41 protein-coding genes (2 of these 41 cut by a window edge) are annotated in these 57,671 nt (G+C 44.0%); 29 read left to right on the plus strand and 12 right to left on the minus strand.

Annotation, left to right across the window (positions count from 1 at the left end; translation table 11 throughout):
• From EO130_RS00765 to EO130_RS00840, 16 genes are all read left to right on the plus strand, one after another.
• Positions 1-266 carry the end of a cellulose synthase family protein gene (locus tag EO130_RS00765; protein WP_127139630.1) on the plus strand. Its footprint begins 1,219 nt before the window's first position, so 266 of the gene's 1,485 nt are visible here — the last part of the coding sequence; its start codon lies off the left edge, out of view; its stop codon occupies positions 264-266.
• Positions 267-275: 9 nt separating this feature from the next.
• Positions 276-1,628 (plus strand): polyprenol phosphomannose-dependent alpha 1,6 mannosyltransferase MptB, encoded by a 1,353-nt coding sequence (mptB, locus tag EO130_RS00770; protein WP_127139631.1) that lies wholly within the window; start codon positions 276-278, stop codon positions 1,626-1,628.
• A 220-nt stretch (positions 1,629-1,848) separates the two neighbouring features.
• Positions 1,849-2,463 carry a GNAT family N-acetyltransferase gene (locus EO130_RS00775; RefSeq protein ID WP_127139632.1) on the plus strand — a complete coding sequence of 205 codons (615 nt, stop codon included), beginning with the start codon at positions 1,849-1,851 and terminating at the stop codon, positions 2,461-2,463.
• A gap of 73 nt (positions 2,464-2,536) precedes the next feature.
• Complete coding sequence (gene argG, locus EO130_RS00780; RefSeq protein ID WP_127139633.1) at positions 2,537-3,724, plus strand: argininosuccinate synthase; 1,188 nt, start codon at positions 2,537-2,539, stop codon at positions 3,722-3,724.
• A gap of 94 nt (positions 3,725-3,818) precedes the next feature.
• Positions 3,819-4,805, plus strand: a complete 987-nt coding sequence (gene argC / locus EO130_RS00785) for an N-acetyl-gamma-glutamyl-phosphate reductase (protein ID WP_127139634.1) — start codon at positions 3,819-3,821, stop codon at positions 4,803-4,805.
• 107 nt (positions 4,806-4,912) lie between these two features.
• Positions 4,913-5,707 carry a pyrroline-5-carboxylate reductase gene (proC, locus tag EO130_RS00790; protein ID WP_127139635.1) on the plus strand — a complete coding sequence of 265 codons (795 nt, stop codon included), beginning with the start codon at positions 4,913-4,915 and terminating at the stop codon, positions 5,705-5,707.
• A 128-nt stretch (positions 5,708-5,835) separates the two neighbouring features.
• Positions 5,836-6,960 carry an aspartate aminotransferase family protein gene (locus EO130_RS00795; protein WP_127139636.1) on the plus strand — a complete coding sequence of 375 codons (1,125 nt, stop codon included), beginning with the start codon at positions 5,836-5,838 and terminating at the stop codon, positions 6,958-6,960.
• Complete coding sequence (locus EO130_RS00800) at positions 6,960-7,898, plus strand: Rossmann-fold NAD(P)-binding domain-containing protein (protein ID WP_127139637.1); 939 nt, start codon at positions 6,960-6,962, stop codon at positions 7,896-7,898. Before EO130_RS00795 ends, EO130_RS00800 begins: the two co-directional genes overlap by 1 nt.
• A complete protein-coding gene (locus tag EO130_RS00805) occupies positions 7,895-8,641 on the plus strand; it encodes an SDR family NAD(P)-dependent oxidoreductase (protein ID WP_127139638.1) in 747 nt (248 codons plus the stop codon). The genes EO130_RS00800 and EO130_RS00805 overlap by 4 nt, the downstream gene beginning before the upstream one ends.
• Position 8,642: 1 nt before the next feature.
• On the plus strand, positions 8,643-9,422 hold the full coding sequence (argB, locus tag EO130_RS00810) for an acetylglutamate kinase (RefSeq protein ID WP_127139639.1): 780 nt from the start codon (positions 8,643-8,645) through the stop codon (positions 9,420-9,422).
• Positions 9,419-10,489, plus strand: coding sequence for a M20 family metallo-hydrolase (locus tag EO130_RS00815; protein ID WP_127139640.1), 1,071 nt, complete (start codon positions 9,419-9,421; stop codon positions 10,487-10,489). Before argB ends, EO130_RS00815 begins: the two co-directional genes overlap by 4 nt.
• 93 nt (positions 10,490-10,582) lie before the next feature.
• Positions 10,583-11,866 (plus strand): argininosuccinate lyase, encoded by a 1,284-nt coding sequence (gene argH / locus EO130_RS00820; protein WP_127139641.1) that lies wholly within the window; start codon positions 10,583-10,585, stop codon positions 11,864-11,866.
• A gap of 51 nt (positions 11,867-11,917) precedes the next feature.
• Positions 11,918-13,510 carry a M1 family metallopeptidase gene (locus tag EO130_RS00825; protein ID WP_127139642.1) on the plus strand — a complete coding sequence of 531 codons (1,593 nt, stop codon included), beginning with the start codon at positions 11,918-11,920 and terminating at the stop codon, positions 13,508-13,510.
• A 97-nt stretch (positions 13,511-13,607) separates the two neighbouring features.
• Positions 13,608-15,752 carry a DUF5916 domain-containing protein gene (locus EO130_RS00830; protein WP_241244276.1) on the plus strand — a complete coding sequence of 715 codons (2,145 nt, stop codon included), beginning with the start codon at positions 13,608-13,610 and terminating at the stop codon, positions 15,750-15,752.
• Positions 15,753-15,872: 120 nt separating this feature from the next.
• Positions 15,873-16,298 (plus strand): hypothetical protein, encoded by a 426-nt coding sequence (locus EO130_RS00835; RefSeq protein WP_127139644.1) that lies wholly within the window; start codon positions 15,873-15,875, stop codon positions 16,296-16,298.
• Positions 16,299-17,034: 736 nt separating this feature from the next.
• Positions 17,035-17,604 carry a hypothetical protein gene (locus EO130_RS00840; RefSeq protein ID WP_127139645.1) on the plus strand — a complete coding sequence of 190 codons (570 nt, stop codon included), beginning with the start codon at positions 17,035-17,037 and terminating at the stop codon, positions 17,602-17,604.
• A 119-nt stretch (positions 17,605-17,723) separates the two neighbouring features.
• Here the strand turns inward: EO130_RS00840 and EO130_RS00845 are convergent, their stop codons facing one another.
• The 4 genes from EO130_RS00845 to mvaD all read right to left on the minus strand — a co-directional run bounded on the left by EO130_RS00845 (position 17,724) and on the right by mvaD (position 21,742).
• Positions 17,724-18,566: a pseudouridine synthase gene (locus tag EO130_RS00845; protein ID WP_127139646.1), complete on the minus strand. Its 843-nt coding sequence runs from the start codon at positions 18,564-18,566 to the stop codon at positions 17,724-17,726.
• 94 nt (positions 18,567-18,660) lie between these two features.
• The gene (locus tag EO130_RS00850) at positions 18,661-19,566 is read right to left on the minus strand and encodes a geranylgeranylglycerol-phosphate geranylgeranyltransferase (RefSeq protein WP_127139647.1); all 906 of its coding nucleotides are present in this window, start codon (positions 19,564-19,566) and stop codon (positions 18,661-18,663) included.
• A gap of 10 nt (positions 19,567-19,576) precedes the next feature.
• On the minus strand, positions 19,577-20,515 hold the full coding sequence (locus tag EO130_RS00855; protein ID WP_127139648.1) for a mevalonate kinase family protein: 939 nt from the start codon (positions 20,513-20,515) through the stop codon (positions 19,577-19,579).
• A gap of 141 nt (positions 20,516-20,656) precedes the next feature.
• A complete protein-coding gene (gene mvaD / locus EO130_RS00860; protein WP_127139649.1) occupies positions 20,657-21,742 on the minus strand; it encodes a diphosphomevalonate decarboxylase in 1,086 nt (361 codons plus the stop codon).
• A 91-nt stretch (positions 21,743-21,833) separates the two neighbouring features.
• Here mvaD and EO130_RS00865 point away from each other — a divergent pair, with 91 nt between their 5' ends.
• Positions 21,834-22,307: a TspO/MBR family protein gene (locus tag EO130_RS00865; RefSeq protein WP_127139650.1), complete on the plus strand. Its 474-nt coding sequence runs from the start codon at positions 21,834-21,836 to the stop codon at positions 22,305-22,307.
• Here the strand turns inward: EO130_RS00865 and EO130_RS00870 are convergent, their stop codons facing one another.
• A complete protein-coding gene (locus EO130_RS00870) occupies positions 22,308-22,844 on the minus strand; it encodes a DUF1697 domain-containing protein (RefSeq protein ID WP_127139651.1) in 537 nt (178 codons plus the stop codon). It lies immediately after the preceding gene.
• Positions 22,845-22,905: 61 nt separating this feature from the next.
• Here EO130_RS00870 and glpK point away from each other — a divergent pair, with 61 nt between their 5' ends.
• Both glpK and EO130_RS00880 read left to right on the plus strand, forming a co-directional pair.
• Positions 22,906-24,402, plus strand: coding sequence for a glycerol kinase GlpK (gene glpK, locus EO130_RS00875; protein ID WP_127139652.1), 1,497 nt, complete (start codon positions 22,906-22,908; stop codon positions 24,400-24,402).
• A gap of 39 nt (positions 24,403-24,441) precedes the next feature.
• On the plus strand, positions 24,442-25,170 hold the full coding sequence (locus tag EO130_RS00880; protein ID WP_127139653.1) for an MIP/aquaporin family protein: 729 nt from the start codon (positions 24,442-24,444) through the stop codon (positions 25,168-25,170).
• Between the two features lie 2 nt (positions 25,171-25,172).
• Here EO130_RS00880 and EO130_RS00885 read toward each other — a convergent pair whose 3' ends face one another.
• From EO130_RS00885 to EO130_RS00900, 4 genes are all read right to left on the minus strand, one after another.
• Positions 25,173-26,441: a BaiN/RdsA family NAD(P)/FAD-dependent oxidoreductase gene (locus EO130_RS00885; protein WP_127139654.1), complete on the minus strand. Its 1,269-nt coding sequence runs from the start codon at positions 26,439-26,441 to the stop codon at positions 25,173-25,175.
• On the minus strand, positions 26,441-27,136 hold the full coding sequence (locus tag EO130_RS00890) for a glycerophosphodiester phosphodiesterase (RefSeq protein ID WP_127139655.1): 696 nt from the start codon (positions 27,134-27,136) through the stop codon (positions 26,441-26,443). Before EO130_RS00890 ends, EO130_RS00885 begins: the two co-directional genes overlap by 1 nt.
• Before the next feature lie 164 nt (positions 27,137-27,300).
• Positions 27,301-29,169 (minus strand): alpha-amylase family glycosyl hydrolase, encoded by a 1,869-nt coding sequence (locus EO130_RS00895; protein ID WP_127139656.1) that lies wholly within the window; start codon positions 29,167-29,169, stop codon positions 27,301-27,303.
• Between the two features lie 20 nt (positions 29,170-29,189).
• On the minus strand, positions 29,190-30,209 hold the full coding sequence (locus EO130_RS00900) for a LacI family DNA-binding transcriptional regulator (protein ID WP_127139657.1): 1,020 nt from the start codon (positions 30,207-30,209) through the stop codon (positions 29,190-29,192).
• Between the two features lie 374 nt (positions 30,210-30,583).
• On the opposite strand from EO130_RS00900, the gene EO130_RS00905 reads away from it, so the two are divergent.
• The 8 genes from EO130_RS00905 to EO130_RS00940 all read left to right on the plus strand — a co-directional run bounded on the left by EO130_RS00905 (position 30,584) and on the right by EO130_RS00940 (position 48,480).
• Positions 30,584-33,667, plus strand: coding sequence for a SusC/RagA family TonB-linked outer membrane protein (locus tag EO130_RS00905; protein ID WP_127139658.1), 3,084 nt, complete (start codon positions 30,584-30,586; stop codon positions 33,665-33,667).
• A 12-nt stretch (positions 33,668-33,679) separates the two neighbouring features.
• Positions 33,680-35,311 (plus strand): RagB/SusD family nutrient uptake outer membrane protein, encoded by a 1,632-nt coding sequence (locus EO130_RS00910; RefSeq protein ID WP_127139659.1) that lies wholly within the window; start codon positions 33,680-33,682, stop codon positions 35,309-35,311.
• A 208-nt stretch (positions 35,312-35,519) separates the two neighbouring features.
• Entirely contained in the window at positions 35,520-38,783 is a 3,264-nt protein-coding gene (locus tag EO130_RS00915; protein WP_241244277.1) for a VCBS repeat-containing protein, read from the plus strand.
• Entirely contained in the window at positions 38,783-42,130 is a 3,348-nt protein-coding gene (locus tag EO130_RS00920) for a CRTAC1 family protein (protein WP_127139661.1), read from the plus strand. The genes EO130_RS00915 and EO130_RS00920 overlap by 1 nt, the downstream gene beginning before the upstream one ends.
• Entirely contained in the window at positions 42,123-45,362 is a 3,240-nt protein-coding gene (locus tag EO130_RS00925; protein ID WP_127139662.1) for a CRTAC1 family protein, read from the plus strand. Before EO130_RS00920 ends, EO130_RS00925 begins: the two co-directional genes overlap by 8 nt.
• An 11-nt stretch (positions 45,363-45,373) precedes the next feature.
• Positions 45,374-46,708 (plus strand): vanadium-dependent haloperoxidase, encoded by a 1,335-nt coding sequence (locus tag EO130_RS00930; RefSeq protein ID WP_127139663.1) that lies wholly within the window; start codon positions 45,374-45,376, stop codon positions 46,706-46,708.
• A 22-nt stretch (positions 46,709-46,730) separates the two neighbouring features.
• A complete protein-coding gene (locus EO130_RS00935) occupies positions 46,731-47,630 on the plus strand; it encodes a GyrI-like domain-containing protein (RefSeq protein WP_127139664.1) in 900 nt (299 codons plus the stop codon).
• The gene (locus EO130_RS00940; RefSeq protein ID WP_127139665.1) at positions 47,623-48,480 is read left to right on the plus strand and encodes a hypothetical protein; all 858 of its coding nucleotides are present in this window, start codon (positions 47,623-47,625) and stop codon (positions 48,478-48,480) included. Before EO130_RS00935 ends, EO130_RS00940 begins: the two co-directional genes overlap by 8 nt.
• On the opposite strand, the gene EO130_RS00945 is transcribed toward EO130_RS00940, so the two are convergent.
• Complete coding sequence (locus EO130_RS00945; protein ID WP_127139666.1) at positions 48,477-52,184, minus strand: metallophosphoesterase; 3,708 nt, start codon at positions 52,182-52,184, stop codon at positions 48,477-48,479. The genes EO130_RS00940 and EO130_RS00945 overlap by 4 nt on opposite strands.
• A 53-nt stretch (positions 52,185-52,237) precedes the next feature.
• Here EO130_RS00945 and EO130_RS00950 point away from each other — a divergent pair, with 53 nt between their 5' ends.
• The gene (locus EO130_RS00950) at positions 52,238-53,428 is read left to right on the plus strand and encodes a Pycsar system effector family protein (protein ID WP_127139667.1); all 1,191 of its coding nucleotides are present in this window, start codon (positions 52,238-52,240) and stop codon (positions 53,426-53,428) included.
• A 1-nt stretch (position 53,429) separates the two neighbouring features.
• Here the strand turns inward: EO130_RS00950 and EO130_RS00955 are convergent, their stop codons facing one another.
• Positions 53,430-55,805 carry a GAF domain-containing protein gene (locus EO130_RS00955; RefSeq protein WP_127139668.1) on the minus strand — a complete coding sequence of 792 codons (2,376 nt, stop codon included), beginning with the start codon at positions 55,803-55,805 and terminating at the stop codon, positions 53,430-53,432.
• 114 nt (positions 55,806-55,919) lie between these two features.
• Between EO130_RS00955 and EO130_RS00960 the strand changes: the two genes are divergently transcribed.
• Positions 55,920-56,816 carry a metallophosphoesterase gene (locus EO130_RS00960; RefSeq protein WP_127139693.1) on the plus strand — a complete coding sequence of 299 codons (897 nt, stop codon included), beginning with the start codon at positions 55,920-55,922 and terminating at the stop codon, positions 56,814-56,816.
• Here EO130_RS00960 and EO130_RS00965 read toward each other — a convergent pair.
• Positions 56,813-57,671: the 3' portion of an aminotransferase class V-fold PLP-dependent enzyme gene (locus EO130_RS00965; RefSeq protein ID WP_127139669.1), read on the minus strand. Its footprint extends 401 nt past the window's final position; 859 of the gene's 1,260 nt are visible here — the last part of the coding sequence; its start codon lies beyond the right edge, outside the window — the gene reads right to left on this strand; it ends in the stop codon at positions 56,813-56,815. The two genes, EO130_RS00960 and EO130_RS00965, sit on opposite strands and share 4 nt — an antisense overlap.

Consider the following 57,671-nt stretch of genomic DNA (forward strand, 5'->3'; position numbering starts at 1 on the left):
TGGAGGGGCATTTGGGGAAACGAAGCGAATTTGTTCGAACCCCTAAATTCAATATCAACAATCTTACCGATACCTGGAAGGGCAATAAATATTTGACCAACAAATTGTCGCCCAACATGATTCTGGAATTTGCTTTGATGATCTATTTCCTTTTTGGAATGTACAGCGCCATACCGTTGAACGACTACGGATTGTTCCCTTTCCATCTCATGTTGTTCTTAGGGTTTGGATTTGTGTTCTTTAAATCCTTGACGTCCAAGGCATAACCCTGCACCATGCAAGCTTATTGGCGACTGCACAGATATCCAATAGTATTTGCTGTCGCCTGTATATTGTTTTACTGGAGCTTCGCTTACCATCTGGTACGCACCGATTTTGTAAAGCTCTTTATGCTATTCGGGGCACTTTTCTACCTCACCTACAAAATCATCCAGTTCGAAAAATGGAACTTTAAGTTCCTTTTGGTCGTCGGCATACTCTTTCGGTTGGTATTTCTAATTGCGGAACCCAATCTTTCACAGGATTTCTACCGGTTCCTCTGGGACGGAGAGCTGATAAAGAACGGCATCAACCCCTATCTATACACCCCTGACCAAATTATAGAACAAGGCCAAGTAACGTTTGCAAGCATGAACGAGCTACGCAACGGCATGACCGACCTCAACGCCAGGCACTACAGCAATTACCCTCCATTCAACCAAATCCTTTTTGCATTGGCATCCATCTTGGGCGGAGGAAGTGTTTTAGGGTCTACCATCGCCATGCGATTGATGATTATTCTAGCCGACTTGGGAGCCCTATATTTTGGCAGAAAGCTGTTGCAAAAACTGAACAAGGCCAATAACCTTTCATTTTGGTATTTTTTAAATCCCTTGGTCATCATTGAATTGACCGGAAACCTACATTTTGAAGGCGTTATGCTTTTCTTCTTCGTGTGGGCGCTTTACCTCATATCCACCAACAAGTGGTTGTGGGCAACCCCAGTTTACGCCATTTCCATTATGGTCAAATTGATGCCATTACTGTTTTTACCGTTATTTGTCAAATACTTCGGATTCAAAAAAAGTATTGCCTTTTACGTCTTGACACTTTTGGGGTTCGCTGCACTATTGCTTCCGTTTTACTCCTCCGTCTTTATCGACAATTATTCGGACACTATTGGTCTTTGGTTTTCCAATTTCGAGTTCAATGCGAGTATATACAACATGGTCAAAAAGATTGGCGTCACCTATTTTGAGGCCAAACCTTGGGAATTGATCGATGCTTACGGCTCCCTAATTCAAAAAGTGGTCGTTGCGATTGTCTTACTTTTCGCTTTCCTTCGGAACAATAAAAAAATGGAAAGCCTAATCACCTCGATGGTATTTGCTTTGGCATGCTACTATTTCCTTTCCAGTACCGTACATCCGTGGTATGTGGTGTTTCTGTTGGGCTTCGCCATCTTCACCGATTACAGGTTTCCCTTGGTCTGGTCGTTTGCCGTTATTTTGAGTTACGAAGCATACTCCAACCCAGACAACGCTGAAAAATTATGGTTGTTGGCGATAGAATACCTGTTGGTAATGGGCTTTTTTATTTATGAAATGATAGGTAACCGTCCAAAAAAGTTATATTTCTTTAAAAAATAACGTCAATTCTAGCCTACTTCGAATTAATTTGTACTTTAGTCCCATAATGAAAGGACAACTGTACATATTAACTACTTTGAGCATCACTGCTCCTATCAGTCCATTTACACCCCGTCGTCGTCGCCCGTAAGGGTGCATTATATCTATTGGAAATAGGTGAGTCCATTTCCGCAAAACTTCCAAAATACATTTTTCAATTTTTATAGATTAATCGCTTGCAATGGAAATTATTGTTGCTAACGAATCACATTTCAAATACGCACAAATTATTAGTGATACCATTACCGAATCCGCCAAGGTTCGCGGTACGGGTATTGCCAGACGTACCCCCGAGTACATTATAAAGCGTCTACAGAACGGAAACGCTATCATTGCTTTGGATGGGGACAAATTTGCTGGCTTCTGCTATATCGAAGTCTGGGGCAACAAGGACTTTGTGGCCAATTCCGGATTGATCGTGCATCCAGATTATAGAAATCAAGGCCTTGCCAAGCAAATCAAAAAAGCGGTGTTTGACCTATCCCGTAAAAAGTTCCCAGATGCCAAGATTTTTGGCATTACCACTGGACTGGCCGTGATGAAGATGAACTACGAGCTGGGCTACAAACCCGTAACCTTTTCTGAACTTACGGATGATCCTGAGTTCTGGAAGGGCTGCCAAACCTGTAAAAATTTTGATATTTTGACTCGTACCGAAAAGAAAATGTGCCTCTGTACAGGCATGTTGTACGACCCTGCTTCAAAAAAGCAGGAACCCGAAAAAATCAACAAAAAGGCATTCCAACGATTGAAAAGCATCAAGGAGCACCTTTTTTTAAAAAAGAAAGATAATTAATTGTCTGTTGGAGCAGTAGCGGAAACCAATACATCTCGACTGCGCTCGATGCGACAACATAAAGAATCAAAAAATGGAAAAATTAGTTTTAGCCTACAGTGGCGGATTGGATACTTCATACTGTGCCAAGTACCTATCGAAAGAAGAAGGTTTTGAAGTACACGCAGTAAGTGTAAACACCGGAGGTTTCAGTAAAGCTGAAATCGAAGAAATCGAGGAGAAGGCTTTGGCCCTGGGAGCTGCGAGCTATACTTCTATAGATGCGGTTGCCACGTTTTATGAAAAAGTGGTCAAATATCTCATCTTCGGTAACGTACTCCGAAACAATACCTATCCCCTTTCCGTAAGTGCTGAGCGGATAGTACAGGCTATAGAAATCGTAAACCATGCCAAAAAGCTTGGCGCCAAATACATTGCCCATGGGAGTACCGGTGCAGGAAATGATCAGGTAAGGTTTGATATGATCTTTCAAATCTTGGCTCCAGAAATCAAGATCATCACCCCGATCAGGGACAAAAAATTGGCCAGGGAAGAAGAAATCAACTACCTACAACAAAATGGTATCGATTACTCTTGGGAAAAGGCCAAGTATTCTGTGAACCGAGGTTTGTGGGGGACCTCCGTTGGGGGCGATGAAACCCTGACCTCCCACCTATCCTTGCCTGAAAGTGCCTATCCGAGCCAATTGGAAAAGGAACTTCCAAAAGGGTTGAAACTGACCTTTAAACAAGGGGAGTTGGTAGCCCTTGATGGTGAGCAGGACACCCCTGTGGCCAATATCGAGAAATTATCGGCCATTGCATCCAAGTATGCCATTGGAAGGGATATCCACGTGGGCGACACCATTATCGGAATCAAAGGAAGGGTCGGTTTTGAAGCTGCCGCTCCATTGATCATCATAAAAGCGCACCATTTACTGGAAAAACACACCTTGAGCAAATGGCAGCAATACCAGAAAGAGCAAATGGGCAATTTTTACGGAATGCTCTTGCACGAAGGAAATTACTTGGATGAAGTAATGCGAAACATCGAAGCCTTTTTGACCGATACCCAAAAACACGTGTCGGGCGACGTTTTCGTGACCTTGCATCCCTATCGATTTGAGTTGAACGGCATCACTTCCCCTCATGATTTGATGAACGCTTCCTTTGGAAGTTATGGTGAAATGAACAAGGGTTGGACCGCCGATGATGCCAAAGGCTTCATCAAAATTTTATCCAACGCAGGGAAAATTGCAAACCACGTAAATAATGAAATTTAAAAACCGTCACCCTGAACTTGATTCAGGGTCTCATTGGCGTGAGATGCTGAAATAAATTCAGCATGACGATGACGATAAATAATTCTCCATCGATATGAGAAAAAAAAATATAACAGCAGGAATCATAGGAGGGTCTGGCTATACAGGAGGAGAGCTCATTAGACTTTTACTCAACCATCCCAAGACAAAAATCGACTTTGTGTACAGCACCACTCGTGCAGGCAAACCGATTACCGCTGCACATCAAGATCTTTTGGGACAAACAGCCTTGACATTTTCCGGAGATGTAAATCCAGATGTGGATGTAGTCTTTCTTTGTTTAGGACATGGCAACTCAACTTCATTTTTGAAAGAGAACCAGTTTTCGGTATCAACAAAAATTATCGACCTCAGCAATGATTTTCGATTGCAGGGGGATTCCATGTTCAATGGGCAACGTTTTATTTATGGGCTTCCTGAATTGAACAAATCCGCCATAAAAGCCGCCGACGCCATTGCCAATCCCGGTTGTTTTGCGACGGCCATCCAATTGGCCCTATTGCCTTTGGCAAAAGCAGGTTTGTTGGTAGAGGACGTCCATATCAATGCCGTTACGGGTAGCACCGGGGCAGGTGTTGGGCTATCGGACACCGCTCATTTTAGTTGGAGAAACAACAACGTTTCCTGGTACAAACCCTTTACGCATCAACATTTGGGAGAAATCGGGGAAAGCCTGAAATCCTATGGCCATACCGTAGGCAAATTGCGTTTTCTGCCCAACCGTGGCAACTTCACCCGAGGGATTTTGGCCACTGCCTATACCCATTATGATGGCAGCTTGGAAGATGCAAAACAATTGTACAACGACTTTTACAAAGATGCCGCGTTTACACATATGTCAGAAGATGAACTGCATCTAAAACAAGTAGTGAACACCAACCAATGCCATATCCATGTCCATAAGCATGATGACTTACTTTTGATGACATCAGCCATCGATAATTTATTGAAAGGAGCTTCGGGACAGGCAGTACAAAACATGAATTTGATGTTCGGTTTTCCTGAAACTGAAGGTTTGTTGTTGAAGGCTGGGGTATTTTAAAACTATATGAGGTCAAGCTGTCACATCGAGCGCAGTCGAGATGCGAGAGCACATGTAAAACTTTTAAAGATCTCTCGACTGCGCTCGAGATGACAATTAAATAACAAATGAAAATAGCCATCATAGGAGCGGGAAATTTGGGATTGGCCATTGCCAAGGGCATTTTGCACAGCAACGGGGCCACCACCATGTATCTCACCAAACGGAACACCAAATCCATTCAAGAGTTTGAAAAGTATGGGATTGTTACCGTAACCGCTGATAACCAAGAGGCGGTAAAGAATTCGGATATCCTGATTTTTGCCGTTCAGCCCGGTCAATTCGTCTCCATTTTGAACGAGACCAAGGACCTTCTGACCGAAAAACATGTGATCATCAGTACCATTACGGGTTTCCGTATTCCAAAAATCGAAGAAATCATCGGCTCGGATAAATTTATCATCCGAAGCATGCCGAATACAGCCATTTCGGTTGGCAAGTCCATGACATGCATCTGTAGCAATGAACTGGGCAAAAAACGGATTGACTTGGCAAAGGCCATTTTTAACCGTATGGGCCACACCATGGAAATTCCAGAAGACCAAATGCAGGCCGCTACGGTAATCTGTGCCAGCGGCATTGCTTTTTGGATGCGCTTGATACGCGCCACCACGCAAGGGGCCATACAATTGGGGTTTGATGCGCACCAGGCTCAGGAACTGGCCATGCACACCTGCAACGGAGCAGCCAGTCTGTTAATAGAGTCCGGCAGCCATCCTGAAGAAGAAATTGATCGGGTGACCACACCAAAGGGATGTACCATTGAAGGTTTGAACGAAATGGAGCACCAAGGTTTGAGCTCATCCTTGATCCGGGGAATTGTATCCTCATTCGAAAAAATCAGTGAAATCAGAAAAGGATAAAAATGTTAGGTCGAGCTGTCATATCGAGCGGAGTCGAAATGCGAGACCTTTATTGAAGAAAAATATAAAAACACCTCTCGACTGCCTATCTGCCGCAGGCGGGCGCGCGAGGTGACAATTAAAAGAACATGAAATTATTCGACGTATACCCACTGTACAACGTTACTCCAGTGAAAGCCAAAGGCATTGAAGTCTGGGATGACAAAGGGGAAAAATATTTGGATTTTTATGGCGGGCATGCCGTCATTTCAATCGGACACACCCATCCGCATTACGTAAAACGAATCAAGGAGCAGCTAGAGCAAATGGCGTTTTACAGTAATTCGGTCCAAAATCCGCTTCAAAGCGCATTGGCCGAAAAGTTGGGCCAAATGTCAGGATGCGAAGATTACGATCTATTTATGTGCAATTCTGGCGCGGAAGCCAACGAAAATGCGCTGAAAATGGCGTCTTTTCATACTGGAAAATCAAAAGTGATTGCCTTTACCAATAGTTTCCACGGAAGAACCTCAGCTGCGGTTGCTGCCACGGATAACCCGAGCATCAATGCGCCCATCAACAAACAACAAGAGGTCACATTCTTGCCATTGAACGATTTTGAGGCCTTTGAAAAAACCATTGAAAGCCAAGACTACTGCGCTGTGATACTGGAAGCCATTCAAGGTGTGGGCGGCTTGGATGAACCTACCACCGAATTCTTTCAATTCATTGCCAAAAAATGCAAGGAAAATAATGTGGTTCTTATTGCAGATGAAGTACAATCAGGCTACGGACGAAGCGGAAAGTTCTTCGCTTTTCAGCACCACGGGATAGAACCCGACATTATTTCTATTGCCAAAGGAATGGGCAATGGTTTTCCTGTTGGCGGTATTTTGATCCACGAATCCTTTAAACCCTCCTATGGCCTTTTGGGCACCACTTTTGGTGGCAACCATTTGGCGTGCGCCGCAAGTTTGGCCGTGTTGGAAGTGCTGGAGGATGAAAATTTGATGGCCAATGCAGCAAAACTTGGTTCGTATTTCAAGGAAAAATCGGCGGAAATACCAGAAATCAAGAAGGTAAAAGGAAGAGGGCTTATGATTGGATTGGAGTTTGATTTTGAGGTGGCCGACCTCCGAAAGAAAATGATTTTGGAGCAACGCATGTTCACAGGAAGTGCCAAAAACAAGAAATTGTTGCGATTTCTGCCTGCTTTGAACATCACCAAAGAAGACATAGACCTATTTTTTGAAGCGCTCAAAAAAGCATTATAATGAAGCACTATTTATCAATTAACGATATCGATTCCCTCCCCGATTGGGTGGACGAAGCCATAACCCTTAAAAAAGACCCGTACCTGTTTGAAAGTTTGGGCAAGCGGAAAACAATCTGCCTGTTGTTTTTCAACAATAGTCTTAGAACGCGATTGAGTACGCAAAAAGCGGCCATGCATCTGGGCATGGAAGTGATGATCATGAATTTTGGCAACGAGGGCTGGGCCCTGGAATATGGGGACGGTACCGTGATGGATAAAGGCACTTCGGAGCATATCAAGGAAGCGGCCCAAGTGGTTTCCCAATATGCCGATATTGTCGCCATCAGGGCATTTGCCAGTTTGATGGACAAAACAAAAGATGAAGCGGAAGAAGTCATCAACGGTTTTGCCAAGTATGCCACAATCCCCGTGGTCAATATGGAAAGTTCGGTGGGGCACCCGCTCCAAGCGTTGGCCGATGCCATTACTTTGAAAGAAAACGAAACCAAAAAGAGACCTAAAGTAGTTTTGTCTTGGGCTCCTCATCCCAAGGCCTTGCCCCATGCCGTGGCCAATTCGTTTGTACAGATGATGAAATTACAGGATGCCAATTTTGTGATTACCCATCCCGAGGGCTATGAACTCAATCCCGAATTGACACAAGGCTGCCAAATCGAATATGATCAGGATAAAGCATTGGAGAATGCCGATTTCGTCTACGTGAAAAACTGGAGCAGTTATTCCGAGTACGGCAAAGTGCTCAGCTCGGACACCAACTGGACCATGACCCAACAAAAATTGGGTCATGCCAAATTTATGCACTGCCTCCCTGTTCGCCGGAACATGATCGTGGAAGATGCAGTTTTGGACGGTGGCCAATCCTTGGTGGTACAACAGGCCAAAAACAGAATCTTTTCAGCACAGCTAGTCTTGAAAAAAATATTGGAGAACTTATGAAATTAAAGGATAAGGTCTGTATTGTAACCGGTGCAACAAGTGGAATGGGCAAAGCCATTGCAGAAGGACTGTCGTCCGAAGGTGCCCGTTTGGTGCTCTCAGGCAGAAACAGGGAAAGTGGTAAAGCGTTGGAAAAAAGTTTGGAAAATGCCGTATTTGTTCCAGGAGACGTTACGGACCCCTTGTACAACAAAAAATTGGTCGATACCGCTGTGGATACCTATGGTCAACTGGATATCCTTTCATTGAATGCCGGTGTTCTGGGACTGGGCAATGTGGTAGAACTGCCCATTGATACGTGGCATAACGCCATCAATACCAATTTGAGTTCTCTCTTTTATCTTTGTAAGTACGCACTGCCCATCTTACAGCAACAACCTCAAGGCAATATTTTGATCAACGCCTCGATAGCGGCCTTCAAAAGTTTCCCAAATCATCCCGCCTATTGTGCTTCCAAAGCGGGAGCGGTAGCGCTAATGAAGCAAATGGCCGTGGACTACGCACCGAATATCCGCGTAAATGCCATTTGCCCAGGCCCAGTGGACACGCCCTTGCTTTGGGAATCGGCCAAGGCTTTTGAACATCCTGAAACTGCAGTAGAACATGCGAAAAGGACTACATTGTTAAAAAGGTTGGGTACCCCTGAGGATATTACTAAACTTGTGCTTTTTTTGGTTTCGGATGAGAGTTCGTGGATTACCGGAACCACAGTAACCATTGATGGAGGGATTATAAACACATAAAATGAAACAAAAATTATCCGTAGTAAAAATAGGCGGAAACCTTATAGAGGATGCCGAAGGGTTTAAAAAAGTTCTTGACCTTTTCGCCAAATTGGATGGCAACAAGATCTTGGTGCATGGTGGTGGCAACAAGGCCACGGAATTGGCCAATCAATTGGGGGTAGAATCCAAAATGGTCAATGGTAGACGCATCACCAATGCCGAGACCTTGGATATTGCCCTGATGGTCTACGGCGGATTGGTCAGTAAAAAAATCGTGGCCAAATTACAGGCACTTGGTACCGATGCCATTGGAATGAGCGGTGCCGATGCCAACGCCATTCGCGCCCATAAAAGGCCCAAAAAAAATGTGGATTTTGGTTTTGTGGGCGACGTGGACATGGTGAACACCTACGCAATTTTTAAATTGCTTCAAGCTGGGTTCACCCCTATTTTTTGCGCACTTACCCACGACGGTAAAGGACAACTGTTCAATACCAATGCGGATACCATTGCCGCAGAATTGGCCGTTGCCATGTCCGACCAGTTTGAGACCACTCTTTACTATTGCTTTGAGAAAAAGGGCGTACTACAAAATGTTGAGGACGAAAACTCCGTAATCCATTATATCGATTCCAAGGGATATGACGAACTTTTGGCCTATGGCATTATTGCCGATGGAATGCTTCCCAAATTGCACAATTGTTTTTACGCCCTACGCAACCATGTAGCCAAGGTGTGCGTAGGCAATACCAATATGTTGGAAGCAGATAACTCAGATTACACGACATTGACCTTATGAACATCGATCAGAACATAATAACGGAAAAAGCCATTGACCTGCTGAAAAAACTCATCAGCACGCCATCCTTCTCAGGTGAAGAGGACAAAACAGGGGATGCCATTGAGGTTTTTTTACAAGGTTTTGGAGTAAAAACCCATCGCCAATACAATAATATTTATGCGTTCAACAAGCATTTTGATGAGCGTAAACCGACACTGTTGCTCAATTCACATCATGATACGGTAAAGCCGAACAGCGCCTACACCAAGGACCCTTTTGATGCCCATGTAGAAGAGGGTAAATTGTACGGCTTGGGCAGCAATGATGCCGGCGGATGTCTGGTTTCGCTATTGGCCACTTTCGTTCACTTTTATGAAAAAGAAGGTCTTAGTCATAACATTATAATGGCTGCCACTGGGGAAGAGGAGGATGCAGGCGAAAAAAGCATTAGGGCGTTGCTCCCCATTCTTCCCGATATTGACGTCGCCATTGTGGGCGAACCCACCTTAATGGATTTGGCCATTGCCGAAAAGGGATTGGTAGTTTTCGACGGTGTTGTGGAAGGAACCCCATCACATGCGGCTCATCCCAACGACAACAATTGTATTTATAATGCTATTGAAACCTTGCAATGGTTTAGGGATTACTCCTTTGAAAAGGTATCCGAGGCACTGGGTGAGGTCAAACTGACTGTGACCCAAATCAATGCGGGCAAACAGCACAATGTGGTGCCCGCACAAGTAGATTTGGTCATCGATGTGCGCGTTAACGATTGTTACAGCAATCAGGAAATAGCCGATATCCTTCAAAAGGAAGCCCCCTGTAAACTAACGCCCCGCTCCCTGCGATTGAACTCATCCTGCATTGACCCCGACCACCAGTTGGTGAAAAGTGGATTGGCCCTTGGCCGAAAAACCTATGGTTCGCCCACACTTTCAGACCAAGCGGCATTGACCTGCCAATCGGTAAAATTAGGGCCAGGTGACAGTACGCGGTCACACTCGGCCAACGAATTTATCTTTGTAAGGGAAATTGAGGAAGGCATAGATATTTACATTAAAATACTGACGGGATTTTTACAGTAAAAAAACGAAACTTGGGCCCTGAGCGAAGTCGAAGGGCCATACATATCGAAATCATAAGATTCCCGTTTTCACGGGAATGACAAAACTGATATTATGAAACTCTGGGACAAAGGATTCAGCACCGATAAAAAAATAGACCACTTTACCGTGGGCAACGACCGCGAACTGGATTTGGTACTGGCCAAATATGATGTGATTGCCTCCAAAGCACACGCCAAAATGTTGGGCAAGGTGGGGTTGATTACCCAAGATGAAGCCACAGATTTGGTAAAGGCCTTGGATGCCATCGCCAAAGACATTGACAAGGGCAAGTTTACCATAGAGGATGGTTTTGAGGACATGCATTCCAAAATCGAGTTTATGCTGACCGAACAATTGGGGGATACCGGTAAAAAAATCCATTCCGCCCGCTCAAGAAACGATCAGGTTTTGGTGGCCATGCAATTGTTCTTGAAAGATGAGTTGACCGAAATCAAAAATCAGGTGAAAACCTTGTTCGATTTATTGATGAAGCTAGCGGACAAGCATCAAAAAGTATTGCTGCCCGGTTACACTCATTTGCAGATTGCCATGCCTTCCTCATTTGGATTATGGTTTTCCGCCTATGCGGAGAGCTTGGTGGATGATCTGTACTTTGTACAGGCCGCCTTTAAAGTTGCAGACCAAAATCCGCTGGGCAGTGCAGCAGGTTATGGAAGCTCCTTCCCTATTGATAGAAGTTTCACTACTGCTGAAATGGCATTTACCACCCAAAAATACAATGTAGTCGCCGCCCAAATGGGACGTGGAAAAGTGGAAAAAGCAACCGCCTTTGGAATTTCCAGCGTTGCCGCTACGCTTTCCAAAATGGCGATGGACATTTGCCTGTACATGAGCCAAAATTTTGATTTTATCTCCTTTCCAAACGAGCTGACCACCGGAAGTAGCATTATGCCACACAAGAAAAACCCCGATGTTTTCGAGTTGATCAGGGCCAAGTGCAACAAGATTCAGGCAGTGCCCAATCAATTGATCATGATCATGAACAACCTGCCCAGTGGCTACCACAGAGATCTTCAATTGGTAAAAGAAGTGATCGTACCTGCTTTGCATGATATGCATGCTTGCCTGGAGATGATGACCTTCAGCCTGAAAGAAATCAAAGTGAACAAAAATATCTTGGACGACTCCAAGTACGATTACCTATTTAGCGTAGACACCTTGAACGAACTTGTGAAAAGCGGCATGCCCTTCCGAGATGCCTACAAAACCATGGGCAAAGCCATAGAAAATGGCAACTTTAAACCTAAACGGGATATCGAGCACACCCACGAAGGTAGTTTGGGCAATCTATGTTTGGAGCAGATAAAAGAGAAAATGGAAAAAGTTTTGATGTAAAATGGATACATTAGGTTGAAAATTTAAGCCCTCGGCTTTCAAATCAAACCTATGTCCATCAAAAATGTACTTCGCCTTTTTCTCTGTATTGGGATTTTCCAATCCACTCTAGCGCAGGATGTTTATCAAAAAAATGAATCGGTCGATATCCAAAACTATGTTTTTGCACTTCGCTTAAACGATGCCTCCAACGAAATCCAAGGGGACACCCATGTCACCGTGCTGTTTAAGGACAAGCCGGTACCTTTTTCGTTGGACCTCATCCAAAAATCAGGTGAATTTGGCATGCAAGTTTCCGAAGTGATGGACAATGGTTCACAAGCCAGCTATACCTTCGTCAACGACAAAATCAACATTGTTCCGAAGAATGTCAAAGATTCCGTTCAAACCTATACCATCTCCTACCAAGGCGTTCCCGAAAGGGGGTTGGTCATCGATACCACCAAATATGGCAAGCGTTCCTTTTTTGGGGACAATTGGCCCAACTTGGCAAGACATTGGTTACCCTCGGTAGACCATCCGTACGACAAGGCCACCGTGGAATTTCAAATTACTGCGCCAGACCATTATGATGTGGTGGCGACCGGATTAAAAGTGGAGGAAAGCAACTTGGAAAATGGCTATAAGCTCACCATTTACCACGAACCAGCACCCGTAGCCACCAAGGTGATGACCATTGGCGTCACTGAATTTGCCTCCCGATTGTTGGACATGGTGGATGGTATTGAGGTTTCGGCCTGGGTGTACCCACAAAACCGTTTGGAGGGATTTGGTGATTATGACGTGGCCAGCAAGGTGCTCGATTATTTTATCGGTGCCATTGGTCCGTATTCCTATGCCAAATTGGCCAATATGCAGGCCAAGACCCAATGGGGCGGACTGGAAAATGCGGGCACTATTGCCTATTTTGAGAATTCAGTAACCGGCAACCAGACTGTGGAGCCTTTGATTGCCCACGAAATCGCCCATCAATGGTTTGGAAATTCGGCTACCGAGAAAAGCTGGAACCATGTTTGGCTGAGCGAAGGGTTTGCGACCTACTTCGCCATTTTGTATTTGGAAAGTGAGTATGGCGATGAACGCCGTAAAGAGGAATTGGCGATAGACAAGCAGCAGATTTTTGAGTATTACCGGAAAAATCCAGCCCCCATTGTGGACCTCAGCATCAAAGACCCCATGAAGGTACTGAGCACGAACACCTACCAAAAAGGAGGCTGGGTATTGAACATGCTCCGCCATAGATTGGGTGATGGTGTTTTCTGGGAAGGCATCCGAATGTATTATGCCCTCTACCAAAATAGCAATGTGCTCACCGACGATTTTCGCACTGTTATGGAAGAGGTTTCAGACACGAATTTGGAAGCTTTTTTTGAGCAATGGTTATTTGTGAAGGGCCATCCGCAGCTCCAATGGAACTGGGAGTACGGTAACGGAAACATTGACCTGAACATCATGCAAACCCAAGATCATCATGTATTTGAGTTTCCTTTGGAAATAGGAATCGTGAAAGATGGGAAGCTGACGATAAAAACCATTGAGGTAACCCAAAGGAACCAAAACTTTTCCTTGGAAAGTAACGGACAGCCTGATGCGATCGTATTGGATCCCAACGAATGGACCTTGTTTGAGGAGGTGAAAGGTTAATAAGGTTTATAGAAAAAAAGTAAATCCTTACCTTTGCGGCACTAAACAAACAATGAACAACCTCCGCCTAACCTCCCCCGTTTTCATAGCGCTTGCTATGCTTTTTTGTGCGCTCGGTGTTGCACAAAAGAAGAATGCCGACTATAAAATCCATCTGTACCAAACGGACGAAACCATTACTATTGACGGTATTGGCGATGAAACCACGTGGCAGGAAGCTGAGGCCGCCGAGGATTTTTTTATGGTGTTGCCGATGGACGATAGAAAGGCCACCCAGCCTTCGGAGGTTAAAATGGCTTACGACAACCGACAACTCTACCTGTTAGCTACTTTTTATAAAACACCGGGAAACACCTACGTGGTGGAATCGCTTCGCAGGGACTTCTCCTTTGGGGGCAACGATAATTTTTTGCTGTTCATGGACCCGTTCAACAATCAGACTACGGGTTTTAGTTTTGGAGCAAACGCCTATGGCGCACAGTGGGACGGCACCATGTCCAACGGGGGCAGTATCGACCTGAATTGGGACAGCAAATGGATTTCGGAAGTGCAAAGTTATGAAGACAAATGGGTAGTGGAAATGGCGATTCCCTTTAAATCCATACGCTACGAAAAAGATGTGACTGAATGGGGCGTCAACTTTTCTAGATTGGATCTGAGCACCAACGAAAAATCGAGCTGGACACCCATACCACGCCAGTTCCCCACAGCTTCATTAGCCTACACGGGCACCATGGTCTGGGACAATCCGCCGCCCAAACAAGGGCTCAACTACTCCATTATTCCCTATGTGCTGGGCACAACGGGCAATTCGACCATAGAAGATCTTACGTATGATAACGAGTTTAAGGTTGGGGGCGATATCAAATTAGGGCTAACGTCATCCTTAAACCTCGACTTGACCATCAACCCTGATTTTTCACAAGTGGAAGTGGACCGCCAAGTGGCCAACTTGACCCGTTTTGAGCTCTTTTTCCCAGAAAGACGGCAGTTTTTCCTTGAAAACGCCGACTTATTTGCCAGTTTTGGATATAGTGAAATCCGACCGTTCTTTTCGCGCAGGATTGGATTGGGCGTCCCCATTATCGCAGGGGCAAGGGTCAGTGGCAACCTAAACCGCAACTTGCGTTTGGGCGTTTTGAACATGCAAACAGATAAGTTGGAAGAAACAGGGCTCCCCAGTCAGAATTTTGCTGTGCTCTCCATGCAACAAAAGGTGTTCTCCCGCTCCAACATCGGGTTGTTGTTCGTCAATAAAGAATCGTTGGACTACAATGCCCTGGCCGATAGCTTGAAAACGCAATACACCAAATTCAACCGAAATTTGGGTCTGGAATACAATCTGGCCTCGGCCGACAACAAATACAACGGAAAGGTGTTTATGTTGAAATCCTTTGGTCCCGATGCATCCTACAAGGGTATTGCCCAGGGCGCCCATTTGGAATATAGCAGCCGTAACTGGAACTGGCGGGTACAACAGGAATATATTTCGGAAGATTTTACATCGGAAGTGGGTTTTGTACCCCGAAACAACTACCTCAAATTTGAAGGTTCCTTAGGATATCAATTTTTGCCGGCAAGCGACAAGATAGTGAGCCATGGTCCGCAATACAGGGGTTTCTACTTTTTCAATCCCAATATGAACGCTACGGATTATGTGTCCATTGTGGGCTACAGGGTCGACTTTATGGACCGTAGTTCCCTGAGCGCCGATGTTTTTAACGAATATGTGCGACTCTTGGCTCCCTTTGACCCCACCAATACGGGTCAAGAGCAGTTGGCCACGAATACTCGCCACCACTGGAACGGTGTTTACCTCCAATACAATTCACGCCCAAAAAGTTTGTTTACCTACAATTTGACAACAAGATTGGGCCGCTATTTTGCGAGTGGGTACCGCACCAACTTGAACGCCGAAATGGGGTATCGCTTTCAGCCCTACGTGAGTCTGGGGGCCAACATCAGCTATAACAACCTCGATTTACCGGCTCCTTGGTACACGACGGATTTTTGGTTGGTGGGCACGGAAGCGGACATCACCTTTACCAATAAATTGTTCTGGTCTACCCTAGTGCAGTACAATGAACAGAACAACAATTTTGGTGTCAACTCACGATTGCAATGGCGTTACGCGCCCGCTTCGGACCTCTTTTTGGTATTCAACACCAATGAACAGCTCTCTCCGCTCGAAGGGAATTTGTGGTCGTTGACGCTCAAGTTTACGTATTGGTTTAACCGATAAGACCATCCGTTGACTGAAACCCCCCATCCGTCAACTCAAAAGGGGCATCCGTCAATTGGGCATCTTCGCCTAGCAACTTTTTTTAGACCTTCGGGATTCAATTGGTAATAGTTGAACCCTATGTTGGACAAAACATCGGGTGCTCTGCACCTTGGCGAAGGCATCGAAATTGGGCCGCATATCGATTTTACGGCAACGGTAGAACTGCACTTGGGCAACAAGCCTGAGGTGATTGGGTTTGTGGATGCCGAAAATCAACAGGTGCACTTTAGAAATGTGAGGGTGGGACATTCCTTTTTCACCTTTCGGATGCGGTTTAGTTACAACCGGCTCTTGGTTTTGGAACTTTTGGTGAGTCCGCATCCCATCCCGATTGCGGGCGACTGGGATGACTGGAGCTTTGAAACCGAAATGAAACACTTGGAACAGTGCAATGCTTGGTTACAGGAACAAGTAGGCAACGAGCGGGAGTTCGATTGGGGCTATATTTGGTCGGGCTACGATAGTTTGGGCGGTTATAGCAGTATTAAAATCAAGTATTATTAGTAGTGAAAAACGCATCCGTCAATTCAAATGGGGCATTGATCAACTCAGAAGGGGCATTCGTCAATTGGTGTGAAATTTCTACCATAAAAAAACTAGCTTCACTTATTACATGGAAGATATCGTTGAAACTATGTTTAAATAGACGTTGTGCACCATTTTGGCCAATTAAAAACACGTCAAAAAATAATTAAATATTGAATAAAAAAACTGAACGATTTGAAAAAAGAAGTGAAAAGATTGGAACTTTTTGTGCTGTATTTTGCCTTGTTTGGCTAATTGACAATACTACACCCCTAATAAGTTCTCCTTTTTCCTATAGTAGAATATTACAGAGTGAATGGCTTAAAAATATTGAGATATTATTAGCTCTTACTGGAATCATATTTGGCATGGAATTGCGATACGGAAAAATTAAGCCCTTGATAGGATTTCTAATATTCGCGATTATTTTGATAACCGGAATTGTATTAAGATTAATTTATTTCTAGAAAAACGAAAGCACAACAAAGAACTGAATTAAAAACAAGTCCTTTTCCATAAATACACCTCCCAAAAGCACTCCATCTTCGAGCACATTTCGCTCTATTTTCAACCCCTGTTTTTTGCATCCGTTGATCCGAACAGGGCATTGATCAACCCAGAAGGGGCATTCGTCAATCGGTGTGAAATTTCTATCATAAAAAAACTAGCTTCACTTATCGTGCACTAAAAATTGTTGTGAGTAAATAGAAATTTTATGAAACAAAAAGTAATCTTAACCCTATTCCTTTTATTAATGACATTTATACAAGCTCAAAAGAATTATGGAACTCTGATTTTCAATGATGGGAGAAAACTAAATGGGTTAATAAAAATTAAAGGAAATGATATCATTTTCAAAAAATCAGAAAAATCTGAAAGAGAAAATTATAATTACGAAAATATTTCAGCCCTTACATTTTTAGATAAAGAAAATACAACTCAACGATTTGAATATATAAAATTAGACCACAAGAATATCCCCAAATTATGTTATGTTGAAATAAATGACTTTCTTAAGTTATATTCAAATGTTAGTTCTTCATTTATTATGAATGGAATGGGTGGAAATCTTAGAAGTACTTCAACTTTTCATATAAAAAGAGAAAATGAAGAGTTTGCAACCTATTATGTTGCTTTTGGATATATACCGAAAAATAGCTTTAAAAGCGTAGTATTGGAGTACTTTAAAGATTGTCAACACTTAATTAACAAACTTGAAAAGAAGGAATTTAAAAAGAAACATTATTTTGAGATAATAGAATACTACAATAATAATTGCAGATAAATATTTGTTTTTAAAAATGGAACCGAGTTAAAAAACAAGCCCCTTTAGACCAATTTCGATATGTTATCCTCTTAATAGCCAAACACGAAAAGTGCAAGAATGCCCTTCCCTAAAACCTACTATTTAATATTCCTTAAATTAATCACCTCCTGCTCAGTCAAGTAACGCCAATGGCCACGAGGTAAGTCCTTTTTGGTGAGTCCAGCGAAAACCACCCGGTCCAATTTGGTCACAGTGTAGCCCAAGTGTTCAAAAATGCGACGCACAATACGGTTGCGCCCACTGTGTATTTCTACCCCCACTTCGCGCTTTGGTGCGCCTTGGATGTAACTTACACTATCCACGGTGATGGGCCCATCCTCTAGCTCCAAACCCGCTTCAATTTTATGGAGGTCGGCCAAACTCAGGTTATTGTCCAAATGCACATGGTAAATTTTACGCACATTATGCTTGGGGTGTGTCAATTTTTTGGTAAGGTCACCATCGTTGGTAAAGAGCAACAGGCCGGTCGTATTTCGGTCCAAACGGCCCACGGGCAACAAACGGTTGTTGGAGGCACTCGAAATGAGTTCCATTACCGTACGGCGGCCCTTTTCATCGCTGGTAGTGGTGATAAAGTTCTTGGGCTTGTTCAGCAATATGTACTCTTTCTTTTCCAGACTAAGGCGTTTGCCATCAAAGCGCACATCGTCCGATCGCTTCACCTTATAGCCCATTTCGGTTACCGGTTTGCCATTTACCGTAACGTTACCTGCTGCAATATAGGTGTCCGCTTCCCTTCGGGAACAGATACCCGCGTTGGCAATGTACCGGTTCAATCGAATCTCGTCGGGATTGGATTTTTTCTGTGGTGTACTTGGACGTTGTTTGGGCGTAAAAGGTTTCCCCTGTGGTCTTTTGTTGTCCCCGCCCTTGTAGTTTTTCGAGGGCCTTTTGCCCCTGTTGCTGTCTGATTTCGCCATCAGTCGATATTTTTGGCAAAGGTAGTCTTTTTACATCCCCAACGATGGATTATGGTTACAATTCTGAAACCTTTGGTATCAACCGGAAATCATGTTACAAAATTCGGTTCAGCACCACATCTACATCAATCAACAAAATACTGAACACGCCCACCACAATAATCAACTTGATAATGTTGTGCAACCACACATAATGCTTCTTACCGTTAGCTTTCCACAGCAAGGCCAAAAATAGAATCAACAGCACTACACAGGCCGAAAAATAGAAGTACATATAGCCCACATCGAACGTATTGATCAAAAGCAGTGATGGTACCAAGGTCAGCACTATCAGAAAGGAGATAATGGATTTGGAAACCTTGGGCCCGTAGATAATGGGAATCGTCCTGTAATTCTGCGCCATGTCGCCCGCCATATTTTCGAGGTCCTTGATCATTTCCCGGGCCAAAATCAGTAAAAACAAGAAAAGGGCGTGCACAAAAATCACCGTTTGAAAGTTCTGATAGTACACAAAGACCACAAAAAACGGGGCTATGGCCAAGGTAGAGGACACCAAATTGCCCACAAGAGGTATCCGTTTGAGCTTGTGCGAATAGATCCAAATCCCAAAAATATAGGCAGAAAAAAACAGTACCGCCTTGAAGGAGATGTAACTGGCCGCAAAAACAGCCATAAAGTTGAGTACAAAATAGGTGGATAGCTTAAACCGTTGGCTCACCAAGCGGTCCAACATACTTTTGGTGGGTTTATTGATCAGATCTTTTTCCGCATCGTAAAAATTATTGATGATGTACCCACTGGCAATGGTGAGGGCCGAAGCGGTAACGATAAGGAACAAATTTAGGTCGAGGACCACATCGCGCAACGGAATATCGGGCGCCAAAATGTAAATGGAAGCCAAGTATTGCGCCAAGGTAATGACCAAGATGTTATAGCCACGAACCACGGAAAACAGACTCAACAGCTTAAAAAGCAGGAGTTTGTTTTTTCTACTAAGCATGATGTTGCTTTTAGAAGTTGTACACTACTTCCAAAGTATGGCCTTCAAGGGCTTTTTTGGCCTTTTCCAGATCTTGGGTGAATCCCAAAATATAACCACCACCTCCAGAACCGCAAAGTTTGAGATAGTAATCGTTGGTTTCGATGCCCTTTTGCCAAAGTTGGTGGAACTTGGCGGGAATCATAGGTTTGAAGTTGTCGAATACCACGTGGGACAATTGCTTTAAGTTCCCGAACAACGATTTAATGTTGCCGTTCAAGAAATCCTCCACACAGGCATCGGTATGTTTGATAAACTGGTTTTTGATCATATTACGGAAACCTTCCTGCTTCATGTTTTCCATAAAGAGTTGCACCATGGGTGCGGTTTCGCCTGTCATGCCGCTATCCAACAAGAAAACAGCCCCTTTTCCCTTGGTGTTTTGCGAAGGGATACTGGTGGATTCGATATTATCCTTGGAATTAATTAGGATAGGCAGGCTCAAGTAACTGTTCAAAGGGTCCAAGCCAGAGGATTTGCCGTGAAAGAAAGATTCCATCTTCCCGAAAATCTTCTTTAGCTGAAGCAATTTTTCACGGGTCAAGTTTTCCAGGACGGTGATTTTGTCCAAGGCGTAGCGGTCGTAAATGGCAGCGACCAATGCCCCGCTACTTCCAATTCCGTAGCCTTGCGGAATGGAACTGTCAAAGTACATCCCTTCGGCCACATCCTTTTCCAGAGCTTCAATATCGAACGATACCAAACCTTCCTCTTTCATTTCGAGCACCTTTAGGTACTCCGCGTAGGCTTTCAAGCTCTTGTTCGATTCTTGGGCCATTTTGGAATCATTTCTGTCCCATTTCAATGCACCCTTAAAAAAATTATAGGGTATGGATAGCCCCTTGGAGTCTTTGATAATGCCGTACTCGCCGAACAATAATATTTTGGAATAAAATAATGGACCTTTCATATGCTACTACTAAGATACAAACATTTTTTGTTTAATGTTTGATAAATATCGATAAACAAATCGATTTTATCCATAAAACCATGTTCCCGTAGGTCTAAAACCTTGGCAAATAACGTAAAAAAACGGCTTAGCTGTTCATTTTTAACCGTTTATTTTGACAGCTCCCGCCCCAACGTAGTCATGGATATACTGTCCGTTTTCGCAATGTTGCGCCAATTCATCTTCAATAAAGGCGCAGACCTTGTCCTTTTCAGATGAAGGGTACAGCAGATGCACATTGGCCCCAGCATCAAGCGTGAAGCATACCGGGGTTTTTGTCTCTTCGCGATATTGCCAGATTTTCTGTATGATTTCCAACGTATCCGGTTTCATCAACATAAAGCAGGGCATGCTGGTCATCATCATGGCATGCAAGGTCAGTGCCTCGCTTTCCACCAGTTTGATGAAATCCTCCAAATCTCCATTTTTCAAAATAGGTTTTAGTTGGTCCAGATGGTCAAATGCCTGCTGGAATCGGTTTGCGGCATACGGATGACCGTGCATCAATTGATGTCCTACAGTGCTGCTCACCTGTTTTTGTCCCTTGTGCACCAACAAAATAGTATCGCAATACCCTTTAAAATCGGCATGTACCTCAAAAGGATATTCCAGCCCGTACAAATCCGAACTGTTGGGTATGTTGGCATGTTGCCCCCATTGCACCAAATGACCTTTTATGCTGCGACAAGCACTCCCCGAGCCCAAACGTGCCAAATAGGACGCTTTTTGATAAAACAACGTTTCATCCAAATCAGGGTCTAATTGTTTTTCCACATCCATCAAGCATAGGGATAAAGCCGCCATACCGCTGGCAGAAGAGGCTATGCCGCTACTGTGCGGGAATGAATTGGAGGTTTCTATAGTAAAATGATAGGCTTTCAAAAATGGGACATACCTTTCAACGCGCTCCAAAAAGGTTTGGATTTTGGGTTTAAAGTCATCCTTAGGCCTACCCTCGAACATAAGGTCGAACGAAATGCTATCCGATTTTTCCTTTTTTGCAAAGGAGAGCGAGGTGGTGGTAGCGCAGTTATCCAACGTAAAACTTATGGAAGGATTGGCCGGGATTTGCACTGGTTTTTTTCCCCAATATTTGACCAAGGCGATATTACTGGGTGCTTTCCAGCTTACTCCTCCTTTATCCGGGAATTCTTGGTACGGATTGGGCAAAAAGTCTTTTTCCGTCATGGGAAATATGGGTTTGATGTACAATTTTGTCACAAACTTACTGTAAATCGGATTGAAATAAATTCTTATTTTAGTCGAAGTTGCTCCAACCATGAAAAAAAGAGTCCTTTACATCACCATAAGTGTTTTGGTCTGCCTGGCCATAGGGTTCCTTTCGAGTATTGCCACCCAGAGCTCGGTAAACGATTGGTACCTTACGCTGGACAAACCGTCCTTTACGCCACCCAATTACCTGTTCGCCCCTGTTTGGACCGCATTGTACATTATGATGGGCGTTGCAGCGGGAATCGTTTGGTCCAAGGGGTATCACCATATTTGGGTGAAAACCGCATTGTACCATTTTATTTTTCAGCTTTTATTGAACGCGCTGTGGAGCATTGTATTCTTTGGACTTAAAAATCCGCTCGGGGGAATGATTGTGATTCTTGCCTTGCTCACCATGATCATACTCACCATTAAATGGTTCAGGGTTATCAGCAAACCTGCGGCCTATTTGCTCATTCCCTATGTGCTATGGGTAGCTTTTGCCTCGGCATTGAACTATAAAATCTGGGAACTGAATTAACTAGTTGGATAGCTCCAATAGCTTTCGCATCGTCCTATCATTTCTTGTGGTCGCCTGTACCTTCAATTTTCGTTCAATCAAATTATTGTTGAGTTTGGCTTTGCCATAACCATTTTTGCACAATAGGTAAACACAGGTATCGGTGATATAAAAATCCTCGTGCTCAAAGTTTTGTTGATTAAATTCCTCCACCAATTCCTTTTGTGCGGGGTTTTGGAGCAGCACATAGTAAAGTTTGTTTTCCTCCGATGTTTCCAAAAAGGGATTACCCTTCAAAATTTGTTGAATGTCGTCTTCCCGAACCACTAGGGTGGGCACCTCAAACCCAAAATGATTCAAAATGGTCTTCACGATGACCCCCTCAAGTTTCTTCGCATTCGATTCTTTACTATCAAAAACTAGGTTACCGCTTTGGATATAGGTTTTTACGTTTTGAAGTCCGGCATCTTCCAAAACAGCCCTTAATTCGGCCATCTTCATCTTTTTTTGACCGCTTACGTTGATACCCCTGAGCAATGCTATAAATGTGTCCGCCATGTTAAACCAATGTGATAGCCAAATTTATTTTAGTAAATTGAAACGCACTTAAATTAACAAAATGAATCAATATATCCTGGCTTTGGACCAAGGCACCACTAGTTCCCGTGCCGTAGTCTTCGATAAAAAGGGAACCATCATCTCCGTAGCACAAAAAGAATTCACACAACTATTCCCCAAACCTGGATGGGTAGAACATGACCCAGATGAAATTTGGTCTACCCAAGCTGGAATGGCGGCCGAAGCTGTGAGCAAAAAGGGCATCAAAGCCTCCCAACTGGCTGCCATTGGCATTACCAATCAGCGGGAAACCGTGGTGGTGTGGGACAGAAATACCGGTGAGCCGGTCTACAATGCCATTGTTTGGCAGGACAAGCGCACCGCAGATTATTGCGATGAGCTAAAAAAAGCTGGAAAATCAAAACTCATTCGAGAAAAAACAGGTTTGGTAATCGACTCCTATTTCTCGGGCACCAAGGTCAAATGGATTTTGGACAATGTCTCTGGAGCCAGGGAAAAAGCTGAAGCAGGGGATTTGGTTTTGGGAAACATCGATACCTGGCTGATCTGGAAAATGACCGATGGCGAACTGCATATCACCGATGTTACCAATGCCTGCCGATCCATGCTCTTCAACATCAATACGATGGACTGGGACGTTGAATTGTTGGAACTGTTGACGATTCCCAAAAGCATGCTTCCCGAGGTAAAACAGTCCAGTGAGGTGTACGGGCATACCAGTGGTAGCCTTTTTGCCACCAAAATTCCGATTGCAGGGATTGCAGGTGATCAACAGGCCGCTCTTTTTGGCCAAATGTGTACCCAACAGGGCATGGTAAAAAATACGTACGGCACTGGTTGTTTTATGCTGATGAATATTGGGGAAAAACCTATTGTCTCCGAAAATAATCTTTTGACCACAGTTGCCTGGAAAATCAACGGAAAGACCACCTATGCCCTTGAAGGCAGCATCTTTATTGCAGGGGCCGTGGTACAGTGGCTCAGGGATAGTTTGAACATCATCAAAACCTCATCAGAGGTTGAAAAATTGGCGAGTTCCGTGGATAGCTCCGATGGCGTGATCTTTGTTCCGTCCTTTGCAGGCCTGGGCGCTCCGCATTGGAACCAAAAGGCTCAGGGAACTATTTTTGGACTCACCCGAGGAAGTACCGATGCCCACATTGCAAGGGCCGCCTTGGAGTCCATCGCTTACCAGACCATGGATATCCTTAAGGCCATGGAGGCCGATTCAGGTATTTCGATACAGGAACTCCGTGTGGACGGTGGGGCCACCGTAAACGATATGTTGATGCAGTTTCAGGCCGATGTGTTGAACACCGTTACAGTTCGGCCCAAAATCGTGGAGACCACGGTGATGGGGGCCGCCTATTTGGCTGGGTTGGCTGTCGGGTATTGGGAAAGTCCTGAAGAAATCCAAAATATCTGGCAAACCGATGTACATTTTAATCCCACCAAAGAGCGAGAAGCCATTGATGAAGGCATCAAGGGGTGGTACAGGGCCATAAAAGCACTCGAATATTGGACCGAAAATCCGTAATCTTGTCAAAAACCAAACAAACACTAACATTACGAATATATGACTCCATTTATTTCTGAGATCGTGGGTACTTTTTTATTAATGGTACTTGGATTGGGCGTAAATGCCAACGTTTCCCTACAAAAAACCTATGGTAATGGCTCCGGTTGGATTGTAATCACCACTGGATGGGCCTTTGCGGTGTACACTGGTGTTGTGGTCGCCGGGCCACACAGCGGAGCGCACATCAATCCAGCAGTGAGCGTCGGTCTTGCCGTAGCAGGTGAATTCCCGTGGAATGAAGTGCCAAGCTATGTTTTGGCCCAGTTTATCGGTGCCATGTTCGCTGCCTTTTGTGTATGGCTCGTCAATAAAGATCATTTTGATGCCACGGAGGATGGCGGAACCAAAAGAGGCGTGTTTTGTACCGCTCCTGCGATTCCCAATACGGGCATCAACCTATTTTCGGAAATCTTGGGCACCTTCGTTCTTGTATTTTCCGTACTCTATTTTACGGATGCCGTGATCTCCACGAATAATGAAATCATCGGACTCGGTTCCTTGGGCGCTTTGCCAGTTTCTCTTATTGTTTGGGGCATTGGCCTGTCTTTGGGCGGAACTACGGGTTATGCCATCAACCCGGCACGTGATCTGGGTCCTCGGATGGTACATGCGCTCTTGCCCTTAAAAAACAAAGGTTCCAATGGGTGGGGATACGCTTGGGTTCCCGTAGTCGGTCCTATTTTGGGTGGGGTAATCGCCGCTTGGGTGGCCATGTTGGTGTCGTAATTTTAGTTGGAGAGAATACCTTGTGCCGCGATGTAGGCTCCCGTCCATGCATTTTGAAAGTTGAAACCTCCCGTAATGGCATCTACATTGATGATTTCTCCCGCAAAATAGAGGTTAGGATGCAACTTGCTTTCAAAGGTTTTAAAATTGATTTCTTTTAAATCGACCCCTCCTGCGGTCACGAACTCTTCTTTAAAGATGCTTTTGCCTTCCACCTTGAATGATGATGCGGTCAATTGCTCTGCAAGTGCCTGAAGCTGCTCTTTGTTGATGTCGCCCCAACGTTCCTCTGGTGAAATTTGGGCAGCGGCCACCAAACGTTGCCATAAGCGCTTGGGCAACTCGGTGAGGTTGGTGCGCATCACGGTCTTTTTGGCTTCTACTCCTTTCAATTCTTTTAGATAAGCCTCCATGGATTCGGTGCTGTAATCGGGCAACCAGTTGACCCGTATCCTGAAGGAGTAGTTGTATTCGTTCAAGAGGTTGGCCCCCCATGCCGAAAGTTTCAAAATGGCCGGCCCGCTCATCCCCCAGTGGGTAATCAATAGTGGGCCATCGGCGTACAACAGCGCATCCTCATTGACTATACTTTTCAGGTTCAAGGATTTTCTATCGGTATGGAACGTCTTTTTGGGTAGCACCTCTACTGTAGCGTAGGTACTCAATCCCTGTATGCCTTTGATTCGTTCATCATTGATATTGAACGTAAACAAGGAGGGCACTGGCGGCACTACATGATGTCCCAAATCCTCCAAAATCTTCCAGATTTTGGGATTACTTCCTGTGGCCAACAGCAATTTTTTGGTCGTGTAGTGTTTGTTCATGGTCGTGACCTGCCAACCCTCATTTATCTTAGCTATGGCTTTCACAGAACTGTTTTTGAGGATCTGCACCCCCAAACGTTCAGCCTGACCCACCAAACAATCAATGATGCTTTGGGAAGAATCGCTTTTTGGAAAAACTCGGCCATCTTCCTCGATCTTGAGCGGAACGCCACGTTGCTCGAAAAAGGCCATAACGTCCATTGGGGCATAGGTATGAAAGGGCCCTAGAAGCTCCTTTTCGCCTCTTGGATAGTTGGCCGTAAGTTCTTTTGGGGAAAATTCACCGTGCGTCACATTGCAGCGCCCACCTCCGGATACCTTTACCTTGGAAAGTACGGTCTTGCCCCTTTCAAAAATGGCAATCTGAAGGTTCGGTGCTTGCTCCGCAATTTGGATTGCGGCGTAAAACCCTGCTGCTCCGCCCCCTACTATGATTACATCGAACATCAGTTCACTCTTTCTGGGTAGTTGGTGATAATACCATCTACTCCGAACTCCATCATTTTTTGGATGTCAGCAGGCTCGTTTACTGTCCAGGTATACACTTTGAATCCCTCTGCTTGCATTGCCGCTGTATTCTCTTGGGTCAATTGTTTAAAGTAAGGGTTTATGGCCACCGCGTTCAGTTCCTTGGCCACATTGATGGCTTCCATAGGGTCGTCTTCCGTTAAAACAGCAATCTGAATGTCCTTGTTCTTTTCTCTCATTTTTCTGAGCTCATCCCACTTAAAGCTGGATATCACAAAGTTTTCCGGGCTCCATCCTTCTTTTTCGATATAATAGTTGACGATATGGTTCACCTTATCAGCGGTATCATCGCCCTTGAGTTCGATATTTAAGGCTACTTGATTATTGATCAATCTCAATACTTCCTGAAGCATTGGAATCTTATGTCCGCCATCTAAAATGAGTTGTCTAAGATCGACAATATTGTATTCCTCGATATTGCCCCCGCCATTGGTAAGTCTGTCTACTCTTTCGTCATGGAAAACAACGACTTCCCCACTACTTATTTTAAATACATCGATCTCGATCATATCCACGCCCAAGTCCATGGCCTTTTGTACGGATGCCAACGTATTCTCGGTCTCATGCCCCATGGCACCTCGATGACCTACAACCAATGGTTTGTTCTTTGTCATTTCACAACTGGTTAAAAGTAACATAGCTCCTAGAGCTGCAACAAAGGTTTTCTTCATTTTTTTGGTTCGTTTTGGTTGTTAAAAATACGATTTGCTAGGGAAATATGGCTTGTACTGTGCTTGACAAAATTACCTAAACCTATATTTTTCGTTAAGCTCTAAAGCTAGGGCAACCTAAAAATAAAAGATTCCAAAGGTTGGAGCTGCACTTGAACCTGGCCTTGACCATTGTTTACCTCCAATTTGGGCTTTATTTGCTGATACAGCCTTTCCGTTAAAGGATATGTTCCATCGGTCAACTTCCATTTGGCAATCACGTCTTCCGGCACCTTCAGGTCAAGGGAATAGCTTTTTTCTGCATCAAAATTGGACAGGACAATCAGCTTTTCATTTTCGGTCCATCGCACATAGGATAACACTCGGTGATCATAGCCTTCGGTGCGGTCCTTATTGTAAAAATGGATTTCTTGATACGCTCCCATCAAGGCTTCACTGTTAATGGTAAAGTTTAAGAGTCGCTTATAAAAATCGCGTAGATTTTTTTCTTCTTCGGATAATTGGCCACCATCAAACTTTTTATCATTAACCCAACGTTGATGATGAGGCACTCCAATATAATCGAATATCGAAGTCCGGGATGGTTTCCCAAAACCTGCATCTTCTGCACCGGGCTCTCCCACCTCCTGGCCAAAATAAATCATTGTCGGCGATGTGCTTATGGTGGCGGAAACTACCATGGCCGGTTTGCCCAGTTGGGCATTGCCTACAAATTCTGGGCTGGCGATACGTTGTTCGTCGTGGTTTTCCAAAAAATGGAGCATGTGGTGCTCTATATCAGCCATTCCTTTTTGAACCACTGGAATGTGGTCGGTCCAGCCGTAGCCCTTCATAATGTGTTTGATGCTATCGTACAGTTCCACCTTATCGTAGAGATAATCCATTTTGCCTTTTTGAATGTAATCTCGGTACAACTGGGGATTATAGACTTCGGCCAGAAGAAAGGCATCAGGGTTTTTCATTTTGATATTGGAATTGAGATAGCTCCAAAATTCCACGGGTACCATCTCGGCCATGTCGAATCTGAACCCGTCTACCCCAAAGTCCAACCAATACTCGGTGATGTCCTTGAACTTGTACCATGAATCGGGCAGGTTTTTATCCTTCCAAAATTCGTAATGTTCTTTAAAACCTTTTTGACGGTATTCTTCGGGCAGTTCCTGAAAATCCTTGGTTCCGTCCGGACACACACCATAATTTATCTTTACGGTTTCGTACCAGTCATTGAAGTGTGGCCTGGCCAAACGCGAACCATTTCCGGTCCATTTGGCGGGCACCTCTTCAAATTTAGCATCGGACAGCCGATGTGTATCACCTCCTAACGGTAAGTACCCGTCTTGCCATTCGGGTACTTGAAACGCTTCTCCGGGGATGTAGTAAAAGTTATTGTTCTTATCGTAAGCTTTGGAGGTGTCGTCCGAAGCTCCAAAATCGTCAACTCCTTTGGGATTGGTCAACCCTTCATAGTTTCTGGCGACGTGGTTGGGCACGATATCGATGATCACCTTCATTCCCGCATCATGGGTGCGCTGAACGAGTGCCTTGAACTCCTCCAGTCGGTTGGAAGCGTCGAGGGCCAGGTCGGGATTTACATTGTAATAATCCTTTACGGCATAAGGAGAGCCCGCCCTTCCTTTCACCACATCCGGGTCGTCGTTGGAAATACCGTAAGCGGTGTAATCCCGGATGACGGCATGGTGTGGCACACCAGTGTACCACATATGGGTAACGCCCAAGTCTTTTATTTCAGCCAAGGCTTCGCCAGTAAAGTCGGCAAACTTGCCTACTCCATTTTCTTCAATGGTACCCCAAGGTTTATTATTGGTATTGGTATTGCCGAATAGGCGCGTAAATACTTGATAGACTACTTCTTTCTTCTTCATGGGTGGAATGGTAGGCTCTTGCCTGGCTTCTTGTTTACACGAAAATACCACGGTAAGTGTTATCAAAAAAACAAAGATTGGTTTTGCGTTCATGCCTTCAAGGAATATAGGGCTTAGTGTGCAATGGAATCCCGAATTACGAGAGTGGGTTCCAGTATTCTTGTTTGATAGGTTTCTTCTTCCGCTTCGCTTTCTACTTTATCGATCAACATTTGGGCGGAAACTTCACCCATTTTTTCGCCGTGTTGTGCCACTACCGTAAGGCTCGGATTGGCATACTTGGACAATACGCCATCTGTAAAGCCGATAAAGGCGATATCTTCCGGAATACGCAATCCTTTTTGTTGTACCAAGCGCATACTGTACACGGCAAATATTTCGTTCACGCACAGTACGGCATCTGGATTTTTTGTGTTCAAGAAGTTTTTGATGGCCTCTTCGTCCATTTCCATGGACGGCATTTTAAGAATCATGGATTCGTCCGCCTCCAACTCACTGTCTTGAAGCGCTTTCCAATACCCCTTGGTCCTTGCTTTGCTTACGCTTAAGTAATCGTCGGTAGTAATCAATGCAATTCGCTTTTTGCCTTGCGATATAAACTTGTTGGTTGCTTGATAGGCCCCGAGTTCATCATCAATTATGACCTTATCGCACTCCACTTCGTGGGTAATCCTATCGAACAGTACCACAGGAATACCTTGTTCGGTAACTTCCTTTAGGTGGTTATAATCGCCTTTTTCTTGGGTTTGGGAAGAGAGGGACATGATGAATCCATCAATACTTCCATTGGCCAACATCTCCATATTGATCACTTCCTTGTCAAAAGATTCCTCGGACAAACAAACGATTACGTTGTAGCCCCGTGCATTGGCATACTTTTCAATTCCACGAATTACCGTGGTAAAGAAATGATGGACAATATCAGGAATAACCACGCCGATATTTTTGGTACGCTTGTTTTTAAGGCTTATGGCAATGTTGTTGGGCTTGTAATTGTAGAGCTTGGCAAAGGCTTGTACTTTTTCCTTGGTGTCCCTACTGATTTCCTCGCTATTCTTAAGTGCTTTGGAAACGGTGGAAATGGATACCTCGAGTTCTCTGGCTATATCTTTTAGGGTAATCTTTGCTTTCAATGACCAAATGTTTAAACCTTGCTTGACAATCTTTAAGGGAAAATTACTCAATTCCGATCCAAGATCGGGCAGAAATCCCACTTTTTTAACAAAATGGAAAATATTGAATCAACAACCAGTCTTTTATTTAAAAATTCATGCCAAACAATAAAATTGTTATATTAGTGGAAAATTGTTGATTTCGTAATTCCTGTCGCTTTAAATGGAAATGCAGCAATCAGGCTAAATCAAATTTGTGAATTCCAAACTTCATAAAGTTATGAACACGAAACCGTTTTCGTTGCCTTTTGCGATATGCTTAAATTTAGATTAACCTTTTTTTTATATATGTTTAACACTTGAATTAAAATTAACTAAACTTAAATTAATTATTTATGAAGATTACGCTACTACGAAGCTTTTTGATGCTCGGGGCATTTTTATGCTTTGGGTTGGTAAAAGCTCAAACCGTATCAGGTACCGTTTCGGATGCAAACGGGCCGTTGCCAGGGGCAAGCGTATTGGTAAAAGGGACTACCAATGGTACGCAGACCGATTTTGATGGTAACTACACCCTTAATGATGTTGGAGACGATGCCACTATAGTTTTTAGCTACATTGGTTTCCAAACTCAGGAGATTGCCGTAAACGGTCGATCAACTATCAATGTAACCTTGACTGAAGATGCGCAAGCTTTGGACGAAGTGGTGATCATTGGTTATGGACAAACTACGGTTAAGGATGCGACAGGTGCTGTTGCTGCCGTAACCTCTGAAGAATTTAATGGAGGTGTGATCGCTTCCCCAGAACAGTTGATTCAAGGTAAAACCGCGGGTGTTCAGATAACACAAGCCAGTGGTGAGCCTGGAGCTGGGGTGAATCTTAGGATTCGTGGTTCCAACTCCATTCGTTCTAACAACAACCCACTTTTTGTAGTAGATGGTATCCCTCTTTCTGGGGAGTCAACAACTCCTTCTGGTGGTGACGTAATCAACGGTAGTAATGCTACCAGAAACCCATTGAACTTTATCAACCCGAACGATATCGAGAGCATGTCTATTTTGAAGGATGCTTCCGCTACGGCCATCTACGGTTCTCGTGGTGCGAACGGTGTTGTAATCATTACCACTAAAAGTGGTAGAGCTGGTTCAGGTGGCGTTTGGGAATTCAACTCCAACTTGAGTATTTCAACACCTGCCAATGAATATGATTTGTTTAACAGGGATGAGTTCTTGTCTGCCACTGCTACTGAAAGAAGTCAGGAAATTGCTGATGCTGCCGACTTCGGCTTCAATACAAATTGGCAAGATATCATTACTCGTACTGTTGCTTCCCAAAACCAGAACCTTTCTTATTCAAGAAATTATGGTAGTGGTAACGTAAGAGCTACTTTCTCTTATAGTAAGCAATTTGGTGTGATTGAAAAATCAGCACAAGAGCGTATCACAGGAAGAATCAATGCAAGTCAGCGTTTCTTGGACGACAAGTTGCGTTTGACCCTTCAAGCTTCGCTTTCCCGTGTGAACGATGATGCACCCCCTATTAGTGGTGGTTCTGGAGCTAGTGGTAACTTGATTGGTGCTGCTTACTCTGCCAACCCAACATGGCCTTCAAATCCAGGTTTTTTCTTGGAAGGGAACCAGCTGAACCCAGCCAACTACTTGGCTAACTGGCAGTCTGTTACCAACACAAACCGTGCTTTGATCAATGTTTCTGCAGAATACGATATTTTGGAGGAGTTGACTGCTAAGGTGAGTGTAGGTTATGATGATTCTGATGCGGATGCCATTACTTCAATTTCGGCCAACGCAAACAACTTTAACCGTGTTACTGGAAACGGTCAAACTGCGTTCAACAACTTGAACGCTACCAGCCAACTTTTAGAAGCCACCCTTAACTACAAAAAGGATTTCGATAATTCTTCCTTGGATATAATCGTAGGCTATTCCTTCCAGGATTTCCGAAGAAGAGGATTCAATTCTCAAGGATGGCAAGCACCTACCCAAGACTTGAATGCGATGGGTGAGCTTTTGATCGACGATGTGAACAGCATCCGTAACAGCATTACTGGACCATACCAGCAAGCTGGTTTTGCTCCTAACGGTACTTTCGTAAACAGTATTAATCCTTTTGAGGATACCGCAACTTTGGATATTACCTCTGGTAACTATACCTCTGTTTGGATCGATACTTTCGACAACACCGACGAACTGCAATCTTACTTCGCCAGAGCGAACTATAGTTTGATGAATAAGTTCTTGTTTACCGCCACTGTAAGAGCGGACGGTTCTTCAAGATTTGGTGGTAATAACCAATACGGTTATTTCCCTTCTGGAGCATTTGCCTGGAAGTTGAACGAAGAAGACTTTATCGGAGATACTTTCTCTACCTTGAAATTGAGATTGGGTGCTGGTATCACCGGTAACCAAGAAGGTTTGGGTTATGCCAACTTCTTAAGAAGGGTGCGATTTGGAGGTCCTGGTATCACCGACAGTGGAGATATCATTAGACCAGGTGCACAGACCGTAGCCGTACAGAATCCAGATTTGAAATGGGAATCCACTTTGGATTTGAACCTTGGTTTGGACTTCGGTATAAATATGGATAGATTCAGTGGATCCATCGATTTGTACCGCAGAGAAACAAGAGACCTTTTGTTCAGACAAGGTGCTGCAGCCCCTGCTGCTGACCCATTCGTGTTTAAAAACCTAGAGGACGGTACCGTAATCAACCAAGGTATTGAACTCGGCTTGAACTACGACTTTGTACAAACAGAGGATGTATCATTCTCAACTTCCTTCAACGTATCTTACAATAAGAACACTGTGGAAGGTTTGAATGGTATTACCGCCAACTTTGGTGCATTGAACGGACCTGGTCTTACCGATGCATTCGCACAACGTTTGGGAGAAGGTAGATCTTTGTTCTCTTTCTACATGGCCGAGTATTCTGAAGACAGCAGCGGAAATCCAAACTTCAACCCTGATCAAAAAGATTTCGTGGGAGAAGATGGTCTTCCTGATGTAAACGCTGGTCTATCCCTTAACCTTAGGGTTAAAAACTGGGATGCCTCAGCTTTCTTCACAGGTCAGTTTGGATTCTCTGTGTACAACAACACTGCCAACGCCTTCTTGAACAGACCAACCTTTGAAACTACAAGAAACGTTGACCCAAGAGGTTTGAACGTTAATGTGAGCCAAGAGGTTTCTACACTGTATTTGGAAAAAGGTGACTTTGTAAGATTACAGAACGCCAACATCGGATACAACGTGCCATTGAGCGGAGAAGGAGCCCTAAAAAGCCTTAGATTGTCACTAACCGGACAAAACTTGTTTTTGATTACCGATTATAGCGGATTGGATCCAGAAGTATCCTCAAACACAGGAGACTTCGGTACTGGTATCCCCAGTGCAAGTATAGATTACACTGCGTTCCCACGACCAAGAACAGTAACTTTGGGAATCAACGCTAAATTTTAAAAAAAAAGAGCAATGAGAAATATTTTAAAACAAACGAACAGATATTTGGCCCTTCCCTTGCTGGCAGGTGTCATGCTGACTTCCTGTACCGACTTGGAAGTAGAGCCAACTGATTCTTTACTGGCCGAGGGCTTCACAGGTATTGAAACTGCTGAAGCTGCATCCAGCCAGGTCACTGCTATGTACAACGATTTGTACGGCTATTTTGGCACACAGGCCAACCTGTATGCATTGAACGAAGTAACCACAGACGCCCTTTTGGTACCTACCAGAGGTTCTGACTGGGGGGACAATGGGATTTGGAGACAATTGCACCAACATTCCTGGACTCCAGAGCATCAGTATATTCTAGGTGTTTGGAACGAATGGAACGGTCTGCAATTGCAAGCCAGTGAAGTATTGGACTCTAGATCTGCCTCCTCTACGGAAGCCGTTGGACATGCAGCCTTCATAAGAGGTTTGTCCATGTTCATTATCTTGGACAACTTTGGACAAGTACCTTACAGGGATACGGAATCTGCCAACCCCTTGGGTGATCCAGATGTTTTGACCGGTGATGACGCTGTATCCTTTATTTTGAGTGATTTGGATACTGCCATTTCCAATCTGCCAACATCATCTGCAGGTGACGATAACTCTAGAGCAACCAAGGCTGCCGCTAGATACTTAAAAGCAAAAGTGCTTTTGAACAGACATATCTACAATGGCTCAGGAAATCCTGATTCGGCAGATATGACTGAAATCATCTCTTTGGTAGATGGTATTGAAGGTGATGGCTATGAGTTGGCCGATAATTACTTTGACATTTTTGTGCCAGGTGGTGATACCGAAACAATTTTCTATGTTCAGGCTTCCGCTGGTGCCAGAATTTTCAACACTTTGCACTACAACTCTACTGAGCTAGGTGGTGGTGGTTGGAACGGCTTCAGTACTTTGGCCGAGTTTTACGACTTGTTCGAAGGAGACGCCAATAACAACAGAGGACTTAATGACGGTACTTTACAAGATGGTCAAGAAACCCGTAGAGGATTTGTTCCTCCGAACGGTATTGCCTTTGATGGTTCCTATGGTACAGACGAAAACAGCGATGGTATTGTTGACGGTTCCAACGTTGGATTCGGATTCTTAATCGGACAACAATATGGACCAAACGGTGCCGCACTAGAAGACAGAAATGGTATCCCATTGAGCTTTACCAGAGATTTCGTCAGTGCTGTAGACGGACAACCAAGCCTTGTGGACAACAACGAAATCACCGGTATCCGTGTCATTAAGTACAACCCAAGAGATGGAGCTTTCGCCAACCATATCATTTTCTTTAGGTATTCAGATGCGTATTTGATGAAGGCCGAAGCCATGATGAGAAGCGGCGGAGATCCAACCGCGATGATTAACGAATTGAGAACCCTTAGGGGAGCTACTCCACTTGGAACTGTGACCGAGCAAGATCTTTTGGATGAAAGAGCTCGTGAACTGTACACCGAGGGTTGGAGAAGGAACGACATGATTCGTTTTGGACAGTACACCAAAGATTGGGACTTCAAAGAAGCTGACGCTGTGGGCAACCCAGACCGTCAATTGTTCCCAATTCCATCCGCTCAGCTTATTCTTAACCCTAACTTGGTTCAGAACCCAGGATACTAGTAATTTATAGTTTAAGATGTTTAATATAGGAAGAGACCACCGATCGGTGGTCTCTTCTTTTTGAATTAAACGGCATTAGTCAATTATTAATCATTTCTTAGAAGAACATTAGTCTTCTTGGTGTTTACCGTAAAAAAGGAATTATCTATATTATCCCCTGCTATTGAAAAAAGAAATGAAAGGACAATTCTGGATAATTTTTGGTTTCTTGTCTACCCTGCTAAACTGTACTACACAAGAGCAACAAACCCTTTTTGTGCTCCAGGATTCCAAGCATACAGGCATCACATTCCATAATGGTCTCAACCAGACCCCTGAACTCAACATTCTCAACTACCTATATTTTTACAATGGAGCCGGAGTTGCAGCAGGCGACTTTAATAACGACGGCCTACAAGACTTGTATTTCACCTCCAATCAAGGCGAGGATAAATTTTACCTTAATCAGGGTGGATTTAAATTCAAGGATGTTACGAAATCCTCACACCTTATTAATGATTCGGGATGGACAACAGGGGTCACCCATGCCGATGTAAACAATGATGGCCTTTTGGACATTTACGTTTGTAAAGTTGGTGACCACGGTATCATACGTGGGCAAAATTTACTTTATATCAATCAGGGAGTCGACGCACAGGGCATCCCTACATTTAAAGAAGAAGCCAAAAAATATGGCCTTGATTTTATAGGCTATTCTACCCAAGCAGCCTTTTTTGATTACGATTTGGATGGAGATTTGGATATGTATCTACTCAACCACTCCGTAAACCCCAATCGCTCATACGGAAAAGGAACCAAAAGAAAAATCGTCGATTCTATGTCCGGCGATATCTTGTTTGAAAATCAAAATGGGTTGTTTGTAGATGTATCCCGAAAAGCAGGCATTTTCCAAGGAACCATAGGATATGGGCTCGGACTTGCCATAAGCGACGTTAATAACGACGGCTATCCTGACATTTATATTGGGAACGATTTTTTTGAAAACGACTATCTCTACATCAACCAGAAAGATGGGACCTTTAAGGAAACCATCTCCGAAAACGACCAGAAGCTAGGTCACACGACACATTTTTCCATGGGAAACGATATTGCCGACATCAATAACGATGGCCTTCCCGACATTCTTTCCTTGGATATGCTACCCGAAGACCTGGAAACCTATAAAACATCGGGATTGGAATATCCGTACCCGGTGTACCAACAGTTCCTAAAAAATGGATTTGCTCCACAATACATGCAAAACACGCTCCACCTGAATTTGGACGGTGAGAATTTTGGGGAAATTGCCAATCTAAGCGGTATCGACGCTACAGAATGGTCATGGGGTGCACTTTTTGCAGATTACGATAACGATGGGTTCAAAGACCTTTTTATTTCCAATGGGATTCAGGGTGTGACCAATAACATGGATTACATCAACTATATTTCCAATGAAGAAATCCAACGAAATATTGAAACGGGCCTATCCGATGAAGATATGGAGCTCATTGACCGATTGCCGAAAAAGAAAGTGCAGAACTACTTTTACAGGAATAACGGCGGAGCCCATTTTACCAATGAAACCAAAACATGGGGACCTCAGATAGATTCCTATAGCAACGGATGCGTATATGCCGATTTGGACAATGACGGCGACCTTGACATTGTTGTGAACAATGTAAATCAAGAAGCCTTTGTTATGGAAAACACCCTTGGTGAAGGTAATTACATCAAATTAGCCTTTAAAGGAAGTGAAAAAAATACCCTCGGTATTGGCACAAAGGTTATACTGTTCCGTCAACAAGGGAAATCTGTACAAGAAAACATTCCTACACGTGGCTTCATGTCCGCCAAGGACAATACCCTACTCTTCGGGGTAGGCAGGGATTCCATTATCGATTCCCTACATGTGGTTTGGCCGACAGGGAAATTTGAAACACTGAAAAATATCAAAGCGAATCAACTTATAACGGTTGATTATTCCGATGCCAGTGGAAATTATTTTGGTAATACCCCCAATAAAAACATTCCCTATTATAATCCCTCTTCCCGCAACCTCAATTTTGTACATAAGGAATATCCCAGCTTGGACTTTGATCGGAATCCATTGATTCCCTTTGCATATTCCAACGAAGGTCCGTCGGTAGGCGTTGCCGACTTAAATGGCGATGGTCTCGATGACATTTTCATCTGTGGTGGTAAAAAACAGGCATCCAAACTCTATCTTCAGGATGCTCAGGGCAACTATCACGACCATCAACCGGAACTATTTGAAGAAGATGCGATTAACGAAGATATTGACCAAATCTTTGTGGACGTGGACAACGACATGGACCTAGACCTTATCGTTGTGAGCGGAGGTAACGAATTTACGGCAGGCGAACCCTTACGGCCGCGACTGTACCGAAACACGGGTGGGAAATTGGAGAAGGTTAAGAATATCTTCCGTCAAATTGAAATCAACGTCTCTAAGGTTGATGCGATAGATGTGGACAATGATGGAGACATGGACCTATTGATTTCCTCCAATGCGGTATCAACAAAATTTGGAGAGAAAAGTCAACAATATCTTCTTGAAAACGATGGCAATGGAACTTTCCGGAACATTACACCTTCCTTTGCCCCTTCGTTACAACAATTCGGGAATATAAAAGACTTTGTCTGGGAAGACCTAGACGGCAACGGCTATAAAGACCTCATTGTCGCTGGACATTGGAATCCCATCTCTATCTTTCTGAACGATGGAAAACAACTGTCCCTCCAAAAGAACAATGGTCTCGACAATACCCATGGTTGGTGGAATACTATGGAACTAGCGGATCTGGATAATGATGGTGATTTGGACTTGCTGGCCGGCAATTGGGGACTAAACACCAAATTTAATGCTTCAGTTGAAAAACCAATCACCCTGTACATCAACGATTTTGATGATAACGGCTCTATTGAAACCGTTGTGACCCATTTCCACGGAAATCGTGAAACCGCCTTCGCCTCAAAGGATGAACTGGCGAAACAAATGCCCTTTTTGAACAAAAAATTTCTCTTTTACGAAGACTTTGCCAAAGCATCCTTGGAAGAACTATTTGGAAAAGACAAGTTGGAAGAAGCTACCCAGAGAAAAGTCTATCTCCTTAGCACCTCCTATTTTGAAAATGATGGCAACAACAACTTCTCTCCCAAGGAATTGCCCCATCTTGTACAATCTTCCTCGGTAAACGATATACACTTGGTAAAAAACGATCAAGGAATGATTAATGAAATATTAATGGTAGGCAATAATTTTGAGATAAGCACTCAACTTGGTAGATTGGATGCTTCACACGGATTTTTGTTACAGAATGACGACAGTGGCAACATTAGCTGGGAACGGAGTCTGGGCATTTCCGGTGCAGCCAGAAAAATAGCGAACATAAACAACAATGGGAACGAAGAATTCATCATTACGATGAACAATGCTGCTCCCATTTTTTTGGTTAAAAAACAGAACGATTGATGAAACTGAAATATATAATTCTATCCCTTGTACTAGTTGGTCTATCCGCATGTAACAACAAAAAAGAAGACCAAACCGCAGCAGAAGAACAAAAAGAGACCCTTTTTACCCTGCTCTCACCTGAAGAAAGCGGTGTCACCTTCATCAACAAAGTGGAGAACAGAAAGGATTTCAACATCTTCAAATACCGAAACTTTTACAATGGAGGTGGCGTGGCGATTGGCGACGTGAACAACGACGGACTCCAGGACATTTACCTCACCGGGAACATGGAACCCAACAGACTATATCTCAACAAAGGAAACATGAAGTTCGAGGATATTTCTGAACAGGCTGGGGTTCTTGGCAACAAACCTTGGTCCACTGGGGTGGTCATGGTGGACATCAACCATGACGGCCTTCTGGACATTTATGTCTGTAATGCAGGGAATATGGAAGGTAACAACCATGACAACGACCTGTACATCAATAATGGTGATTTGACCTTTACCGAAAAAGCAGCAGAGTACAATTTGGCCAAAACCGGTTTTACCACACATGCCTCCTTTTTTGATTATGACAAGGATGGGGATCTGGACGCTTATATCCTCAACAACAGCAACATCCCCGTTAGCAGCCTAGGTTATGCGGAGCAACGTGAGGTAAGGGCTCAAGACTGGGAAGGAGTACCTGATATTTTTAAAGGCGTGGGCGATATGTTGCTGCGCAACGACAACGGTAAATTTGTGGACGTAAGCGAAGAAGCCGGTATTTATGGAAGTCTTATCGGTTTTGGACTTGGTGTTTTGGTGACTGATTTCAACGGAGACCTTTACCCCGACATTTATGTGTCCAACGATTTTTATGAAAGAGATTACCTCTACATTAACCAAAAAGATGGGACCTTTAATGAGGAAATCAACGACTGGACCTCACATTTGAGCCTATCTGCCATGGGAATCGATGTGGCCGACATCAACAATGATGGGCATAATGACATTTTTATTACCGACATGCTTCCCGAAAAAGAGCATCGGGTAAAATCGGTCATGGAATTTGAGGGGTACAACGTCTTTAACCTGAAACAGAACAAGGATTTTGGACAACAATACATTCAAAATACCCTGCAGCTCAACAATGGTAACGGTACTTTTTCTGAAGTAGCCTATTACAGTGGCATACACGCCACCGATTGGAGCTGGGCCGGGCTTATGTTCGATATGGACAACGATGGCCTTAAGGACATTTTTATCACCAATGGTATCAACCACGACCTGACAGATTTGGATTTTGTGGATTTCTTCGCCAACGAGATTGTGCAAAAAATGGCACTGACCGGAAAAAAGGAATCCATAGATTCCATTATCAACAAAATGCCCATTAAGCCACAGCCCAACTATGCGTACAAGAACAATGGCGACATTTCCTTTACCAACGCGAACAAGGAATGGGGCTTCGAACTCCCCTCCCGCTCCAATGGAGCCGCCTATGGTGATTTGGATAACGATGGAGACCTTGACTTGGTCATCAACAACGTGAACACTCCCGCCTACATTTATAAAAACAATACAGAGTCCCAATTGAACAATAACTACATACAGCTCAAGTTCAAAGGCCCCCAAGGCAACCCTTTTGGCGTGGGCACCTTGGCCAAACTTTACTTCGATGGAAACATTGTCAACCAAGAATTGATTCCCTCCAGAGGGTTTCAATCGTCCATCCAATACGATATGACCATTGGACTGGGAAAAAACACTCAATTGGACTCCATTCGTATTGTATGGCCCGATGAACGAACGCAAAAATTTCAGAATGTACAAGCCAATCAAGTCTTAACCGTGAAACATGCCAATGCAACGGAAACCTATGTTCTTCCAAAAAAGGAGGAAAAAAAATCCTATCTAAGGGAAATGGATACCAATTTTGCGGCTGTTCATCAGGAAGATAGCTATAACGATTTTGACTACGAAGGGCTGATTTCTCACAAACTGTCGCAAGAAGGACCTTCTCTTGCCGTGGCTGATGTTGATGGTGACGGCAACGAAGACTTTTTTATCGGAGGCGCCAAAGGTCAACCTGGCACCCTGTATTTGCATAAAGGCAATGGAAGGACAACTGCAAATAACAGTGCTTCCTTTGAAACCGACAAGGAATATGAGGACGTGGCCGCAGCATTTTTTGATGCAGATGGCGATGGAGATCTCGATTTGGTCGTTGGCTCAGGAGGCAACAATGTGGGCATGGAGCGCAGTTACATTTCTAGACTCTACATTAATGACGGCAAAGGAAATTTTTCAAAATCAAAGATTGAACTACCATCAACCTATAAAAATATCGCGACCATAGCACCACATGACTATGACGACGATGGCGACGTTGACCTATTTATAGGTTCGAGAAGCGTAGTAGGCGTGTACGGCGTTTCTCCCGACCATCTTTTATTGGAAAATATGGGTGATGGTACCTTTACCGATGTTACCGAACGTTTGGGGTATGATTTAAAGGATGCCGGAATGGTAACCGATTCCCAATGGAAGGATATGGATGGGGACGGTAAAAAAGACCTGATTGTCACCGCGGAATGGGATACGCCCAAAATTTATAAAAACACAGGTAGAAGGCTGACCAAAATGGACAGCTCCCTGGACAGCCTGTACGGATGGTGGAACACTGTAGAGACTGCAGATTTGGACGGTGATGGCGATCAAGACCTGATTTTGGGCAACCAAGGCCTCAACCTGCATTACAAACCAACAGCGTACGCCCCAATGAAGTTGTACATCAACGATTATGACAACAATGGGACCATAGAGCAGATCATGACCCTGCAGGAAAATGGAGGAGACTATCCCATCCACCAAAAAAGGGAGCTCACCGAACAATTACCTAACCTTAAAAAGCAAAACCTAAAAGCATCCGACTACGCACATCGGACCATTCACCAACTATTCCCGGAAGAAGTAATGGCCAAATCCATAGTGAAAAAGGCCGAAACCTCAGCCTCGGTGATTGCCATCAACGAAGGCAACGGGAAGTTTACCATTCAGAACCTGCCTGCTCGGGTACAGTTGTCCTGTGTTTGTGACATCACCTGTACCGATGTCAACAAAGACGGAAATCTAGATTTGATCATGGCCGGAAACAACTACGAATTTAAACCACAATTCTCCCGATTGGATGCCAGCCAAGGCAATCTCCTGTTGGGGGATGGTCAACTTGGGTTTACATGGCAAGATTATGAAACCAGTGGGTTCAAAATTAGGGATGAAGTAAAATACCTTAAGCAATTCAAGGATAAAAACGGGAAAACTTACGTTATTGCGGCCGTAAACAATAACAAACCAAAGATTTTTGCAATCAATGAATAGGTTTCTCATTATAGCGTTGATTACCCTCGGTATGGTATCCTGCAAAAAGGAAGGGAGTCTTTTTGAAAATCCCGAACCCCAAAAAACAGGAATCGGCTTTACCAATACCCTTACCCCTACCGATGACTTGAGCATACTGGACTACCTCTACTTCTACAACGGAGGAGGGGTGTCCATTGGCGACATCAACAATGATGGACTGCCGGACATCTTCTTCAGTGGAAACCAAGTCAAGAATAAATTGTACCTCAACAAAGGTAACCTGCAATTCGAAGACATCTCAACCTCGGCTGGAATAGAGGGCAACAGCAGTTGGAACACCGGCACCACCATGGCCGATATTAACGGGGATGGGCTGTTGGATATCTATGTTTGTGCCGTAGTGGGCATTAACGGTTTCAACGGCTTCAACGAGCTGTACATCAATAATGGGGACAATACCTTTACCGAAAGTGCGGCAAAATACGGGTTGGATTTCGACTCGTACAGTTCCAACGCCTCTTTTTTTGATTATGACCTCGACGGAGATTTGGACCTGTACCTCCTCAACCATGCCGTACACACCCAAAACTCCTTTGGCCGTTTTGATTTGCGATACGAACGTCGATACGAAACCGGGGACAAGCTGCTCCGCAACGACAATGGAAAGTTTACCGATGTGAGCGAAGAAGCAGGCATCTACGGCGGAATCAATGGGTACGGACTTGGATTGGCCATTGCCGATTTCAATCAAGACGGCTACCCCGATATCTATGTGGGCAACGACTTCCACGAGGATGACTATTATTACCTCAACAACGGTGACGGCACCTTTACTGAAAGCCTCAAAAAGTATTTTGGACACACCTCCCGATTCTCCATGGGGAACGACGTGGCCGATATCAACAACGATGGGCGACCTGATTTTCTTTCCTTGGATATGCTTCCTGAAGACGAGGTGGCTTTAAAATCATCCGAAGGGGATGACAATATCCAAACCCAAAAAATGCGTATTGACCGTTTTGGATACCATTATCAGTTTACTCGCAATATGCTTTTTGTGAACCAACCCGATGGCAACTTTATGGAAACCGCCCTTATGAGCGGAATTGCTGCTACGGATTGGAGCTGGAGCGCCCTGTTCGGTGATTACGATTTGGACGGCCAACAAGACGTTTTTATTTCGAACGGGATTCCAAAAAGACCGAACGACCTTGATTTTATCAAATTTGTATCCACGGAACAAATCAAACAGAAAATCGACAATACTAAACTGGTTGACCAAAAAGCGCTGGAGCTGATGCCTTCTGGCAATGTAAGCAACTATGTCTTCAAAGGAAATAAAGACTTACAATTTCAGGACATGTCCGAAACATGGGTGACCAAGGATACCTTGATTTCCGGTGCAACGGCCATGGGCGATTTGGATGGTGACGGTGATTTGGACTTGGTAACCAACAATATCGACCATCCCGCATCGCTCTATATCAACAAAACCAATGGGAAAGGCAATTACCTAAAGGTAAAGTTCGACTATACCAAGGACAATAGATTTGGCATAGGCACCAAGGTCTATGCTTACAACAAGGACGGACTTCAGTTTAAAGAATTGTTCACCACCCGTGGTTTTCAAGCTTCATCCGAACCTATGGTTCATTTTGGATATGCATCGGACCAACCCTTGGATTCCCTAAAAATTATTTGGCCCGATAAAACCTATCAAGTGCTGACCAACGTCAACTTGAACCAAACACTGACCATAAAGCCATCCAATACCCAACCGTTTGATTATGGTAGCCTTAGGGCAAAGAAGCAACCGATGTTCACTCCGGTGGACAATAAGTTGGGCTTGGACTTCACGCATGTCGAGGACAATTACACCGATTTTAACCGTGAAAAGTTGATTCCCTATCAGATTTCCGATAGAGGACCCGCCCTAGCCATTGGGGATTTGAATGGGGATGGAAAAGAAGATGTGTTTTTTGGGGGTTCCAAATACATCGCTTCCCAAATCTTTGTGCAACAGGATTCCATTTTTGTACCCCAACGATTTGATGGCCTTCAAAAAGACTCTATCAAAGAGATAGTTTCCGCGAGCATTGCGAACTTTGACAACGATGGTAAGAATGATATCATCACCAGTTCTGGCGGGGGTGACTTTTATGGCACTTCGGAGGCTCTTTTAGATGCTTTTTACGTACAAAAAGACACTGTTTTTGAAGCAGTTGCACTGCCGGAAATCTATCAAAACTCCTCCGTTGTCAAGCCTTTTGACTTTGATGGGGACGGTGATTTGGATGTATTTATTGGCGGACATACACTGACCGGTAAATTTGGGACCTTGGCCACCTCCGTTTTGCTCGAGAACAAAGGGGGCGCGTTTGAAGTCAGAAAAGATTTTGAACCGCACGCACAAGGCATGGTCACCGATGCCATCTGGAGTGATTTTGATGGGGATTCCAACACCGACCTTATATTGGTCGGGGAATGGATGGCGCCTAGATTTTTAAAATATGGGAACGGAACGTTCACCGAAGTATCACAATTGGATTTGACAGGACTTTGGCAGACCATTGAAGCCTTTGATATGGATGGTGATGGGGATATGGACTACCTTTTGGGCAACTGGGGCACCAACTCGAAGTTCAAGGCATCCAAAGAACACCCAATGAGGCTTTATTTCAACGATTTTGATGAAAATGGTCAGACGGAGACCATCACAGCCATGGAGAAAAACGGTAACTACTATGCGTTGGAAACCTTGGACGGCCTAGCCTCACAATTGGTCTACCTTAAAAAGAAATATACCACCTACAAATCCTTCGCCGGGCAGACCATCGAAGAAATTTTTGGTGAAGACGTTTTGGATGCATCCACACAATTGGAGGTAAATACCCTGCAATCCGGCTATGCCAGAAACGACGACGGTAATTTTACCTTTGTGCCGTTCCAGAATGAACTTCAGGTATCCCCGATCATGTCCATTGCAGTAGATGATTTCGACGGAGATGGCACCAAGGAGGCTCTTTTGGGAGGTAATTATTTCGGGGTAAAACCGTATCACGGCAGATTGGATTCATTTCCAGGCGCCCTTATCAAAAATGAGGATGATGTGGTTCTGGGGAACCTGCTTGGATTGGATTTCACCAAAAAGTCGGTTCGTCATCTACAAACTTTTACAGTAAACAATCAAAAATACGTGTTGGCCGTCTTCAATGATGAGGCAGCACAAGTCTATAAAATCAATAAGTAAACTGATAGGCCATGAGAAAAAAAGGAATACTACTAATTGCAGCAGTTTTGTTGGTTTTGGCATCGTGCCAGAAGAAAGAGGAACCTATTGAAATTACGCCTGAAGAGCTTCATGCCTCAGTGGATAAGGTCATTGAAATCATGATTCATGATATTTTTTCGCCTCCAGTGGCCAGTCGCATCTTTGCCTATCCCAACATTGCCGCTTATGAGATTGTTGCCTTAAAAAATGACAAATACAAGTCGTTGGCAGGCCAAGTAACGGATTTAGGTAACATTCCTACTCCTGAAAATGAGGAAAACATCAATTTTGAAATGGCCGCTTTGGTGGCCCACATGGATTTGAGTAAGCGTCTCATTTTTTCGGAAGAACGGATGGAAACTTTCCGAGACAGTTTATATACCCTTTGGATGGACAAAAATGAACCCGTTTTTAACGCCTCTAAGGAATATGGTTTAGAAGTGGCCGATTTTATCGGGGAATGGATGAACAAGGACAATTATAAGGAGACCCGTACCATGCCCAAGTTCTCCGTGAATTCGGATGACCCATCGCGCTGGCAGCCCACTCCCCCGGCCTATATGAACGGTATTGAGCCACATTGGGAAAAAATCCGTCCCTTTGCCATCGATTCGGCACAGCAATTTAAGCCCATCCCGCCACCGGAGTTTTCCATGGAGGAAGATTCCCAGTTCTACAAAGAAGTGATGGAGGTTTACGAGGTTCGCAAGAATATGATTGGTAAAGGCGATAAATCAGAAGAGATAGCCATTGCACAGTTTTGGGACTGTAACCCTTACGTTTCTGTGACCCGTGGACATTTGATGTTTGCCACCAAAAAGATTACGCCTGGTGCACACTGGATAGGGATTACCAAAATCGCATCCCGTAAAACGAATTCCGATTTTGCCAAAACGGTTTATGCCTATACCAAGACATCCATTGCCATTGCCGATGCCTTTATCAGCTGTTGGGACGAAAAGTACCGGAGCAATCTCATTCGTCCAGAAACCGTGATCAATGAGTATATCGACGACAGTTGGGAGCCAGTGCTGCAAACCCCGCCCTTCCCAGAGTATACAAGTGGGCACAGCGTGGTCTCCGGGGCCGCAGCTACCGCACTGACCAGTATTTTTGGTGACAACTTCGCCTTTGACGATGATACAGAAGTTGCCTATGGCCTTCCTGTACGCTCTTTTAGCTCATTTAAACAAGCTTCCGATGAGGCAGCATTAAGCCGCATGTACGGTGGAATCCATTATAGGGCCGCCATTGATGTGGGCATAAAACAAGGTAGGGACTTAGGAAAATTTGTGGTCGATAAATTGGACATGACAAAAGGCTAATCCGTATTTTTGCCACTTAGTTATGAGGAAGATTAGTTCAATAATCCTTGCCCTTGTGGTAGGAGTGATTTTGTGGTATTTTTTGTTAAAACCCCAGGATTATCAAGTCAATTTTAAGGCCAAGGCCATTCCGGGTACCATATTCGAGTCGGTAAAGGCATGGAACCAAGGTTTTGATTCCGTTATTCCCTTGGATTATGAAAGTCCACGGCATTTTAGGCAAACGATCTTGGTAAACGATTCCTTGCAGGTCTTCGACTGGGAAATAGAGCCAGTGCATGACTCGTTGAGCCAAGTCCAAGTAAACATAACGGACTTGAATCATTCCTTCAATAATCGTCTGGCCATCCCTTTTTCCGATACTGATTTTGAAAAAGGTTCGAGAAAGTTGCTCTTGGATTTCAACGATTTTTTGAACGACCATATCAAAAGATTTACCGTATCCGTTGAAGGTGAAGAGGAAATATTTTCATCCTTTTGTGCTTGCATCCCGCTTAAGACCACCACAGAAGGTAAGGCCTTGGGCATGATGAAAAACTACAATTTTTTGAACGGTATCCTACTCCAGAACGAGGTGCAACTAAATGGCCCGCCATTCGTTCAAGTTGAGGATTGGGATTTGAAGAACAACAGTCTCACATTCAACTTTTGCAATCCCATTATCCGTTCGGAAAAGCTTCCCGACCACCCAGATATTGTGTACAAGCGTATATTTTCACAAAATGCCCTAAAAGCGATTTATCACGGGAATTATATTACTTCTGACAGAGCATGGTTCGCGCTGCTCGATTACGCCGAGGAAAATAATATTCCTGTTGAAAAGACACCAATAGAGGTTTTCTACAATAACCCTAACATGGGGGGCAATGAATTGGAATGGACCACCGAAGTGTTTATGCCCATAAAGGAAAGTGATGAATAAACTATCCCTTTTACTGCTCATCTTTTTTGCCCAGACATGTGCACAACAAAATTATTTGCGCGAGCTGGAACCCATGGCCGGCCTCCCCTCCAAATTGAAGGAAGTATCAGGTCTGGAACTAGCGGACAATGGATATTTCTGGGTTATTGAAGATAGTGGCAACCAAGACGAAATTTATAAAATCAACGATAAGGGCGAACTAAGGGAATCCTTGGAAATAGATCACGCCAAAAATGAAGATTGGGAAGATTTGGCCAAGGATAGTGAAGGCAACTTGTATATCGGTGACTTCGGAAACAACAAAAACGAACGGGATGACCTGGTCATATATAAAATCCCGAAAGAGGAACTGGACAGGAAAAAACCAAACGCTGATAAAATTGAGTTTAGGTATCCCCAACAAAATGATTTTCCACCCAAAAAGGACAGTTTATATTTCGATACGGAGGGATTCTTTCATTTAAACGGCCATCTTTACATTTTCACCAAAAATCGAACTCGGCCCTACTCTGGAAAGACATTGATGTATCGGGTACCTGACAAAGAGGGAAGCTATGAGGCTGAATTCTTGGGCGCACTTTTCCTCTGCGAAGACCAAAATCGCTGTTCGGTGACCAGTGCCGACATCTCACCGGATGGAAAAACCATTGCTCTTTTGAGCTATGGACTCGTTTTTTTGCTTACTGACTTTACAGCACCGGACTTCTCTAATTCCACCATAAAAATCGTGGACTTAAAAACCAATACGCAGATTGAATCGGTCTGTTTTGCCAACGACAAAACACTGATTGTTGCGGACGAAAAAAATCCGTTTGGTGGGCAAACCCTGTATAAGTACATTATGGATTAAAACCCAAATCCAAGGCCAAAAGCGAATCGAAGGCCATCCGAGCTATTGAAAAGTCCAAAATTCGCAGAGAGTAAATCGGCGCCGTTCAGGAAAAATCCGCCTCCATACGAATTGTGCCAAACACGTGAGGAATCACCCGGGAACCATACCCTTCCATAGTCAAAACCACCATAGACCCCAGGGGTTACAGGAAGAATCCCAGTTTTGGTCCTTCTAAAACTATAGCGAACATCGGTGTTTTGAAAATAAGCCGTTTTACCCGTAAACCGTTGAAATCGAAACCCGCGCAGCCCATTGTCCCCTCCAATACTTGCCGCTTGATAAAATTCGTAGCCATTGCCAATGGTAAAGTGTCCCTTGAGTTGGGTAGCCAAAACCAACCTACCGTTCGCGGTAAGTTTATGGTCCATGGAAAACGATGGTATCACATACCCAAAAGACCGTGAACCGTCGTCCAAATTTTTTCTAAAGCCCCCTTTTAGGGAAAAGGCCATACCCACGGTGGGGAACGCCTCGTTATCCGTATTGGAATAGCTGTATTCACCATCGGCCCCAAAAAAACTTAGATGGTTTTCTTCGCCGTTGGCCACGTAAAATTCGTTGATAAACCTATTCTCGGTTTCTTCTATTTCGATATTTTCATAGGCAACACCCAATCGTACCTTGGAGCCTAGAAACCCACGCCATACCAATGAGGGCGAAAGCTGTAACGTACGTATGCGTACTCGATTGTAATCCAAGCCCAAAGGCTCGGTATCATCATTGTTGACCGTTTCGTTGCCAAACCCGAAAAAGTTACGGGTAAAGTTTGGGCTGGTAAACTTAGCTGAGACTTCCAGATTCACTTTGTTAAACACATGGGCAAATTCGCCACGATAGCCCAAATCAAACCCATCCGTAGCAAAATAATAGGCGGCATTAAAGGTATGCTGCTGCGTAAATGGGTTTTTTCTGAAACCATTAAAGGTGTAAGTATCGGTAAGCCCAATTCGAACACCATCGTCAGGATTAAAGCCAATGGTCGGCAATACTTGATTATTGCTCGCCTTAATGTTCAGGAACTCATAAGTATTCGTGTCGTAATCCTTTACAAGATTGATTTTACCACCATAGGCTTCTTCCAGGGTGTTTTTCTTATCCTTAAAATCGTAGACCCAAACTTTTTTTGAGCCTTCCGAAATCTTGTACACATCGTTGTTCTGGCCCCCAACAATTCGCACCTTTATGCGTGAAGTTTCCGTTCGGGCATCGAACACATCATCGTCGTCCAGACCGTACACCCATATTTCCTTGGTGTAGTTGGGGTCATAAACTTTACTGAAGAAAAGATCGGTCATCTCCCCTCCCTTGATGCGATAGGCCCTAACTTCCACATGACCATTGGGAAGGGAAACGATATTAAAATAATCATCCTTGTCCGTTCCCGTGACCACACTATATCGGTTCAATACTGCATAATAATCCTTGGCAGTCTGAACCAGGTTGGCTTTTCTGGCCAATAATATCCGTTTGATTTCGGTCAAGGTCTCGTCCCTAACCTCTTCGGGAAATGCCAAAAATGCTTCGTCGATGATTTCCCCATTGAGGTTTTGCTGGATGAATTCGGCCTGTTCTATCCATGTATCCAAATCGGTTTCTGATAACAAGGCCATATCCAAGGCAAAGGTGCGAGGGGACGAGGTGAATCCTTCCACACTCCGTATTTTTTCGTGAAAACCTTCAAAAATCCGCAATCCAGGGATAGTTCTGGAACCAAAACCCATAATCAGGCCATCTCCCCATCGGGAAAATACTTGATCCCTGTCCCGAGCAATGGGTTTATATACTTTATTGCCTTCTTCGGTTTCAAACTCTGCCCACCTCCATTGATCCACGTGCCTATCCCAGTCCCCGATCATTATATCAAAAAGGCGGGCCTTTACATACTCCTTCTGATCTATGCTATACTCTTCATCTTCCCGGAGCTTGTCCATCAAATCGTAGGTGCTTTCAATTTTTTTGGTAAATCCAAAGCTTTTCAGATTATCGTGATCATCGGAAACATGTTCCTCGATCATATAAAGACCATCGCCGAATTCCTTGTTGTAATCTCCCAAAACCGATTGTTTGGGCACGTAAAACAATTTGGGATTGGTATGGAACATTCCGAGGGCCTCGGAAAGTTTACCTATGGTAAATGGCGCATATGGATGTGCTCCCGTGTATAGGTCCAACAACAGTTCTTGGGTATAGGTGTCCTGAAATTGCCCGATGATATATTGCTCTTGGAAGGCGATGGCCTGCAGATACCTTTCGGCACTTTTTCTTAGACCTCGCATCACATATTCCCTTCCTTCTTTGTCGGCCAACCGCAGGGAATTGGATTGGTTGCCTCCGCCTTTTCGAACCACGGTGAGGCCTCCAAAGAGTGTATCCAAACGGACAGTGGGCGCTTTCACCTGGGTTCCATAGTATTTTCTATACCGTTCTCCCCAAAGCCATTTGTGGAATCCACTCTTTTCGATTTCTTCCGGTGAATAGACCGAAGCCATTTGATACGCCGGAAAATCATCATCCATCTTGATTTTTTTCGTTGATCTATCCGGTGAAAGGACAGGGGTCCGGAACAATACGGTATCTGCTTCGGTCCCACGGAACACCACCTCGGAGGAACCATCTTTGTAAACGGTCAAAACCGCATACCCATTCATTCCTGAAGAAAACTTACTGCCATTTAGCAATCGGGTTTCACCAGTTTTTGCTCCAGAACCACTAACAATCTGAGGCTTACCAAATTCTTCGATATACTGGAGGGTATGTTCGTGTCCTGATGCGAAAATGATCTTATCGGAATATTGCGATAGTGTCAGGATTCGCTTCTTTAGCTCGTTGTACAACTGATTGGAAAGGTCTTCGGCCGATGCGCCTGATGTTTTTCGCAGTAGATTGATGGCCGCACCCAAAAACGGCATGGGCACCTTTCCACCATTAGGATAAAGTCCTTGTTTGAATGAAAATTGCCCCCCATGTACGCCATACGATAATAGGGGATGGTGCAAAGCAATAATGACCGTTTTTTGCCTGTTCTTTTTGATCAAACTTTCCAGTTCCTCAAAAAATCGTCCCCTATCCTTAATCTCACATTCATCGTTCATGGTGGGGTGCTTGTCCCAGTTGACCAAGTACCATTCTGTATCAATGGCAATGACCATAACATTGTCACTGATCTCTATATCCTCTATGGGACAGCCATTTTCGGGTTGAAACGCTTCATTGTCGTCCAGTACATCCTCCACATATTCCTCTTCCCGTTTCAGACCTTTCAAACCATTGCTATACCAATCGTGGTTGCCTGGAATGAAAATCGGCTTGCCCTTAAAATTCTCCAAAGTGGCCAATTGTGCGTCCAAATAATGCTTGGATTGCTGATAGCCTTCAGGGTCATCATCCTTATCCACAAAACCAGCTGGATAAATATTATCACCCAAAAAAATAGCCGTACTGTTCGGTTTGGCGTTCTCAAGCTCCCTTTTGAATCTTTTCAAGGTAGGATTGAGCTGGCCCATGGGAGATTTTCCTGCATCGCCAATCAAGTAGAAGGTATGTTCCACGTCCTTTTTGGCATCAGCAACATCAACAGAGAAAGGCTGTGCATACTTGGTTTGGTAGGTGGCGCAACCATGCAATACGCCAATGAGCAGGGCTAGCAAGTAATGTTTCTTCATATTGCACGACGTTAATACCAAAATTTTGTAATTTGGAATTCCAATCAGAGTATATGTCGGAAATTGTTGATAAAACTAAACACTTCGTTTCTAATCTTTTAACGGAGGAACTCGACTCCAAGTTCTTGTACCACAACTTGCGACATACCGAACGAGTAGTCAAAAGTACTAAAGAATTGCTCAATCACTATAATTTAGACGATGCCAAGACAGAACAATTGCTGTTGGCAGCTTGGTTCCACGATGTAGGCCATGTTCATGGCCATGAGGGCCACGAAGAAAATAGTTGTAGGCTTGCTTCCAATTTCCTAAAGGAACAGGGCTATGATCAAAAGGGAATCCATGAGGTCTGCTCTTTGATTATGGCCACTAAAATGTGTAACGAGCCCAATACCTTATCCGAACAGATTATTCGCGATGCGGATATGTCGCATTTTGCCAAAAGGAGTTATTGGGAAACAACGGATTTTTTAAAAGATGAGCTTAAGGAATTGGGGATTGCAGACTATTCCTCCAAAAAGTGGCGGGACAAGAACATTAAAATGTTCCGCAAACATCAGTTTTATACGGACTACGCCAAAGAAAACTGGGAAGATGGAAAGCAAAAAAACTTGAAGCAGCTCCTCAAAGAGAAAAAGGCCGAAAAAAAGATTGCCAAAAAGGAAGCACTCAAAGCCAAATACAAAAGCGAAAGTCCCGACCGAAGCGTACAAACGCTGTATCGTGTAACATTGAAAAACCACTTGAAACTGAGTGATATCGCCGACACCAAAGCCAACATCCTCTTATCGGTGAATGCGATTATCATTTCGCTGGTATTGGCCAATTTGCTCACCAAGTTGGACAATCCTTCCAATACCTATATGATCTATCCCACTTTGATTTTGATTATGTTCAGTGTTGTTTCCATGGTATTGTCCGTTTTGGCAACAAGACCCAATATCACCGCTGGAAAATTCACCAAGGAGGATGTGGAGGAGCGACGGGTAAACTTGTTGTTTTTTGGAAACTTTCATCAAATGGACCTAAAGGAGTACGAATGGGCCTTACAGGAAATGGTCAAGGACAAGGATTACGTATACTCGTCCCTCACGAAAGACCTCTATTATTTAGGCGTTGTGTTGAACAAAAAATACAAGATACTTCGCATTACCTACAATATATTCATGGTAGGGATGATCATTTCCGTGATTTCCTTTGGGATTGCCTTCCGTTTTTTTGGCCCCGACCGATTGATTTTTTAGGCTAGTTGTTCAGTTCTTCCATCAAATCATCGTAGGTATAGGTACGCTCGGATTTTTTATCCTTTTGATAGAGAATTTCTGCCCGAATGGCCTTTAATCCAGAAACCCCTTGGACGCCTTCAAGTTCTACAATCTCAATATTGTTGGTAAAGTAGCCTTTGGCCTTTAGGAAACTGATATACCTCAAATACTCTTTTTCGTCTTTGCGCTGCGAGTACACAATGGCCAATTTCCCCTTTTGGGTAAGGCGTTCGTTGGTTCCTTTCACGAAGGATTTATCGATTCGCTTTTTGATTACCTCATATCTGGCGTTGTAGGTTCCATCCACATCAAAGCGCTTTTCATCCATCCTAAACCGTATGGCCAAGGACGTACTGTACACTAAGACCAATGAGGCCACATCCAATTTGACGGACAAATACGGTTTTAGGGCATAGTATTTATTCTCCATTTCTACCATTACCTGTAACTGCCACAATCTAAGATTGCTTAAAAACAACTCATTGAACTCACGGTCCTTTGCGATGGAACTGCCAATGTACATATTGTGTTCCACCCCATCGGTTTTGTACCGTTCAAAATAGTGTGGAAACATTTTTTGGGCCTCTTCCTGTTTTTTATCCAATAGGGCAGCCAATTTCATGTTGGCCTCCATCACGCTTTCATCATAGTTTCTGCGATGATCGTAGTAGCTTTCGGTGGACTTGTCTATTTTTTCCTTGTACGCTTCGAGTAATACCGCTATTTCGGCATCTTCTTTTTGCAAATGCTCAAAAACAGGGTCTACCTCAACTTTTACAAAATCGAATACGGCTTGTTCCGTATGGGTGAACAGGGCCTCTTTTACTTCGTTCAAATAATTGTTGACCCGGAACATCAGTTCCTCGTAGATAGGCAACTTGTATTTGCTAAAAGCGATTTCCAGCACATCATTGATTTCAGATAACTGAATCATCAAATCTCGTTGGATGGCCAAATTACGTTCCTTTGCAGAATCCTTGATATCAATTTGTCCGTATAGCGGATATACGTCCTTAAAAACAACTTCTTTAAAAACCGCCTCGTTGCCCGACAGTTCATCGGCCATAAAGCGTTTGGCCTCTTCCTGAAATTTCCAATACACCGATGGGTGCACAGAAGTACATTCGTGTTGGATTACGGCATCAATCAGATTTTCCTCTTCTTCGATGGTGCGCATCACCGCCGCCACGATGTAAGGCATCACATCGTCCAACTTATTGGCATTTACGCTATTGAGTTCGTTCACTTTGCCGGAAACCAGCTCCAAAACCCCCAATAGCTCACCATTCATGGCAATGGGTGATAAAATGGCACTTTTAATGCCCTGATCCATCAAATTTTTATAGGGTTGAACCTTGCCCTCCGTTTTATGATAATATTTTTCGACGTTGGAAATGGCGAAATACTTGTTCTCCTTAAAAAGCTTTCCATGGGAATAGCTACAAAACGTAGAATTACAGTCTTCGGTTTCCTTCCCATTCAGGATATAGCTGTCCATTCCCTTTCCATAAATCTTAAAAAAGCGATTGGCACCCGAATCATAGCCAGCAAATCCGACTTTGATATCGTTCAACCTGAAGAAAGACCTAAAGGTATCCTCAAAATTTTCCATAAAGGATTCGTTCCCACGTTGGGTCTTTCCGATCAAGGTGGACTTTATTTCCGATACGGAATGTTCCGCGGTAACATCAAACATATTGGAGATGACAAAGCCTTTGGCCAAAAAACTATTGGGCGGTATTTTCTCCTTCCAAAGATCTAAGTTGTAAAAGTTCTCCAATAGCTCATCCACATCATCCTGGCTAACGGGCTTTGCTTTGTCCGTTGGGATGATTTCCATAAAATCCGCATTGTACAAAATACGGTAACGGCGCATAACACCGTTAGAATCGGGTATATCGAAAAAAAATGGACGTTTAAAATCTAAATTGTAACCGTAATAAAACTGCAAGATCACCGTACACTTCATGATGTAATCAAATTCACGTGGAATGTTGGTGATTTCCGGTTCGTATGCCTCTCCCGCATCTTTCAATATTTGTCTAAAGCGTTCCGAGGAGTTAAAAACCAAGTTTTCGAAGGGCGTTGAAGCTGTTTTTATCTCGTTCTTGGTCAAAATGGGGGCAAAAGAATCCTCCAAAATAATGCTGATCACATCCTTGTAGGTTTCCAGTAGGGACAAATCAGTGAAGCCTTCACGAAGTTCTGGGTATGGAGCCTGTGCATCCAAGACATATTTGGCCCGTTCAGCCATGTGTTTATTGGAGCTGTTGAGCTGCTCATCGTAATGTTCCAACAACTTGTTGAAACTCACCAATTGAACAAGTGGGCTTTCAGAATGGTAGTCATGCTTCATACACCGTTTAGTCGAGGTTTCTACCACAAATTTACAAAAAGTAAAGGCGCATATGGTTTTATGAATATCTTTATGGACAAAACGTCCTTTTTCAAGGATTTTAGTGCCATTTTCATGTCCTCTTCGACCCGATTAGACAACGCCTACAAAAATGCCAAGGTCATTCCCTTTGATGAGGGCTCCAAATTCATTTTTTTTAGTGATTGTCATCGTGGGGACAACAGCTTTGCCGACGATTTTGCCAATAATCGGAATATTTACTTTCACGCCCTGAACCACTATTATCGGGAAGGTTTCAGCTACATCGAACTTGGGGATGGGGACGAGCTTTGGGAAAATATCAGTTTTGATTCCATTTTTGAGGCACATAAAAATGTCTATCAATTGTTGAGAAGGTTTCATTTGGAAAACCGGTTGCACATGCTTTGGGGCAATCACGATATGGTGTATCGTGACCCCGCCTATGTGGACGAAAATCTATCGCATTATTTTGAACCCATTGACGGGTCGGATAAAGAACTTTTCGAAGGCATTACCTATCACGAAGCCGTTGTTTTGAAGCATTCCGAAACAGGACAAGAGATTTTTTGCGTTCATGGACATCAAGCGGATTGGTGGAACTACGTTTGCTGGCGCATAGGTCGATTTTTGGTGCGGGTATTATGGAAACCGCTTCAGGTAGTGGGCATTGCAGACCCCACAAGCCCTGCTAAAAATTACAAGGAGCTCATCCGAATAGAAAAGCGCATCAAACGTTGGATTCTAAAAAACGGATTGTTGATCACCATGGCTGGACATACCCACAGGCCACGATTTCCGGAGCCTGGACAAATCCCCTTTTTCAATGACGGAAGCTGTGTACACCCGCGAAGCATCACTGGGATTGAGTTGGAAAACGGGCAACTATCCCTTATTAAATGGCACATTGATACCAAGCCAGACGGTACGCTTCAAATTGTACGGGTTTTATTGGAAGGTCCAGAAAAACTAAGGGATTATATCAATTACTAAGTTCGCTTTGCCATAGTTTTGATGGCACCCACAAAATGGTCGAGCTCATCGGTGGTGGTGAATACATTGGGCGTGATCCTACAGCCATGGACATTTTCAAAATCGATGGCAACGGTCCAGATGTTGAACTCCTCCAGTAGGGTCTTTGCCATTTCCGAAGGCTTCATGTTGGTAAGTCCCACATTGGCAATACCACAACTGCGGTGCGGCTCCACTGGAGTATTGATGACCACATTCTCCACATCCCGGAGTTGGTCGCTCCAATATCGTTGCAGGTAGCGCATTCGGTTTTCCTTACGCTCCAATCCAATCATGTCCAAGTAGTCCACAGCATCATTGATCGTCAAATCCGTATGCACGGGATGGGTACCTGTATGGTTGAGCCTACGAATCTTGGTGTCATCCTCTTCGTGTTCCGCAAACAAGGGCCATATCTTCGGAATGTTTTTCTCCGCAACATACAGCATACCAGCTCCAAGTGGTGAGCAAAGCCATTTATGCAAACTGGACCCATAGTAATCGCAGTCCAATTCGGCCAAATCCACCTTTATGTGTCCAACGCAATGGGCGCCGTCCACCATCACCTCTACCCCGTGGGAGTGGGCCATATCACAAATCTTTCGGACGGGCAATATCTGCCCGGTCACATTTATCATATGGCAGATCATCAATAACTTGGTCTTTGGAGTTATCTGTGATTCGTAAAGGGATACAATTTCCTCATCGGATTCGGGGTGATTGGGTACGGAGACTTTTTTGCAAACAATACCATAGCGATCTTCCATTTGATGAAAATGTATCTGCATGGCCCCATAATCCTGGACTGCAAAAACAGCTTCGTCACCCTTTTCCCAA

The organism is Flagellimonas marinaquae (genome assembly GCF_003992675.1).
GTDB classification, from domain to species: domain Bacteria; phylum Bacteroidota; class Bacteroidia; order Flavobacteriales; family Flavobacteriaceae; genus Flagellimonas; species Flagellimonas marinaquae.

Coding starts and splice junctions, on each gene's coding strand:
- mptB (WP_127139631.1), top strand. CDS start 276: ATGCAAGCTTATTGGCGACTGCACAGATATCCAATAGTATTTGCTGTC.
- EO130_RS00775 (WP_127139632.1), top strand. CDS start 1,849: ATGGAAATTATTGTTGCTAACGAATCACATTTCAAATACGCACAAATT.
- argG (WP_127139633.1), top strand. CDS start 2,537: ATGGAAAAATTAGTTTTAGCCTACAGTGGCGGATTGGATACTTCATAC.
- argC (WP_127139634.1), top strand. CDS start 3,819: ATGAGAAAAAAAAATATAACAGCAGGAATCATAGGAGGGTCTGGCTAT.
- proC (WP_127139635.1), top strand. CDS start 4,913: ATGAAAATAGCCATCATAGGAGCGGGAAATTTGGGATTGGCCATTGCC.
- EO130_RS00795 (WP_127139636.1), top strand. CDS start 5,836: ATGAAATTATTCGACGTATACCCACTGTACAACGTTACTCCAGTGAAA.
- EO130_RS00800 (WP_127139637.1), top strand. CDS start 6,960: ATGAAGCACTATTTATCAATTAACGATATCGATTCCCTCCCCGATTGG.
- EO130_RS00805 (WP_127139638.1), top strand. CDS start 7,895: ATGAAATTAAAGGATAAGGTCTGTATTGTAACCGGTGCAACAAGTGGA.
- argB (WP_127139639.1), top strand. CDS start 8,643: ATGAAACAAAAATTATCCGTAGTAAAAATAGGCGGAAACCTTATAGAG.
- EO130_RS00815 (WP_127139640.1), top strand. CDS start 9,419: ATGAACATCGATCAGAACATAATAACGGAAAAAGCCATTGACCTGCTG.
- argH (WP_127139641.1), top strand. CDS start 10,583: ATGAAACTCTGGGACAAAGGATTCAGCACCGATAAAAAAATAGACCAC.
- EO130_RS00825 (WP_127139642.1), top strand. CDS start 11,918: ATGTCCATCAAAAATGTACTTCGCCTTTTTCTCTGTATTGGGATTTTC.
- EO130_RS00830 (WP_241244276.1), top strand. CDS start 13,608: ATGCTTTTTTGTGCGCTCGGTGTTGCACAAAAGAAGAATGCCGACTAT.
- EO130_RS00835 (WP_127139644.1), top strand. CDS start 15,873: ATGTTGGACAAAACATCGGGTGCTCTGCACCTTGGCGAAGGCATCGAA.
- EO130_RS00840 (WP_127139645.1), top strand. CDS start 17,035: ATGAAACAAAAAGTAATCTTAACCCTATTCCTTTTATTAATGACATTT.
- EO130_RS00845 (WP_127139646.1), bottom strand. CDS start 18,566: ATGGCGAAATCAGACAGCAACAGGGGCAAAAGGCCCTCGAAAAACTAC.
- EO130_RS00850 (WP_127139647.1), bottom strand. CDS start 19,566: ATGCTTAGTAGAAAAAACAAACTCCTGCTTTTTAAGCTGTTGAGTCTG.
- EO130_RS00855 (WP_127139648.1), bottom strand. CDS start 20,515: ATGAAAGGTCCATTATTTTATTCCAAAATATTATTGTTCGGCGAGTAC.
- mvaD (WP_127139649.1), bottom strand. CDS start 21,742: ATGACGGAAAAAGACTTTTTGCCCAATCCGTACCAAGAATTCCCGGAT.
- EO130_RS00865 (WP_127139650.1), top strand. CDS start 21,834: ATGAAAAAAAGAGTCCTTTACATCACCATAAGTGTTTTGGTCTGCCTG.
- EO130_RS00870 (WP_127139651.1), bottom strand. CDS start 22,844: ATGGCGGACACATTTATAGCATTGCTCAGGGGTATCAACGTAAGCGGT.
- glpK (WP_127139652.1), top strand. CDS start 22,906: ATGAATCAATATATCCTGGCTTTGGACCAAGGCACCACTAGTTCCCGT.
- EO130_RS00880 (WP_127139653.1), top strand. CDS start 24,442: ATGACTCCATTTATTTCTGAGATCGTGGGTACTTTTTTATTAATGGTA.
- EO130_RS00885 (WP_127139654.1), bottom strand. CDS start 26,441: ATGTTCGATGTAATCATAGTAGGGGGCGGAGCAGCAGGGTTTTACGCC.
- EO130_RS00890 (WP_127139655.1), bottom strand. CDS start 27,136: ATGACAAAGAACAAACCATTGGTTGTAGGTCATCGAGGTGCCATGGGG.
- EO130_RS00895 (WP_127139656.1), bottom strand. CDS start 29,169: ATGAACGCAAAACCAATCTTTGTTTTTTTGATAACACTTACCGTGGTA.
- EO130_RS00905 (WP_127139658.1), top strand. CDS start 30,584: ATGAAGATTACGCTACTACGAAGCTTTTTGATGCTCGGGGCATTTTTA.
- EO130_RS00910 (WP_127139659.1), top strand. CDS start 33,680: ATGAGAAATATTTTAAAACAAACGAACAGATATTTGGCCCTTCCCTTG.
- EO130_RS00920 (WP_127139661.1), top strand. CDS start 38,783: ATGAAACTGAAATATATAATTCTATCCCTTGTACTAGTTGGTCTATCC.
- EO130_RS00925 (WP_127139662.1), top strand. CDS start 42,123: ATGAATAGGTTTCTCATTATAGCGTTGATTACCCTCGGTATGGTATCC.
- EO130_RS00930 (WP_127139663.1), top strand. CDS start 45,374: ATGAGAAAAAAAGGAATACTACTAATTGCAGCAGTTTTGTTGGTTTTG.
- EO130_RS00935 (WP_127139664.1), top strand. CDS start 46,731: ATGAGGAAGATTAGTTCAATAATCCTTGCCCTTGTGGTAGGAGTGATT.
- EO130_RS00940 (WP_127139665.1), top strand. CDS start 47,623: ATGAATAAACTATCCCTTTTACTGCTCATCTTTTTTGCCCAGACATGT.
- EO130_RS00945 (WP_127139666.1), bottom strand. CDS start 52,184: ATGAAGAAACATTACTTGCTAGCCCTGCTCATTGGCGTATTGCATGGT.
- EO130_RS00950 (WP_127139667.1), top strand. CDS start 52,238: ATGTCGGAAATTGTTGATAAAACTAAACACTTCGTTTCTAATCTTTTA.
- EO130_RS00955 (WP_127139668.1), bottom strand. CDS start 55,805: ATGAAGCATGACTACCATTCTGAAAGCCCACTTGTTCAATTGGTGAGT.
- EO130_RS00960 (WP_127139693.1), top strand. CDS start 55,920: ATGTCCTCTTCGACCCGATTAGACAACGCCTACAAAAATGCCAAGGTC.